At 67.5% G+C, this 57,671-nt stretch carries 51 protein-coding genes (2 of these 51 cut by a window edge); 28 read left to right on the forward strand and 23 right to left on the reverse strand.

The features are described 5' to 3' along the window. The 9 genes in view from UAA55_RS07190 to UAA55_RS07230 are tightly spaced (at most 29 nt apart) and all read left to right on the forward strand, a layout consistent with a single transcriptional unit that may run on beyond the window. A protein-coding gene (locus UAA55_RS07190; protein WP_322951998.1) for a hypothetical protein crosses the window boundary here: on the forward strand, positions 1-136 show its final stretch. It extends 704 nt beyond the left edge of the window; only the last 136 of its 840 coding nucleotides appear in the window; its start codon lies off the left edge, out of view; it ends in the stop codon at positions 134-136. Continuing rightward, positions 133-687 (forward strand): PilN domain-containing protein, encoded by a 555-nt coding sequence (locus UAA55_RS07195; protein ID WP_322951999.1) that lies wholly within the window; start codon positions 133-135, stop codon positions 685-687. The genes UAA55_RS07190 and UAA55_RS07195 overlap by 4 nt, the downstream gene beginning before the upstream one ends. Continuing rightward, on the forward strand, positions 684-1,304 hold the full coding sequence (locus UAA55_RS07200; protein ID WP_322952000.1) for a hypothetical protein: 621 nt from the start codon (positions 684-686) through the stop codon (positions 1,302-1,304). The genes UAA55_RS07195 and UAA55_RS07200 overlap by 4 nt, the downstream gene beginning before the upstream one ends. After that, on the forward strand, positions 1,301-1,828 hold the full coding sequence (locus UAA55_RS07205; RefSeq protein ID WP_322952001.1) for a hypothetical protein: 528 nt from the start codon (positions 1,301-1,303) through the stop codon (positions 1,826-1,828). The genes UAA55_RS07200 and UAA55_RS07205 overlap by 4 nt, the downstream gene beginning before the upstream one ends. Beyond that, complete coding sequence (locus UAA55_RS07210) at positions 1,828-4,302, forward strand: secretin N-terminal domain-containing protein (protein WP_322952002.1); 2,475 nt, start codon at positions 1,828-1,830, stop codon at positions 4,300-4,302. Before UAA55_RS07205 ends, UAA55_RS07210 begins: the two co-directional genes overlap by 1 nt. Continuing rightward, positions 4,299-4,784, forward strand: coding sequence for a type II secretion system protein (locus UAA55_RS07215; RefSeq protein ID WP_322952003.1), 486 nt, complete (start codon positions 4,299-4,301; stop codon positions 4,782-4,784). The genes UAA55_RS07210 and UAA55_RS07215 overlap by 4 nt, the downstream gene beginning before the upstream one ends. A 5-nt stretch (positions 4,785-4,789) precedes the next feature. Beyond that, positions 4,790-5,182, forward strand: a complete 393-nt coding sequence (locus UAA55_RS07220; RefSeq protein WP_322952004.1) for a type II secretion system protein — start codon at positions 4,790-4,792, stop codon at positions 5,180-5,182. Positions 5,183-5,193: 11 nt separating this feature from the next. Continuing rightward, entirely contained in the window at positions 5,194-5,763 is a 570-nt protein-coding gene (locus UAA55_RS07225; protein ID WP_322952005.1) for a hypothetical protein, read from the forward strand. A gap of 29 nt (positions 5,764-5,792) precedes the next feature. Continuing rightward, entirely contained in the window at positions 5,793-6,545 is a 753-nt protein-coding gene (locus tag UAA55_RS07230) for a DsbA family protein (protein ID WP_322952006.1), read from the forward strand. A 21-nt stretch (positions 6,546-6,566) separates the two neighbouring features. Here the strand turns inward: UAA55_RS07230 and UAA55_RS07235 are convergent, their stop codons facing one another. The 7 genes from UAA55_RS07235 to UAA55_RS07265 all read right to left on the reverse strand — a co-directional run bounded on the left by UAA55_RS07235 (position 6,567) and on the right by UAA55_RS07265 (position 12,289). Next, on the reverse strand, positions 6,567-6,830 hold the full coding sequence (locus UAA55_RS07235) for an usg protein (RefSeq protein ID WP_040844215.1): 264 nt from the start codon (positions 6,828-6,830) through the stop codon (positions 6,567-6,569). 116 nt (positions 6,831-6,946) lie between these two features. Next, positions 6,947-7,849, reverse strand: coding sequence for a J domain-containing protein (locus UAA55_RS07240; RefSeq protein WP_322952007.1), 903 nt, complete (start codon positions 7,847-7,849; stop codon positions 6,947-6,949). 15 nt (positions 7,850-7,864) lie between these two features. Next, positions 7,865-8,359 carry a hypothetical protein gene (locus tag UAA55_RS07245; protein ID WP_322952008.1) on the reverse strand — a complete coding sequence of 165 codons (495 nt, stop codon included), beginning with the start codon at positions 8,357-8,359 and terminating at the stop codon, positions 7,865-7,867. Between the two features lie 142 nt (positions 8,360-8,501). Next, positions 8,502-8,972, reverse strand: coding sequence for an Hsp20 family protein (locus UAA55_RS07250; protein WP_322952009.1), 471 nt, complete (start codon positions 8,970-8,972; stop codon positions 8,502-8,504). A gap of 240 nt (positions 8,973-9,212) precedes the next feature. Further along, positions 9,213-10,832, reverse strand: coding sequence for a chaperonin GroEL (gene groL, locus UAA55_RS07255; protein ID WP_322952011.1), 1,620 nt, complete (start codon positions 10,830-10,832; stop codon positions 9,213-9,215). 27 nt (positions 10,833-10,859) lie between these two features. Beyond that, entirely contained in the window at positions 10,860-11,171 is a 312-nt protein-coding gene (gene groES / locus UAA55_RS07260) for a co-chaperone GroES (RefSeq protein ID WP_322952012.1), read from the reverse strand. Between the two features lie 287 nt (positions 11,172-11,458). Next, complete coding sequence (locus tag UAA55_RS07265) at positions 11,459-12,289, reverse strand: IclR family transcriptional regulator (protein WP_322952013.1); 831 nt, start codon at positions 12,287-12,289, stop codon at positions 11,459-11,461. Between the two features lie 395 nt (positions 12,290-12,684). Here UAA55_RS07265 and UAA55_RS07270 point away from each other — a divergent pair, with 395 nt between their 5' ends. The 8 genes from UAA55_RS07270 to UAA55_RS07305 all read left to right on the forward strand — a co-directional run bounded on the left by UAA55_RS07270 (position 12,685) and on the right by UAA55_RS07305 (position 24,084). Then, complete coding sequence (locus tag UAA55_RS07270; protein ID WP_322952014.1) at positions 12,685-15,789, forward strand: TonB-dependent receptor domain-containing protein; 3,105 nt, start codon at positions 12,685-12,687, stop codon at positions 15,787-15,789. Positions 15,790-15,849: 60 nt separating this feature from the next. Then, positions 15,850-17,418: a rhamnogalacturonidase gene (locus UAA55_RS07275; RefSeq protein ID WP_322952015.1), complete on the forward strand. Its 1,569-nt coding sequence runs from the start codon at positions 15,850-15,852 to the stop codon at positions 17,416-17,418. 290 nt (positions 17,419-17,708) lie between these two features. Further along, positions 17,709-18,458 carry an SDR family NAD(P)-dependent oxidoreductase gene (locus UAA55_RS07280; protein WP_322952016.1) on the forward strand — a complete coding sequence of 250 codons (750 nt, stop codon included), beginning with the start codon at positions 17,709-17,711 and terminating at the stop codon, positions 18,456-18,458. 65 nt (positions 18,459-18,523) lie between these two features. After that, on the forward strand, positions 18,524-19,432 hold the full coding sequence (locus UAA55_RS07285; protein ID WP_322952017.1) for an amidohydrolase family protein: 909 nt from the start codon (positions 18,524-18,526) through the stop codon (positions 19,430-19,432). 13 nt (positions 19,433-19,445) lie between these two features. Beyond that, entirely contained in the window at positions 19,446-20,510 is a 1,065-nt protein-coding gene (rhaT, locus tag UAA55_RS07290) for an L-rhamnose/proton symporter RhaT (RefSeq protein ID WP_322952018.1), read from the forward strand. Next, the gene (locus tag UAA55_RS07295) at positions 20,507-22,096 is read left to right on the forward strand and encodes a glycoside hydrolase family 43 protein (RefSeq protein ID WP_322952019.1); all 1,590 of its coding nucleotides are present in this window, start codon (positions 20,507-20,509) and stop codon (positions 22,094-22,096) included. Before rhaT ends, UAA55_RS07295 begins: the two co-directional genes overlap by 4 nt. Then, positions 22,090-23,682 carry an MGH1-like glycoside hydrolase domain-containing protein gene (locus tag UAA55_RS07300; protein WP_322952020.1) on the forward strand — a complete coding sequence of 531 codons (1,593 nt, stop codon included), beginning with the start codon at positions 22,090-22,092 and terminating at the stop codon, positions 23,680-23,682. The genes UAA55_RS07295 and UAA55_RS07300 overlap by 7 nt, the downstream gene beginning before the upstream one ends. A gap of 54 nt (positions 23,683-23,736) precedes the next feature. Further along, positions 23,737-24,084, forward strand: coding sequence for a cupin domain-containing protein (locus UAA55_RS07305; protein ID WP_322952021.1), 348 nt, complete (start codon positions 23,737-23,739; stop codon positions 24,082-24,084). Positions 24,085-24,264: 180 nt separating this feature from the next. Here UAA55_RS07305 and UAA55_RS07310 read toward each other — a convergent pair whose 3' ends face one another. The 3 genes from UAA55_RS07310 to UAA55_RS07320 all read right to left on the reverse strand — a co-directional run bounded on the left by UAA55_RS07310 (position 24,265) and on the right by UAA55_RS07320 (position 31,915). Continuing rightward, on the reverse strand, positions 24,265-30,354 hold the full coding sequence (locus UAA55_RS07310; protein WP_322952022.1) for an autotransporter domain-containing protein: 6,090 nt from the start codon (positions 30,352-30,354) through the stop codon (positions 24,265-24,267). After that, on the reverse strand, positions 30,333-30,716 hold the full coding sequence (locus UAA55_RS07315; protein WP_322952023.1) for a hypothetical protein: 384 nt from the start codon (positions 30,714-30,716) through the stop codon (positions 30,333-30,335). The genes UAA55_RS07310 and UAA55_RS07315 overlap by 22 nt, the downstream gene beginning before the upstream one ends. Before the next feature lie 281 nt (positions 30,717-30,997). Then, entirely contained in the window at positions 30,998-31,915 is a 918-nt protein-coding gene (locus tag UAA55_RS07320) for a LysR family transcriptional regulator (protein ID WP_322952024.1), read from the reverse strand. 115 nt (positions 31,916-32,030) lie between these two features. Here UAA55_RS07320 and UAA55_RS31460 point away from each other — a divergent pair, with 115 nt between their 5' ends. Then, the gene (locus UAA55_RS31460) at positions 32,031-32,924 is read left to right on the forward strand and encodes an SDR family NAD(P)-dependent oxidoreductase (RefSeq protein ID WP_463667843.1); all 894 of its coding nucleotides are present in this window, start codon (positions 32,031-32,033) and stop codon (positions 32,922-32,924) included. On the opposite strand, the gene UAA55_RS07335 is transcribed toward UAA55_RS31460, so the two are convergent. Further along, positions 32,885-34,057, reverse strand: a complete 1,173-nt coding sequence (locus tag UAA55_RS07335) for an SGNH/GDSL hydrolase family protein (protein ID WP_322952025.1) — start codon at positions 34,055-34,057, stop codon at positions 32,885-32,887. The genes UAA55_RS31460 and UAA55_RS07335 overlap by 40 nt on opposite strands. A 79-nt stretch (positions 34,058-34,136) precedes the next feature. Beyond that, entirely contained in the window at positions 34,137-35,051 is a 915-nt protein-coding gene (locus tag UAA55_RS07340; RefSeq protein ID WP_322952026.1) for an SDR family oxidoreductase, read from the reverse strand. Between the two features lie 329 nt (positions 35,052-35,380). On the opposite strand from UAA55_RS07340, the gene UAA55_RS07345 reads away from it, so the two are divergent. Both UAA55_RS07345 and UAA55_RS07350 read left to right on the forward strand, forming a co-directional pair. Beyond that, positions 35,381-37,363 carry a PAS domain-containing sensor histidine kinase gene (locus UAA55_RS07345; RefSeq protein WP_322952423.1) on the forward strand — a complete coding sequence of 661 codons (1,983 nt, stop codon included), beginning with the start codon at positions 35,381-35,383 and terminating at the stop codon, positions 37,361-37,363. Between the two features lie 177 nt (positions 37,364-37,540). Further along, on the forward strand, positions 37,541-37,903 hold the full coding sequence (locus tag UAA55_RS07350) for a response regulator transcription factor (protein ID WP_322952027.1): 363 nt from the start codon (positions 37,541-37,543) through the stop codon (positions 37,901-37,903). Between the two features lie 30 nt (positions 37,904-37,933). Here UAA55_RS07350 and UAA55_RS07355 read toward each other — a convergent pair whose 3' ends face one another. The 3 genes from UAA55_RS07355 to UAA55_RS07365 are packed head-to-tail and all read right to left on the reverse strand — an operon-like array spanning position 37,934 to position 41,470. Continuing rightward, positions 37,934-38,953, reverse strand: coding sequence for a dihydrodipicolinate synthase family protein (locus tag UAA55_RS07355; protein WP_322952028.1), 1,020 nt, complete (start codon positions 38,951-38,953; stop codon positions 37,934-37,936). Positions 38,954-38,984: 31 nt separating this feature from the next. After that, complete coding sequence (locus UAA55_RS07360) at positions 38,985-40,457, reverse strand: NAD-dependent succinate-semialdehyde dehydrogenase (RefSeq protein ID WP_322952029.1); 1,473 nt, start codon at positions 40,455-40,457, stop codon at positions 38,985-38,987. After that, the gene (locus UAA55_RS07365) at positions 40,454-41,470 is read right to left on the reverse strand and encodes an ornithine cyclodeaminase family protein (protein WP_322952030.1); all 1,017 of its coding nucleotides are present in this window, start codon (positions 41,468-41,470) and stop codon (positions 40,454-40,456) included. The genes UAA55_RS07360 and UAA55_RS07365 overlap by 4 nt, the downstream gene beginning before the upstream one ends. 211 nt (positions 41,471-41,681) lie before the next feature. Here UAA55_RS07365 and UAA55_RS07370 point away from each other — a divergent pair, with 211 nt between their 5' ends. Beyond that, complete coding sequence (locus UAA55_RS07370) at positions 41,682-42,335, forward strand: FadR/GntR family transcriptional regulator (protein ID WP_322952031.1); 654 nt, start codon at positions 41,682-41,684, stop codon at positions 42,333-42,335. 105 nt (positions 42,336-42,440) lie between these two features. Here UAA55_RS07370 and UAA55_RS07375 read toward each other — a convergent pair whose 3' ends face one another. The 3 genes from UAA55_RS07375 to UAA55_RS07385 form a co-directional block, all read right to left on the reverse strand. Beyond that, entirely contained in the window at positions 42,441-42,959 is a 519-nt protein-coding gene (locus UAA55_RS07375) for a nuclear transport factor 2 family protein (protein WP_322952032.1), read from the reverse strand. Positions 42,960-42,997: 38 nt separating this feature from the next. Beyond that, positions 42,998-43,759, reverse strand: a complete 762-nt coding sequence (locus UAA55_RS07380) for an SDR family NAD(P)-dependent oxidoreductase (protein WP_322952033.1) — start codon at positions 43,757-43,759, stop codon at positions 42,998-43,000. 135 nt (positions 43,760-43,894) lie between these two features. After that, positions 43,895-44,134, reverse strand: coding sequence for a helix-turn-helix domain-containing protein (locus UAA55_RS07385; RefSeq protein ID WP_322952034.1), 240 nt, complete (start codon positions 44,132-44,134; stop codon positions 43,895-43,897). A gap of 550 nt (positions 44,135-44,684) precedes the next feature. Between UAA55_RS07385 and UAA55_RS07390 the strand changes: the two genes are divergently transcribed. The 5 genes from UAA55_RS07390 to UAA55_RS07410 all read left to right on the forward strand — a co-directional run bounded on the left by UAA55_RS07390 (position 44,685) and on the right by UAA55_RS07410 (position 52,152). Next, complete coding sequence (locus tag UAA55_RS07390) at positions 44,685-47,405, forward strand: TonB-dependent receptor plug domain-containing protein (protein ID WP_322952035.1); 2,721 nt, start codon at positions 44,685-44,687, stop codon at positions 47,403-47,405. Positions 47,406-47,664: 259 nt separating this feature from the next. Then, entirely contained in the window at positions 47,665-49,281 is a 1,617-nt protein-coding gene (locus tag UAA55_RS07395) for an alpha-L-rhamnosidase-related protein (protein ID WP_322952036.1), read from the forward strand. A 45-nt stretch (positions 49,282-49,326) separates the two neighbouring features. Then, on the forward strand, positions 49,327-50,511 hold the full coding sequence (gene rhmD, locus UAA55_RS07400; RefSeq protein WP_322952037.1) for an L-rhamnonate dehydratase: 1,185 nt from the start codon (positions 49,327-49,329) through the stop codon (positions 50,509-50,511). 22 nt (positions 50,512-50,533) lie between these two features. After that, complete coding sequence (locus tag UAA55_RS07405) at positions 50,534-51,400, forward strand: 2,4-didehydro-3-deoxy-L-rhamnonate hydrolase (protein WP_322952038.1); 867 nt, start codon at positions 50,534-50,536, stop codon at positions 51,398-51,400. Continuing rightward, the gene (locus UAA55_RS07410) at positions 51,397-52,152 is read left to right on the forward strand and encodes an SDR family NAD(P)-dependent oxidoreductase (RefSeq protein ID WP_322952039.1); all 756 of its coding nucleotides are present in this window, start codon (positions 51,397-51,399) and stop codon (positions 52,150-52,152) included. The genes UAA55_RS07405 and UAA55_RS07410 overlap by 4 nt, the downstream gene beginning before the upstream one ends. A 314-nt stretch (positions 52,153-52,466) precedes the next feature. Here UAA55_RS07410 and UAA55_RS07415 read toward each other — a convergent pair whose 3' ends face one another. Both UAA55_RS07415 and UAA55_RS07420 read right to left on the reverse strand, forming a co-directional pair. Continuing rightward, complete coding sequence (locus tag UAA55_RS07415; RefSeq protein ID WP_322952040.1) at positions 52,467-52,784, reverse strand: hypothetical protein; 318 nt, start codon at positions 52,782-52,784, stop codon at positions 52,467-52,469. A gap of 499 nt (positions 52,785-53,283) precedes the next feature. Next, the gene (locus tag UAA55_RS07420) at positions 53,284-54,177 is read right to left on the reverse strand and encodes a manganese catalase family protein (RefSeq protein ID WP_322952041.1); all 894 of its coding nucleotides are present in this window, start codon (positions 54,175-54,177) and stop codon (positions 53,284-53,286) included. 351 nt (positions 54,178-54,528) lie between these two features. On the opposite strand from UAA55_RS07420, the gene UAA55_RS07425 reads away from it, so the two are divergent. Continuing rightward, on the forward strand, positions 54,529-55,038 hold the full coding sequence (locus tag UAA55_RS07425) for a ferritin-like domain-containing protein (protein ID WP_322952042.1): 510 nt from the start codon (positions 54,529-54,531) through the stop codon (positions 55,036-55,038). Between the two features lie 50 nt (positions 55,039-55,088). Continuing rightward, positions 55,089-55,328: a hypothetical protein gene (locus tag UAA55_RS07430; protein WP_322952043.1), complete on the forward strand. Its 240-nt coding sequence runs from the start codon at positions 55,089-55,091 to the stop codon at positions 55,326-55,328. Positions 55,329-55,357: 29 nt separating this feature from the next. Here the strand turns inward: UAA55_RS07430 and UAA55_RS07435 are convergent, their stop codons facing one another. The 3 genes in view from UAA55_RS07435 to UAA55_RS07445 are tightly spaced (each overlapping or abutting the next) and all read right to left on the reverse strand, a layout consistent with a single transcriptional unit that may run on beyond the window. Further along, entirely contained in the window at positions 55,358-56,560 is a 1,203-nt protein-coding gene (locus UAA55_RS07435) for an ABC transporter ATP-binding protein (RefSeq protein ID WP_322952044.1), read from the reverse strand. Next, positions 56,557-57,213 carry an ABC transporter transmembrane domain-containing protein gene (locus UAA55_RS07440; RefSeq protein ID WP_322952045.1) on the reverse strand — a complete coding sequence of 219 codons (657 nt, stop codon included), beginning with the start codon at positions 57,211-57,213 and terminating at the stop codon, positions 56,557-56,559. The genes UAA55_RS07435 and UAA55_RS07440 overlap by 4 nt, the downstream gene beginning before the upstream one ends. Further along, positions 57,206-57,671, reverse strand: partial view of a hypothetical protein gene (locus UAA55_RS07445; protein WP_322952046.1) — the 3' portion only. It continues 266 nt past the right edge of the window; 466 of the gene's 732 nt are visible here — the last part of the coding sequence; its start codon lies off the right edge, out of view — the gene reads right to left on this strand; its stop codon occupies positions 57,206-57,208. The genes UAA55_RS07440 and UAA55_RS07445 overlap by 8 nt, the downstream gene beginning before the upstream one ends.

The raw sequence follows: 57,671 nt of genomic DNA on the forward strand, positions 1-57,671 counted from the left end.
GGTGGGACGGCCCTTGCCCGGCTTGGCGACGCCCGCCGCCGGCACACCCATCTTGACCTGGCAGACCGTGGCGCCCCGGCCCACGGCCACTCAAGCCGTCGCCTACCTTTTCGGCGGAGGACAGCGCGCGGGATGAGACGGCAGACCATCAACTTCGCTCCCACCGGCTATACCCGGCTGAAGCAGGAGACGCCCGCCGCCGCCAAGGTGCTGGGCGTCATCGGCCTCGGTCTCTGCCTGACGGCGGCGCTGGAGGCGAGGGACCGGCTGGACCGCCTGTCGGCCCTGGACCACGCGGTGGCGCAGGCGGAGGGTGACCTGAGGGCGCGTACCGGCCGCCGGGCGCTCCCGCCCGATATTCCCATTCCCGAGGCGCAGGCCACGGCGGTGAACGCCGCCGTGCGCCAGCTGAACCTGCCCTGGCGCGCCGTGCTGGACGCGGTGGAGGCCGGCACGCCCAAGACGGTCGCCTTGCTGGCGCTGGAGCCTGACGCCCGGCGGGGCCTGATCCGCATCGAGGCGGAGGCGGCGGACGGTGAGGCCATGCTGGCCTACGTGAAGCAACTGAAACAGCAGCCCCTGCTGGCCGGCGCCGTGCTGGTGAAGCACCGGACGGAGGAAAGCCAGACGCGCCGCCCCCTGCGTTTCCAGATCGAGGCCGGGATTGCCGCCGGGGGGACGCCATGAGCCTGTTGTCAGCCTCCGCCCCCACGCTGCTGCTGCGCGCCCGCCTGGCCCTGGGCCGCATCGGCTGGACCACCCTGCTGGCCGGCACCCTGTTCCTGGCCGGCACCGCCGCCTTCCTCATCGGCCTGCCCGCCCTGCAGGCGCGGCTGGATGCCCGCCAGAACGATCTGGCGCAACTGACGGCGCGGGTGTCCCACGCCGCGCGACAACCCCAGCCGGCCACCGCCCCGCTGCCCTCGGCGCAACGCAACCTGCAGGCCTTCTACGACGCGCTGGGCGACGTGCGCTATGTCGACCAGGACGTGGCCGTCATCCTGGATGAAGCCGACCGTCAGGGCCTGAGCATCGCCCAGGCGGACTATAAGCTGGGCTATGACAAGGCCGGCCTCTACCACGTCTACACCATGCAGATGCCGGTGACCGGCAGCTATGCCGCCATCCGGGACTTTTGCCGGCAGGTGCTGCTGTCCTTGCCCTATGCCGCGCTGGAGGAGGTCAGCGTCAAGCGCTCCGCCATCGGTGACGCCACGGTGGAGGCGCGGTTGCGTCTGGCGCTCTATCTGGACGGTCCGGCGGATTATGAGCCGGGCAAGACAGCGGACGGGGGGGCGCGATGAAAGCGCGCCAGGCCCTGATGCTGACGGCATTGGCCGCGTCCGCAGGCCTCGCCATCTTCGGCGACCGCACACCCAACGGCGGCGGTGACATGGTGGAGCCGGTGTCGCGCCCACAGCCCGCGACAGCCCCCAAGGCGACGCCCACCGCCAAGCACAAGCACGCCCCCGCCATCCTGGCCCTGCTGCCCCGTGAGGAGCTGGTGGGGCCGCGCGATGAGGATAGGCCGGCGTCCACCCTGTTCGCGGCGCAGACCCTGGACCGCGCGCCAACGGCGGTGGCGGCCCAGGCGCCCGTGGCGGCGGCGTCCGGCACACCGGGACTGCCCTTCACCTATCTGGGCAAGAAGTATGAGAACGCGGCCTGGGAGGTGTACCTGGCCATCGGGGACCAGACCTACTTCGTGCGCGAGGGCACGGTCATCGACCAGAAATACGCGGTCAACCAGATCCGGCCGCCGGTACTGACGATGACCTACCTACCAACCAAGCAGCAGCAGACGATGACGATCGGCGGGGAAGAGTGATGGGGGTTGTGAGGGGGTGGCGGCTCGCCGCGCGCAAGGGGGTTTCCCTGCTGCTCAGCGTGGCGCTGACGGCCTGCGCCGGGCATTCCGCCTATCAGGACGGCGTGAACCTGGTGGCCGAAGGCAAGATGGACGACGGCCTGGCCAAGCTGCAGGAGGCCTATCGCCAGGACCCGCGTGACGTGCAGGTCCGCACCGCCTATCTGCAGACGCGGGAACGGGCCCTGACCACGGATGTGGAGCGGGCGGACAAACTGGCGGCCGCCGGCTCGTATGACGAGGCGCGGGCCCTGTACCGCCACGCCCTGGGCCTGAACGCCAATTACGAGCGCGCGCAGGACGGTCTGGCGGCGCTGGAGGCCCGCGCCCGGCAGGCCGGCTGGATGAACGAGGCCGACGCCCTGCTGTCACGCGGCCAGGTGGACGCCGCCAGCCAGAAGCTGGCCCGCGTGCTGACGGAGGCGCCGGCCGACCCGCGCGCCCTGGCGCTGAAGCACGCCATCGACACCCGCCTGGCGGCCAGCACGCCCCAGGCGCGGCTGGCCCAGGTCTACCACAAGCCCATCACCATCGAGTTCAAGGACGTCAGCCTGAAACAGGTATTCGAGGTGATCGCCCACACCTCGGGCCTGAACTTCCTGTTCGACAAGGATGTGAAGACGGACCAGCGCACCTCCATCTTCCTGAAGAACAGCACCATCGAGGCGGCGGTGCGCCTGGTGCTGCTGACCAACCAACTGGAACAGCAGGTGTTGGACGGCAACACGGTGCTGATCTACCCCAACACCCAGGCCAAGCAGAAAGACTATCAGGAGCTGAGCGTCCGCACCTTCTACCTGGCCAACGCCGAGGCCAAGACCATCGCCAACACCCTGAAGACCATCATCAAGGTGCGCGACATCGCCGTGGACGAAAAGCTGAACATGGTCATCGTCCGCGACACGCCCGAGGCCATCCGCATGGCGGAAAAGCTGGTGGCGGTGGAGGACGTGCCGGATCCCGAGGTCATGCTGGATGTGGAGGTGCTGGAGATCCAGCGCAGCAAGCTGCAGAACTTCGGCATCCAATGGCCAGCCTCCGCCAGTTTCCAGCCCTCCTCCCTGGGCAGCCTGACGACGGGCGGCGACAGCTCCTCCAGCGGTTCCTCGGGCGGCAGCAGCGGCAGTGCGAGCACCAGTTCCGCCGTGTCGCTCTATGACCTGACGCACCAGACCACGCGCAACATCGGCGTCACCGTGGGCAGCGCCACGGCCAACGCCAACCTGCAGGATTCCGACGCGCGGTTGTTGACCAATCCGCGCATCCGCGTGCGCAACCATGAGAAGGCCAAGATCCTGATCGGGCAACGGCTGCCCAACATCACCTCCACCGCCACCTCGACCGGATTCCTGTCACAGTCGGTGAACTATATCGACGTGGGCCTGACCCTCAATGTGGAGCCCACGATCTACCTGGACGACAACGTCGGCATCAAGCTGACGCTGGAGGTCAGCAGCATCATCCGCCAGGTGACGACGCAGACCGGCACCAGCGCGTACGAGATCGGCACCCGCACGGCCAGCACGGCCCTGCGCCTGAAGAACGGGGAAACCGACGTGCTGGCGGGCCTGATCGACAGCCAGGAGCGCACCTCGGGCAACAAGCTGCCGGGCCTGGGCGACGTGCCCGTGCTGGGCCGCCTGTTCGGCGCCACGACGGACGACGACCAGAAGACGGAAATCGTCCTGTCCATCACCCCGCACCTGGTGCGCAACCTGCAACGCCCCGACGTGAACGACGCCATGTTCAACGCCGGCACCGAGACCAGCATGCACACCGCCGTCTCCGGTTCCGGCGGCGGCGGCGTTTCCACCACCACCACCGTGGCGCCGGTCTCGCCCATGCCGCCGACGGCACCGGCCACCAACGGAACCAGCAACGGCACGAACGGGTCGTCGTCCACCACCGGCGGGGGCACGGGGGCGGTGAACGATCTGGGCCTCGGCCTCAGCCAGAACGGCGTGGGCGGCGGCACCGTCGGCGGGGCGGAGGAAGGCGCGGCGGGCGCCGTGCCGGGGGCGGGCACCGCCCAATTGCAGCTGCAGGGCACCAACCAGGCGACGGTGGGCGGCACCGTCACCGTGAGCCTGCTGGCGCAGGCGACGCAGGGGGTCACCAGCTTCCCCGTCACCCTGGGCTTTGACGCCGCCAAGCTGCAGGTCACCAACATCGCGGAGGGGCCGTTCCTGAAACAGAACGGCGCCAACACCAGCTTTTCCAGCCGTCTGGGCAACGGCCAGGTCATCATTTCCGACAGCAGCACGGGTGGTGCCGGGGTCACCAGCCAGGGCGTCCTGGCCACGGTGACCTTCAAGGCGCTGGCCGCCGGGTCCACCAATGTGCAGGTGGCGAGCGCCTCCCCCATCGGGGTGGACGGCGTGCCCATCACCCTGCTGTCGCCCAGCCCCTACACCGTGCAGATCGCCGCCAAATGACGGCGCAACGCACCTCAGAGGCGGGGTTCACGCTGGTGGAGCTGCTGGTCACCCTGGCCATCGTCGGCCTGCTGGCCACGCTGGTCCTGCCGGTGGCCCAGGTGGCGACCCAGCGAACACAGGAGACGGAGCTGCGCCGCGCCCTGCGCGACATCCGCGCCGCCATCGATGCCTATCACCGCGCCAGTGATGACGGTCGCATCCCCAAGGAGGCCGGGACCACCGGCTATCCCCCCGACCTGGACGTGCTGGTGACGGGGGTGGAGGACCAGAAGGATCCGGAGAAGCACAAGATCTATTTCCTGCGCCGGGTGCCGCGCAATCCGCTGGCCAGCGACCCCGACCTGGCCGACGCCGCCACCTGGGCCAAGCGCAGCTATGCCAGCGAACCCGACGACCCGCAGGAGGGCGACGACGTCTATGACGTCTACGCAGCCAGCCCCCGCGTCGGCCTGAACGGCGTCCCCTACAACAAATGGTGAGGGCCATGGCGCGACGCGCGGCGAAGAAACGGGCCGCCGGCTTCACCCTGGTGGAGCTGCTGGTGGTCATGGCCATCATCGGCATGCTGCTGAGCCTGGCCCTGCCCCGCTACTACCACGCCATCGACACATCAAAGGAGCGGGTGCTGGCGGAAAACCTGCGCGTCACCCGCGACGCCATCGACAAGTTCTACGGCGACACCGGCCGCTATCCCGAAGCCTTGGACGAGCTGGTGCAGAAGCACTACCTACGCGCCCTGCCCTTCGACCCAGTGGCCGACAGCGACAGCGCCTGGATCATCGTCCCGCCGGAGGAGCAGTTCACCGGCAACGTCTACGACATCAAAAGCGGGGCGCCCGGCACCACTCATGACGGCAAGGCCTTCGGGGACCTATGATGACCCGGCACTTGGCCAAATCACGCCCCAATGAGGGAGGCTTCACCTACCTGGGCCTGCTGATCATCCTGGCCATCATCGGCGTGGTGGCCGCGGCCAGCCTGCAGGCCGGCGCCCTCATGCAGCGGCGCGCGGCCGAGGAAAGCTTGCTTGACATTGGCTCGGACTTCCGCGCGGCCCTGCGCGGCTATGCCGACAGCACGCCCGCCGGCCTGCCACGCTCGCCCCGCACCCTGCAGGATCTGGTGCGCGACCCGCGCTATCCCGGGGTGCGCCGCCATCTGCGCCGGGTGCCACCCGATCCCATGGGCGGCGACCAGCCCTGGGGTCTGGTCATGAGCCCGGATGGCGCCGGCATCATCGGCATCTACAGCCAGGCGCCAGGCCACCCCATCAAGCAGGACGGCTTCCCGCCCGCCTACCAGGACTTCCGCAACCGCGACCGCTACGCCGACTGGGTCTTCACCCAGGCGCCGGCCCGCAATTCCCAGCTGCCCTCGCGGCCCATTCCCCTGGGCCCGGGCGCATCCCCGCCACCCAACCCCGGCGCCGGCTCCTCCGGCTCCTCCGGCTCCCGCTGATACCCTCCCCAGTCCAGGACCAGAAACCCGTGCGAACCGCCCTTTCCGCCCTGATCACATCCTACCTGCTGCTGGCCGGCACCACCGTCCAGGCCGGGCCACAGGCCACCCGGCAGCCGGATGATCTCGACACCCGCATCCACGCCTATCTCCTGGCCCACCCCGAGGTGCTGACGGAAATGCAGCAGGCCCTGGCAGCCAAACAGGCGGCGGAGCGGGATGCCCAGACCCGCGCGACCCTGGCCGCCAACCACGACGCCCTGGTGGCGGACGCGGGCGACGCCGTCCTGGGCAACCCCAAGGGCGACGTCACCATCGTGGAGTTCTTCGATGACGAGTGCCCCTACTGCAAGATGATGGCGCCGACGCTAGAGGCGGTGGTGAAGGCCGACCCCGGCGTGCGCGTGGTGCTGAAGGAACTGGCCGTCCTGGGCCCCGGATCGGAAATCGCGGCACGCTATGCCCTTGCGGCCCGGCAACAGAGCAAATACCTGGCGCTGCACGCCGCTCTGATGGCGGACAAGACGCCGGAACACCAGCTGACCGAGGCGCGCGTGAAAGAGATCGCCGCCGGCGTCGGCCTGGACACCGCCAGGCTGGAGCGGGACAGCCAGTCTGCGGACATCGTCGTCCGGCTGCAGCGCACCCGCGCCCTGGCCCAAACCATCGGCATCCGGGGCACGCCCGGCCTGGTCATCGGCGACACCGTGCATTCCGGCGCCATGACACCCGACGCCCTGGTCAAGGCCATCGCCGCCGCGCGGGCCGCCAAGACGCCCTGACCGGAACAGCGCGACGGGTCGTCAGTGCAGCCAGCCCGCGTCCTGCCCGTGGCGGATTTCCGCAGGCCGGACCAGGGCCGCCGACACCACCGTCACCCGGTGGATGCGGCCGTCCAGCCGAGCCTCCCAGAAATCGAGGAACTGGCGGAGTTGCGGGAAACGCGGTGCCTGGTCCAGCTCCTGCCATAGATAGGCTTGCAGCAAGCCGGGATGGTCGGGCATGCGATAGATGATCTCAGCCGTGGTTAGGCGCCAGCCCAAAAGTTGCTTTTCCAAGTCCGTCATGACGTCCTTCCAACCAGGGTGCGGAGGATGGAATTCTGGCATCACCGGAGTGCCGCGCGTCAATATTTATCTAGTCTCTCCAAATAGTTAGCAGCAGACGGCAGTGGCTGCTGCCATCAATCCCCCTCCATGGGCTTGCGAGGGTTGTACTCGGCCGGCCGCCAGTTCCGCAGGAAGGATTCCAGCGCCGGGTCCGGCGATGGCGGCAAGGCCAGGCGCACGGTCACGTATTGGTCACCCCGAGCACCCGCTGAGGATATGCCGCGTCCCTTCAACCGCAGCCGGGTGCCGTCATTGGCCCCCTTGGGGATGGTCATCAGGACGGAGCCGTCGATGGTTGGAACCCGCACCTTGGCGCCGAAAACCGCCTCGTGCAGCGTGACGGGCAGGTCCAGGTGAACATCGTCCCGGTCGCGCCTGAACCATGGATGGGGCCGCACCGACACCGTGACCAGCGCGTCGCCAGGAGGTCCGCCAGCGGAACCCGAGGCGCCTCGGCCTCGCAGCCGGACCTTGCCCCCCTCTTCAAGCCCTGGTGGCAGGTCCACATCCAGCCGTGTCCCGTCGGGCAGGGTCACACGATGGCGTCCACCTTTCGCCGCCTCAACAAAGTCCACGGTGACGCCGACCGATATGTCCTGGCCTTTGCGCGGCCTCGCACCAGGTCGGGAGCCGCCGCCGAACATGTCGGCGATGATGTCCTCAAAGCCGCCCATCCCGCCGGCGTTGGACGTGAACTGGAAGCCGCCACCGGACGCGCCGGCGTAGTGGCGCCGGGCATGGGCCTGCAGCCGCTCGTTGCCGTCAGCATCGATTTCGCCGCGGTCGAAGCGGGCCCGCTTGGCGGCATCCGACAGCAGGTCATAGGCGGCGGTGATCTCCTTGAACGCGCGTTCCGCGTCGGGGCGGTTCTGGTTGAGATCGGGATGATGGGCTTTGGCGAGCGTGCGGTACGCCCGGCGGATTTCCTCGGCCGAGGCGGTTCGCGATACGCCCAGGATGTCATAGGGATTGCGCATCTATCGTGCACGCGCTCAGTGAAGGGGAAGCGCACGGATGGACACGCCCGTCCCATCGCCCGTGTCGGCGGCGCCGTCACGCAGAAGGTCAAGCAGCGTACCTGAGTCCGGCAGGCCATCCATCTGGCCCACCAGGGCAGACAGCACTTCGGCGCAGGCCTGCACCAGGACCTGGTTGCCCGGCATCTGTTGGTGAACCATCACCAGGTTGTCGACCAGGTCGCAGGCCAAGGCGTATTCCCGTGTTCCCGGCAGGCTGGGGGCCGGCAACGGGGTTGCCGGTGGCGCGCTCCCTGAGTCCTTCAAGGCGGCCAACTTGTGCTGCAGCAAGCAGGCACCCACGCTGCCGTCGATCAGCGTGGCGGCCGACACCTCGCCATCCGCCTGCACGACGAGCTGGCGCAGCAGGCGCAGGGCCGACAGGCAGGTCCCCGCCGCCGCGGCACGGTCCGCGCCATCGGCCGCCAGCGCGACGGCCGAGCGGACCAGGGTGGTGACAACTGGAAACATGGCGATACCCTCCTCACGAGCGATACCGATTCAAACAGCCGGTCCTTCGCGGCACCGGCAACGTCAAGGTGACGTGCTGACATCGGGCCGGGGACACGCCGCCGGCGCGAAGGCCGGCGGCGGCTCCCTTCATCCTCGGCCCTCAGGCGGCTTTCTTTTCGTCGGCTTGATGCTCTTCCAGGCGCGGATTGGCGCCACCGGACAGGATTTCGATGCGGCGGGGCTTCATGGCCTCCGGCAACTCGCGCTTCAGATCGATGGTCAGCAAGCCGTTTTCCAGCGAGGCGCGGTCGACGAAAACGAAGTCCGCAAGCTCAAACCGGCGCTCGAACGACCGGGCCGACAGGCCGTGGTGCAGATAGTGCGCCTTTTCCTCATCGGCCTTCCGGCCCTGGACGACAAGCAGGTTGGGATGGGCGGTTAGGGTCAACTCGTCGCCCGACCAACCCGCGAGGGCGACAACGATGCGGTAGGCATTCTCGCCGGTCTTGAGAATGTCGTAGGGGGGATAACTGTCCGCCGGACTGGTGGTGGACAGATGTTCCAGCACGGACGCCAGACGGTCAAATCCAACGCCGGAACGAAACAGGGGCGAAAAATCGAAAGCGCTCATAGCCATGTCCTCCATTGAGCAACGAGGTACGAGCGGCCCCGGGACCCACCCGGGAGCCGGTTCGGGCCGGATCCGCAATCGGCATCCAGCGCCTATGAATATAGAGAATATCGGCAATACATCAATAATAAATTTGATATAGGCGAATCTTCAGACAATTGCGTCGGGGGAAATAGCAATAACCACGGCGACAATCGCCGCCGTGGCAAAGTATACCCAGTCTATTATGTTATGATTTCTTCAGTCGAAATCCGTCGGCACCTGGGCGGCAGGCTTCTTCTCCGGAAGCTGCGCGACCATGGCTTCGGTGGTGATCAACAGGCCGGCGACAGATGCCGCGTCCTGCAGGGCGGTTCGCACCACCTTGGCCGGGTCGATGATGCCGGTGGCCACCAGGTCGCGGTATTGCCCGGCCTGGGCATCGAAGCCCCAGTTGTAGTCCGGGTTATCGGTGACTTTGCCGACGACCACCGACCCGTCGTAGCCGGCATTGCTCGCGATTTGCCGCACCGGCGCCTGCAGCGCCTTGCGGATGATGTCCACGCCCATGCGCTGGTCGTCGTTGGCCGGCCTCAGCCCCTCCAGGGCCTTCACCGCCCGGGCCAGGGCGACACCGCCGCCTGGCAGGATGCCTTCCTCCACCGCGGCGCGGGTGGCGTGCATGGCGTCGTCAACGCGATCCTTGCGCTCCTTCACGTCCACTTCGGTGGCGCCGCCGACGCGGATGACGGCGACGCCGCCCGCCAGCTTCGCCAGGCGTTCCTGCAGCTTTTCACGGTCATAGTCAGAGGTGGTCTCCTCGATCTGCGCCCGGATCTGCGCGCACCGCGCCTGGATGGCGTCCTTGGCGCCCGCGCCCTCGACGATGGTGGTGGTGTCCTTGCCAATGACCACCTTCTTGGCACGGCCCAGCATGTCGATGGTGACGGTGTCGAGCTTGATGCCCAGGTCTTCGGAGATGACCTGGCCGCTGGTGAGGATGGCGATATCCTCCAGCATGGCCTTGCGGCGATCACCGAAGCCCGGCGCCTTCACCGCCGCCACCCGCAGACCGCCGCGCAGCTTGTTCACCACCAGGGTGGCCAGCGCCTCGCCCTCGACATCCTCGGAAATGATCAGCAGCGGCCGACCGCTCTGCACCACCCGCTCCAGCACCGGCAGCAGGGCTTGCAGGCCGGACAGCTTCTTTTCATGGATGAGGATGTAGGGGTCCTCCAGCTCCACGGTCATCTTGTCTGCGTTGGTCACGAAGTAGGGCGAGACATAGCCCCGGTCGAACTGCATGCCTTCGACGATGTCGAGTTCGGTGTCGAAGCTCTTGGCCTCCTCCACCGTGATCACGCCCTCGTGACCGACCTTCTCCATGGCCTTGGCGATCATCTCGCCGATTTCGGCCTCACCGTTGGCGGAGATGGTGCCGACCTGGGCGATCTCGGCGTTGGTGGTGATCTTCTTGGCCTTGGTCTTCAACTCTGCCACAACGGCCTCGACGGCCAGGTCGATGCCGCGCCGAAGATCCATGGGGTTCATGCCGGCGGCCACGGCCTTGGCGCCCTCGCGCACGATGGCCTGGGCCAACACGGTGGCCGTGGTGGTGCCGTCACCCGCCAGGTCGTTTTGCTTGGACGCCACTTCGCGCAGCATCTGCGCGCCCATGTTCTCGAACTTGTCGGCAAGCTCGATTTCCTTGGCGACGGTCACGCCGTCCTTGGTGATGCGGGGCGCGCCGAAGCTCTTCTCGATGACGACGTTGCGACCCTTAGGACCCAGCGTGACCTTGACAGCGTCCGCCAGGATGTCGACGCCCCGCAGCAGGCGCGCGCGGGCATCGGCCGAGAACTTCACGTCCTTGGCTGCCATTTCCTTCTCCCGTGATGAAGTCCTGCCTCAGGCGGCTTTGCGGGCCGCGCTGGTGTCGATGACGCCGAGGATGTCGCTCTCCTTCATGATCAGGAGATCCTCGCCGTCGATCTTGATCTCGGTGCCGGACCATTTGCCGAACAGCACCCGGTCGCCGACCCGGACGTTCAGGTCGATGACACGGCCCTGTTCGTCCCGGGTGCCGGGACCGACAGCAAGCACCACGCCCTCCTGGGGCTTTTCCTTGGCGGTATCGGGGATGATGATGCCGCCAGCGGTCTTCTGTTCGCTGTCAACGCGGCGCACGACGACGCGGTCGTGCAAGGGGCGGAATCGCATGGGGGTCACTCCTCATTACAAGCGAATGCCATGGATTTCTAAGGCGGCCCGCCCTTCTGGGCCGAGCCGCAGCAAAAATTTATTCAGCCTGAAATCCATGTCAAGAGGGGGCCCACGGCGGTTGAGCCAAAAAAATTCCGGCCGGGATTTCCAGCCTTAACAGGTGGTTGCCCCGCCAGCCCCACCGCGAATTACCACGTCGGAACGGATGGCGGCGGCACGCCCGGTCCCCCGCGATCCGCCGGTGATCAGCACCATCGTCCCCCAAGCAGCATGGATTTTTTCTTCTAGGGCTTCGACTTGCGCGGACGGCGCTGGCCCACCCGCTCGCTCCATCCCAGTTCGCGGCTGATGTCCTGGGCCACGCCCATGACCTGGGCGGTCAGGCCCTCCATACGGGCGTCGCTCATGTACTGCGCGGCGCTGGAGACGCTGATGGCCGCGACGATCTCGCCACTGGCGCCCCGGATGGGGGCGGCAACGCAGCGGATCTGGTCCTCATTCTCTTCCAGGTCGAAGGCGTAGCCCTTGGCCGCGTAGGCGCGCATGCGCTCCAGCCAAATGGCCAGTCCGACACTGGACCCCTGCGCCTCGTAGAATTCGCGCCATGCCGGCTCCCCATGGTCCAGGATCAGGGCCTTGCCCAGGCCGGTGGAGGCGATGGGATGGCGTTCCCCCACACGCGAGCCGATCACGACCCGACGCCGGCCGGGCACCTTGTCCAGGTAGAGCGCCTGGAACCCGTCCAGGATGCCCAGATGGACCGTGTCCTCCGTCGCCGCCGCCAGACTTTCCAGATGCGGCCGGGCCAGACTGGGCAGGTGCATCTGCTGCTGCGCCAGCCAGCCCAGTTCCAGCAGCTTGGGGCCCAGGCTATAGCCGCCGCGCGCCACGAAGGTGAGGTAGCCCCGCTCCACCAAGGCGGAGGCCAGGCGGTGGGTGGTGGATTTGGTCAGGCCCAAACGCTCCGACAGCGCCGGCAGGGCGATGGCTCCCTCCGCCACGGCATCAATGACGTCCAGGCCACGGAACAGCGTCTGGCTGCCCGCCGTCTGTGTTCCCGCCCCCTTGGCATCCTCGTCCGTCTCTGCGGCGCTTGTCCTGGATGAATTGGCCATATTATGATCTATCCTATCATTTAATGGAATATCGGGCGGGCCATTTGTGGCCTCGGCATGAGAATGGCCCCGCGTAAGGGCTTTTTCCAGAGATTTCCCGATATCTGGAATATTGATCAGCATACCGGTCCCGATATCCCCCGGGACAGCATCGGTGACAGCCCGATATTCCGGGTCATTCTCGGGCTCCGGCCCCGGTTGTGACCGCTAACATACTGACACATCTGCAGTATTGCTCAAAATAACAATCTTGCAAACATAGCGTTGACGACTTAATTCCCATTAACTATAATATTATCCCATTATATGGTATTATCTGGCACGAGCCCAAACCACCCCCTGGGGCGGTCCGGTATGCGGGTGATCGCGCCTAATAAAACGGGGAGGCAACAACAATGAGTGATCACACGATGGGAAACCGTCGGCGGCAGCTGCGCGGCACGACGGCGATGATGATGGGCTTTGCGGCCTTCGCGGCCCCCTTGACCCAGTCGGCCCGGGCGCAAACAGCGCCACAAGCCGACCAGGCTTCCCCCAACGGCCCCCAAGCCGGGGATGGACTGGAAGAGATCATCGTCACCGGATCGCGCATCCGGCAGGGCGGCGCCTCCACCCCCGTCAACACGGTCAACGCCGAAGACGTCAAGCTGTCGGGCAACGTCAATATCGAACGCATGCTGGCGCAGCTGCCACAGGCCGTGGGCTCCCAGTTGGGCAGCGCCACCTCCAACACGGTTCCCGGCGGCTTCGCCGACGTCAACCTGCGTGGGTTCGGCGCCACCCGCAACCTGGTGCTGGTCAACGGCCGCCGCTTCGCCATCTATGGGCCTGAGCAGGTGACCGACTTGAACACCATCCCGGCCAGCCTGATCAAGCGCACCGAGATCGTCACCGGCGGCTCCTCCGCCGTGTATGGCTCGGACGCCATCACCGGCGTGGTCAACTTCATCATGCGCGACGACTTCGAAGGCATCGAGGCCCGGGCGCAGATGAACATCGACCAGCCCACCGGCACCCCCGTCTACAACGTCGACCTGACGGCCGGCGGCAACTTCGCCCAGAACCGCGGCAACCTGGTGGTGGCCGCCAACTACCTGGACCGCCGCGCCATCACCCGGGGAGAGCGCGGCAGCTACGCCTATGACAGCCTGTCCGACGGCTGCGTGGTCAAGGGCACCAGCAGCCCCGACCATGCCGGCACGCCCTTCACCCCGTCCGCCGGCAAAGGCTGCGTCGCCGGCGGTGGTGAGCTGGGCTTCGTGGCCGGCGGCAGCGGTGACATCCCCAACGGCCGCTTCTCCGGCATCCCGGCCTTTGGTGGGTCCAACACCGCGCTGAACGAGGCCTATGCGGCGGCCGGCCTGGGCAGCCTGACCTCGCGCGGTTTCACCTTCAACAGCCAGGGCACGGCGGCGCGGCCGGAGATCACGCCCCAGGACGACTTCAATCTGGGCCCCGACAACTATCTGATCCAGCCGCAGAAGCGGAAGATGATCAATAGCTTCGGCCATTACGATTTCACCGACAAGCTGCGCGGCTTCATGGAGCTGCACTACAGCAACAACGAGGTCGACGCCCGCCTGGCCTCCACCAACGTGGGCGCGCCCACGCTGTTCAACGTCAACAACCCCTATCTGACGCCGCAACTGCAGGAGGTGCTCCGCCAACTGGACCTGGCGGAGACGGGCAAGACCACCGTGTCCGCCGGCACCGCCACCTACACCACCACCCCCGGCGACGGGCTGGCGGTGCTGACGGCCGGTCGCCGCTATATCGAGGCCGGGCCGCGCCTGGCCATCGAGGAGCGCAACGTCTACCGCGGCGCCTGGGGCATCGACTGGGACATCGGCGACGCCTCGCCCGACTATCTGACCGACCTGAAGCTGAACGCCTATTACACCTACGCCCGCAGCGAAGACACGCTGCGCCTGCAGAACGCCATTTCGCGCAGCCGGCTGCAGGCGTCCCTGTTGTCGGCCAACGGGGCGGCGCCGGTCTGCAACATCTTCGGCGCCAACGTCAGTGCCGCTTGCGTGCAGGCCATCGCCATCAACGCCACCAACACAACCATCGCCGAGCAGCAGGTGGCGCAGGGCAGCCTGACCGGCACCCTGTTCCGCCTGCCGGCCGGGCCGCTGGGCTTCTCCGTCGGGGCGGAATGGCGCGAGACCAGCGCCACCTTCACACCCGACAGCTTCCTGGCTTCCGGCGACGTGGCCGGCTTCAACCCCGGCCTGCCCACCAAGGGCAGCATCGGCGTGAAGGAAGGCTTCGGCGAGGTGCGCGTGCCCCTGCTGAACGACATCTTCCTGATCGACGACCTGACCGCCAACGGCGCCTTCCGCTATTCCGAATACGACCTGACCGGCATCGGCGGCGTCTGGACCTATTCCGGCGGCCTGGATTGGAAGGTGACGCCGGACGTCGCCTTCCGCGGCCAATACCAGCGCGCCATCCGCGCGCCCAACGTGAACGAGGCCTTCGGCGGCGTCAGCCGGGTGGTGGGCGTGGCCACCGATCCCTGCTCCAGCCGGGCGCCGGCGGCGCAGCAGACGGCGGCCGTTCGCGCGGCCTGTATTGCCACCGGTGTCCCCGCCAACGCCGTCTTCACCGACGCGGTCCAGCCCAACAGCATCTTCGCGGCGGATTTCGGCGGCAACCCCAACCTGCGTGAGGAGCGTTCCGATACCGTGACGGTCGGCACGGTGCTGACACCACGCTTCGTGCCCGGCCTGAACCTCAGCGTCGACTATTTCAACATCAAGCTGGAGGGCGCCATCGCGGCCCTGGGCGGCGGCCTGCAGAACACCCTGAACCTCTGCTACAACGTCATCCAGAACCCCAGCAGCGAGTTCTGCCAGGCGGTCCACCGCAACCCGGTGACCGGCGAGATCAACGATCCCTTCGTGGTCAAGGTGCTGAACGCCAACACCGGCCGCATGCAGACCTCGGGCCTGGACTTCGCCGCCAGCTATTCCTTCGACGTCGACGTCGGCATCCCCGGCATCGCCCGCACCAGTTCCTTCGACATCAGCACCACCTACACCTACCTGGATGATTTCACCCTCACCCCGGTGGCGGCGCTGCCCAACATCCAGAACCATTGCGAGGGCTCGTTCGGTCCCACCTGCGGCCAGCCGCTGCCGGTGTGGCACGGCAGCACCCGTGTCACCTGGAACCTGGACCAGCTGAAGCTGAGCGTGCGGCACCGCTTCATCGACGAGGTGACGACCGACCGCTATCTGGTGCCCCTGCGCCAGGGCTCGGCCTCCACCCCGGCCCTGTCCAGCATCGCCTATCCCACGCTGGACGCGCAGAACTACATCGATCTGTCGTTCAGCTACGACGTGAACAAGAGCATCCAGGTGTTCGGCGGCGTGAACAACGTCTTCGGCACCCTGCCCCCGGTCACCACCCAGGGGCCCAACGCCAACACCTTCTCCGCCACCTACGACGTGCTGGGGGCGGAGTTCTTCTTTGGCGCCACGGTGAAGTTCTAAAGGCCTGATCGGGTGGCGGCGAACACCTCGCCACCCCAACCGGAACGGACGAGGCAGAGCATGGTGGACCGCCGATCCCTTATCCTGGCCGCGGGCTTCGCGGCCGGCGCCGGCCCCGCCCTGGCGGCGAGCCGGCCGCCCGACAGCGGCGGCGAGGGCTGGATCGACGTGCGGCGCTTCGGCGCCAGGGGCGATGGCCGCGCCATCGACACCCCGGCCGTCAACCGGGCCATCGAGCATGCCGCGGCCCGGGGCGGCGGCACCGTCCATTTCCCGGCCGGCACCTACGCCTGCCACACCATCCGCCTGAAAAGCCGCATCACCCTGTACCTGGATAATGGCGCCACCCTGCTGGCGGCGGCCCCCACCGCCACCGAAGGCTATGACCATGCCGAGCCCATCGGCGACTGGGGCGCCTATCAGGATTTCGGCCACGGCCACTGGCGCAACAGCCTGATCTGGGGCGAGGATTTGCATGACATCGTCATCGCCGGTCCCGGGCTGATCTGGGGCAAGGGGCTGGGCCGGGGCGATGGCAAGGACAACTGGCTGCAGGACCCCAGCGGCCCCGGCACGGGCAACAAGGCCATCGCCCTGAAGCGCTGCCGCAACGTCACCCTGCGCGACTTCAAGATCCTTGAGGGCGGCTGGTTCGCCCTGCTGGCCACCGGCGTCGACAACCTGACCATCGACAACCTGCTGGTCGACACCAACCGCGACGGCTTCGACATCGATTGCTGCCGCAACGTGCGGGTCAGCAACTGCACGGTCAATTCCCCCTACGACGACGGCATCTGCCCCAAGAGCAGCTACGCCTTGGGCGAAGCGCGGGTGACCGAGAACCTGACCATCGCCAACTGCCTGGTCACCGGCAACTACCAGGTGGGGTCGGTCCTGGATGGGACCTGGCGGCGCATGCCGCCGGAATTCGCGTCCAAGATTCACGGGCGCATCAAGTTCGGCACGGAATCCAACGGCGGCTTCCGCAACATCACCATCACCAACTGCCTGTTCGAGGAAAGCCGTGGCCTGGCGTTCGAAACGGTGGACGGGGCGGTGCTGGAGGACGTGGCCGTCAGCAACATCGCCATGCGCGGCATCGTCGACGCCCCCCTGTTCCTGCGGCTGGGCAAGCGCATGCGCGGACCGGCCGGGGCCGCCGTCGGCACGCTGAAACGCGTCTCCATCCAGAACATCATCAGTTCCGGCGCCACGGCCCTGCCCTCGGTCATCGCGGGCTTCGGCGACCGGCCCATCGAGGATGTGCGCATCGCCGACTGTTATTTCCATCAGGTGGGTGGCGCCCCGGCCGCCATGGCGGCCCTGGCCCCGCCGGAGGCCGAGCTGGCCTATCCCGAGGCCACCATGTTCGGCGACCTGCCGGCCACCGGCTTTTTCATCCGCCACGCGCGGCGGGTGCAGATGAGCAATGTGGAGGTGGCCGTGGCCGCCCCCGATCCCCGTCCCGCCATCCGGCTGGAGGATGTGGTGGACGCGGATTTCTTTCGCCTGCGGGTGCCCAAGGAGGCGCCCGCCTTCGCCTTGGAGAGGGTGGTGGACTTCCGGTCCACCGGCGCGCGTTGGCTGCCCGACACGGTGGCCGATGGTCCGGTCAGCGGGCGGTTCTGAGCCCGCTGGTTGGCCGGAACCCGGTACCACACCCTTCCTGCCGGGTTCCGGTCTTTTTACTGACTCACTTATAAATCCTATTTTTTGGTATCGTTTCCTATAATACGGAATTATCATGCCGATGATAAAACGCAGGGGAAGCTCCTGGGCGAGCCCGGTTTCGGCGCCGACCTCAACCCAGCCGTCACACTCCACCGCCCCTATACGCATTGAGGCAGACCCATGAACTTCTTCCGCCACTCCGCGGGCCCGAGGCCGAACCCCAGTCATCCGGCGACGGGGGCCGCGCGATGACGGCCTACGCGGAACGCTTCGCCGGACGGAACGCCATCATCACCGGCGCGGCTTCCGGCCTGGGCCTGGAGGTCGCGCGCCGCATCATCACCGAGGGCGGACGCGTGGTGCTGTGGGACCTGAACGCCGAGGCTCTGGCGGCGGCGCAAGCGGAGATCGGCGCCGTCCATGCCGTGGCGTTGGACGTCGCCGACCCGGACGCGGTGGCCGCCGCCGCCACGGCCAGCGTGGCCGTGCTGGGCAAGGTCGACATCCTGGTCTGCTCCGCCGGCATCACGGGGCCGACGGCGCCGGTGCAGGATTTCCCCATCGACGGCTGGCGGCGGGTGATCGACATCAACCTGAACGGCATTTTCCACTGCTGCCGCGCCCTGGTGCCCCATTTGCTGACCAACGGCTATGGCCGCATCGTCAACGTCGCGTCCGTCGCCGGCAAGGAGGGCAACCCCAACGCCTCCGCCTATTCCGCCAGCAAGGCCGGGGTCATCGGCCTGACCAAGTCGCTGGGCAAGGAGTTGGCGACCAAGGGCGTGATCGTCAACGCCATCACCCCCGCCACCTTCGACAGCCCCATCCTGGACCAGCTGCCGCAAAGCCAGATCGACTACATGCGCTCCCGCATCCCCATGGGGCGGCTGGGCGACGTGAAGGAAAGCGCCGCCATGATCTGTTTCATGGCGTCGGAGGAATGCAGCTTCACCACCGCCTCCACCTTCGATACCTCTGGGGGCAGGACGACCTTTTAAGTTCCGGCTCAGTTCCGGGTCACGGGCGCCCGCGCAGAACGGCGCCTTTCGGGAGGATAAGAGACGTGCGGGACCTGCCGTTCATCGACGCCCATGTCCATCTGTGGGACCTGGGGCGGCTGCGCTACCCCTGGCTGACACCGCCCTTCAACGACGGCGGGCCGAACGGCGACGTGGCGCCCATCGCCGCAAGCTACGGCTTGACCGATTATCGGGCGGAGGCGGCGGGATGGAACGTCATCGGCATCGTTCATGTCGACGCCGGCGCCCATCCGGCCGACGCCCTGGCCGAAACCGACTGGCTGCAGGACCTGGCCGCCAACGAGGGCCTGCCCAGCGGCATCGTCGCCTTCGCGGCATTGGACGACCCGGAGGTGGAGACGCTGCTGGCGGCGCACGCGGCGCGGCCCGCCGTCCGCGGCATCCGCCATATCGTCAACTGGCACCCCGATCCCGGCCGCACCTACACCCCGCGCGACGTCACCCGGGACGAGGCCTGGGCCCGGGGCTTCGCCCTGCTGGAACGCCATGGCCTGTCCTTCGACCTGCAGGCCTATCCCGGCCAGTTCTCCGCCCTGGCGGCGCTGATCGCCCGCCACCCGGGCATTCCCGTCATCATCAACCACGCGGGCATGGGCGTGGATCTGGACGCCGCCGGCCGCGCCGAATGGCGCGCCGGCATGGCGGCGCTGGCGGCCTTGCCCAACGTCTCGGTCAAGCTGTCGGGCATGGGCTTCGCCTTCCGCCCCTGGCGCGCGGACGCCGTGCGCGGCCGGGTGCGGGAAACGCTGGACCTGTTCGGCGCGAACCGGGCCCTGATGGCCAGCGACTTCCCCACCGATCGGCTGTTCGCCGGCTTCGACGCCACCCTGGGCGCGCTGGCCGACGCGGTGGCCGACCTTACCCTGACCGAGCGCCGCGCCCTGTTCGCCGGCAACGCCAACCGGGTCTACCGACTAGGCCTGGACATCTGAGGAGACCGCGACCGTGCCGGCCAATCCCCTGCTGGGTGTGTTCTTCCATTGGTTGGGTGGCCTCGCCTCCGCCAGCTTCTACGTTCCGTATCGCGGCGTGAAACGCTGGTCGTGGGAGATTTATTGGCTGACGGGGGGCATCGTGTCCTGGCTGATCGCGCCCTGGCTGCTGGCCACCATCCAGACGCGGGACCTGGCCGGCGTCATGGGCCGCATCCCCCTGCCCACCCTGGTCTGGCCGGTGGTGTTCGGCATGCTGTGGGGATTTGGTGGGCTGACCTACGGCCTGACCATGCGCTATCTGGGCCTGTCCCTGGGCATGGCGGTGGTGCTGGGCCTGTGCACCGTGTTCGGGACCCTGATCCCACCCATCTTCCAGGGGGACCTGCAGGCCAAGCTGCTGGACAGCGCCAGCGGCAACATCGTGCTGCTGGGCCTGGCCGTCACCGTGGCCGGCATCGCCGTGGTGGCCCTGGCCGGCGCCGAAAAGGACCGGGATCCGGCGCCGGCGCGCACGGCTCAGGCCATCGCGGAGTTCGACTTCCGCAAGGGTCTGGCCGTGGCCGTCTTCTCGGGCGTCATGTCGTCCTGCTTCGCCTTCGGCCTGACGGCGGGCGAACCGGTGAAGGCCCTGTCGGCAGCGGCCGGCACGGGGCCGTTGTGGACCGGCCTGCCCGTGCTGTGCCTGGTGATGTTCGGCGGCCTGCTGACCAACGCCGTCTGGTGCGGCTGGCTGATCCGCCGCAACCGCAGCGCCGGGGAATGGCTGGGCCGGCCTTCAGCGTCGGGCGGCCGTCCGCCCCTGCTGACCAACTTCATCCTGTGCGCGCTGGCCGGCGCGGCCTGGTATTTCCAGTTCTTCTTCTACACCATGGGTGAAAGCCAGATGGGCCGCTTCGGCTTCTCCAGCTGGACCCTGCACATGGCCAGCATCATCATCTTCGGCACCCTCTGGGGTTTCGCCTTCCATGAATGGCGGGACGCCCGGCGGCGCGTGCGCTGGATGGTAGGGGGTGGCGTGGCGCTGCTGGTCTTCGCCACGATCATCATCGGCTACGGCAACAGTCTGGCGGCATGATGCGGACACGGTTCCTGCCGCTGGCCGCCGGGCTGGCGCTGGCGGCGTGCGTCCCGGCACCCAAAGGCGCGACCTACACCAACCCCATCCTGTACGCCGACTATTCCGACCCGGACGTCATCCGGGTGGGAGACGATTATTACCTGGTGGCGTCCAGCTTCCACTTCTCCCCCGGCATTCCCATCCTGCAGTCCCGCGACCTGGTGCACTGGTCCATCCTGGGACATGTCCTGCCCCGGCTGACCTTCGGGCCGGACTACAGCATGCCCGGGCCCTTCGCCCTGACCGACACCACGTCCAAGCCGACCACCAACACCCGCTATGCCGGCGGTGTATGGGCCCCGTCCATCCGCCATCACGACGGCCGCTTTTACGTCTACTGGCCCACGCCGGATGAGGGCATCTTCATGGCCACGGCCGCGCGGGCCGAGGGACCGTGGTCGGCGCCCGTCAAGGTCATCGATCAGCCCAAGCTGGAGGATCCCTGCCCCTTCTGGGATGAGGACGGCAGCGCCTGGCTGGTGCATTCGGTGCACGGCGCCGGGCCCCTGATCCTGCACCGCATGAGCCCGGACGGCACGCGGGTGCTGGACGCCGGCACGGTGATCGTGGAAGACAAGGCCGCCTTGCCCATCCTGGAAGGCCCCAAGCTCTACAAGCGCAACGGCTGGTACTACATCCTGGCGCCCTTCGGCGGGGTGGAGAAGGGGGCGCAGGTGGCCTTGCGGGCCCGCGACATCCGTGGCCCCTATGAGCACCAGGTGGTGCTGAGCCAAGGCACCACGGCACTGGCCGGCCCGCACCAGGGTGGCTGGGTGGAAACCCCGTCCGGCCAGGACTGGTTCGTCCACTTCAACAGCGCCGGCGCCTTCGGCCGCATCGTCCACCTGGAACCGGTGCGCTGGATCGACGACTGGCCTGTGATGGGCGACCGCATTCCCGGCACTTATGGCGGCCAGCCGGTGGCGACATACCCCACGCCCGACACGGGCGCGTCCACGAACGACCGCCTGCAGGATTCCGATGAGTTCACCGGCCCGGTCCTGGGCCCGCAGTGGGAATGGAACCACAACCCGGATGACAACGCCTGGAGCCTGACGGCCCGTCCCGGCTTCCTTCGCCTGACCGCCCGGCCGGCGGAGCATCTGGTGACGGCGCGCAACACCCTGACCCAGATCCTGCAAGGCCCCCGAAGCCGCGTCACCGCCCGCCTGGACCTCACCGCCATGACGCCAGGGCAGCGGGCCGGCCTGGCCCTGTTCGGGGTGAAACCCAGCTGGATCGGCGCCGTACGGGATCCGTCCGGCACCCACCTGGCTCTGGCCGTCGCCGGGGACGAAAACGCCGGCCCCGCCGTGGCGGCCAAGACCCTTGAGCTGCGGGCCGAGGTCGCACCCGACCAGACGGTGCGCTACAGCTACAGCCTGGATGAGGGCCGATCGTTCCAGCCGCTGGGCGGCGCCATCCCCCTCACCCGCTTTTCCTGGTGGAAGGGGGCGCGGCCCGCCCTGTTCACCTTCACGCGCGGCGCCGACACCGGCGGCTTCGTCGACGTCGATTGGCTGCATGTGGAGCGGACATGGTGACCTTGCCCCGCCGCGACTTCCTCGCTGGATCCGCCGCCCTGGCGGGCCTGGGCCTGGCTCGTGGAACCAGCGCGGACGAGGCGCGCGACACGCCGCGCTACACCACGGACAACGCCCGCTGGCAGATGGCCTATGACAAGGCGCTGGCCATCCTGGACGGCAATGTCCAGGTGCTGCCCCACATCAGCCGGCCGGTGCTGATCGAGGGCTCGGTCTATCGCGGCATCTGGCAGGAGTGCGGGCCGCACGAGAGTTTGGTGTATCGCAAGTTCCGTCCCGACGTGGCCCGTGACAGCCACCTGACCTTCTTTGAGCTGCAACGCGCCGACGGCCAGCTGCCGGCCAACAACAAGGTGACGGAGACCGGCTTCGGCCAAATTCAAATGGTGGTGCCCATCGCCGCCACGGCCTGGGAGCTGGCCCGCGCCACCGGTGACGGGGAGTTGCTGGAAACGGCCTATCGCGCCTGTGCCGCCTGGGACGGCTGGCTGACGCGGTATCGCGACACGCGCGGCACCGGGCTGGTGGAGGGCTTCTGCACCTATGACACCGGGCACGACAACAGCCCGCGCTGGGCGGGCGTGCCCAACCAGTGCCCCAACAAGGACGCGCGTCGGCACGCTCCCCTGCCTACGCTCCCGCGCCTCTGCCCCGACCTGTCGGCCACCGTTTATGGTGGTCGCCGCGCGCTGGCGGCCATGGCCACGGCCCTGGGCCGGAAGGGCGAGGCCGACCACTGGATGGAGCGGGCTGAAATCCTGCGCGGCTTGATCCTGTCCCACCTTTATGTGGCCGAAGACGCCGCCTTTTATGATCTGGATGCGGAGAACGGCTTCGTCCGCGTCCGCTCCGACGTCCTGAGCCGGGTATGCGGCGAGCACGTGCCGGACGCGGCATTGTTCGACCAGCTGTGGACCCGCCAGCTGCACAACCCGGCCGCCTTCTGGGGTCCCTATCCTCTGGCCTCCGTCGCCTTGAACGATCCCGCCTTCGTGCGGCCCATTCCCTCCAACAGTTGGGGCGGCGCCACCCAGGCCCTGACCGCCCTGCGGGCGGGGCGCTGGTTCGACCATTACGGCCGGTCGGCCGAGTTTTCCGTCATGATGGGCCGCTGGTGCCAGGCCATCCAGACGGACATGAGCTTCCGCCAGCAGATGGACCCGATGACCGGCGTCTTCACGGCCGGCGAGGACCAGCCCAACTACTCCCCCACCGCTCTGGTCATGGTCGACTACACCTGGCGGCTGGTGGGCGTGTGCGAAGACGCGGACGCGTTGCACTGGAACATCCGCCCCGGTCACGAGGCGGCGCGGGGAACCCGCCTGTCCCTGCCCATGGACAACGGCAAGACCGCCACCATCGCCTATCGGAACAAGGGCGCCGTGCTGCGCCTGGCTGGACGGGAGGTCGCCCGCGTCGAAGGGGGCGCGGCGCGCCTGATGACGGGCAAGGACGGTTCCCCCCGAGCCCTGGTGGGTATAGAACCGGGGGTGCAGACCGTCACCCTGCACCTGCCTGGACATCTGACGGACCGGCCTCGCCGCACCCTGACCCTGCGCGCCAATGAGCGGATGCCGCTTGCCTGACCCGCTGGCGCCCCACCAGAATACGCGTCTCCGCCACCCCGATGGTATCGCCCGATGACCATGCCACCTGGCAACCTGCTGACCGGCCTGCCCTCCGCCCGGGAGACCGAGCGGTTCATCGACATCCTGCGCCGCCCCGGCTGCCGTATCGAGCAGATCGTCTCCCACGGGCAGGTGACCCCGGTCGACCAGCCCTATTGCCAGGCGCATGACGAGTGGGTGCTGGTCCTGGCTGGCGCCGCGCGGGTGGAGGTGGCCGGGCGCGAGACGGCCCTGTGGCCCGGCGACCATCTGTTCATCCCAGCCGGTGCCAGCCACCGGGTGACCTACACCGACACCGGCCGGCCCACCGTCTGGCTGGCCATCCACATCGGTGAGACCGCGCCAGACCACCAGGGATGACACGGCCGGCGGCTGGCCCAACAGGTCGGCCACGATGCGCAGGCGCTACGCCAGGTCCTGGCTGGACGCCGGGGTTATTGTCAACTGGGAAGCCACCGGCGACGACAAGCCAACCACAAATGAAACGGCCCGGCAGCTTTCCCCGCCGGGCCGTTGTCATCTGTGCGCCTTACGCCCGTCTTACCAGCTGAGGCGGAAGCCGGCGGTGAAGACGTGGTCGGTCTCGTGCCGGCGGAGCGTGCCGTCGTAGTTGGCGTAGAGGTTCAGGTTGTCGCCTTCCTGCAGCGTCAGGCCGCCACCGATCCCCAGCGCGTTGGCGCCGGTGTCGGGGCCGGTCACGGCGAAGGTGGTGCCCGCCAGCGCGGCCTGGCTGGTCAGCGCCCGGTCGCGGAAGTCGTGCAGCCAGGCCGCGCGCAGGGCCGGGGTGATCACCGTGCCGCCGTCCGTCTTCCAGCTGGCCGAGGCCCGGCCGCCCACGCTGCTCTGCAGCGCCGTGGCGTCCAGGTCCTGCAGCACCAGGTCCAGGGCGCCCGCCCCCGTCTCGGTGAAGCCGTCGCGGCCCACCTTCAGCCACTGGATGCCGGCCTGCGGCTCCAAGGTCAGGTTGGACACCCGCACCCGGTAACCGGCCGTGACACCCGCCGACAGCTCGTCACCCTTGGTGTGGCCGAAGGCCGTGCGGCTGAGGCCGCCGAAGCCCAGGGTCCGCGCCGTGTCGTACTGGTCGTAGGTGTAGCCGGCGTTGCCGGTGACGAAGAGGCCATCCCCCAGGTCGACGTTGCCGTAGGCCGACAGGCCGTAGCTGCTGGTCTCATTGGACCCGCCCGAGGTGCTCTGCAGCAGCACGCCGGCCAGGCCCACGGTCACCCCTGGCGCCACCGTGCGGTCGCCGCCGAACAGGCCGCCGCCGGTGTTGCTGTGGCCGCCCGCGGCGTTGCCGTCACTGTCCACCCGGGTGAACGCCCCCAGGCCCTGGGCCCAGAAGTGCCAGCCCGCCTCCGGCGCCGAGCCGGCCGCCGCCCCGCGCTCGTCCGCCACCGGCATCGCCACGGCGTCGCCGCCGCTGGCGACGCTGGTGTAGAGCGTGCGGCCGACCAACTGGGCCTGCATCGTACCCTGCATGCCGCCCGCCACGCCGTCCCGCACCGCCGCCAGGCGCTGGCCCAGCACCTGCGTCACCGCCAGGCCCCGGTTCAGGCTGTAGGCCACGATGTTCGCCTGGCTGCCGCCGCCGATCTGCGCCAGGGCATCCAGCGACGCCCCCACCGTGGGCAGGCTGTACAGCGCCTTCAGCACGGTGTTGAGGTCGGCGTTGCCGGCCCCGGTCAGCCCCGCCACCACGCGGCCCATGGTCCGCTGGTTCGTGTTGGCGCCCAAGGACGCCAAGCTGCCATAGGTGGGGGTGACGTACAGGTCGATGGCGTTGCCGCCATACAGCGCCGTGAACTGCGTGCCGGCCAGCAGCCCGCTGCCGGGCTGGGTGATGCTGGCGAAGGTGCCCTGCACGCCGCCAGCCGCCTGCACGATGGTGAAATCCGTGCCCAGGCCGGGAGTGTAGGTGTTGGTGGCCTTGCCCGACATGCCGCGCAGGTTGGGCTGCAGCACCGCGCCGGAACCGATGACGTAGCTGCCGCCCGTCACCAGGACGCGGGAGTAGTTGCCGTAGCCGGCCCCGGTGCCCGTGCCGTCGATGTCGATGGACAGCACCGACTTGGCCGCTTGCGTCAGCCCGTTGGTGAAGGTCAGCGTGCCTGGCGAGTTGCCGGGCGCCAGGATGCCGGAGACGGAGGCCTGGCCAGTCACCACGCCGGCGCCGCGCAACGCGCCACCGGAACCAATGGCCACATTGCCGCTGATGGTGCCGTTCATCGACACCTTGCCCGCGTCCACCGTCACCGACTGGCTGATGGTGCCACCGGCATCCACCGTCATGACCGGCGTGGCGCTGGCGATCTGCGAGGCCGAGACCGTCGCGCCCGACACCTGCACCGGCGCGTTCACGTTGCCGGAGATCGACAGGCTGCCACCCGTGACCTGCACCGGCTGGCTGCTGACGATGGTGCCGCCGCTGGCCACCGACACGTTGCCCCCGCTGACCGTCACCGGCGCCGTGATGGTGCCCGCCACGTTCACGCTGCCCGCGCTGGCCGTCACCGACTGCGTCACCACGCCGCCGCTGCTGATCGACACGCTGGCGCCCGAACCCGACACCGTCACGGGCGCCAGGATCGTACCCGCGACGTTCACATTGCCGGCACTGGCCGTCACAGATTGCGTCACCAAGCCACCGCTGGCAATCGACACGCTGGCGCCCGAACCCGACACCGTCACAGGCGCCAGGATCGTGCCCGCCACGTTCACGCTGCCCGCGCTGGCCATCACCGACTGCGTCACCAAGCCGCCACTGCTGATCGACACGCTGGCCGAGCTGTCGCTGACCTGCACTGGGGCCGCGATCACACCGGAGACGTTGACCGAGCCGCCGCTGATCTGCATCGGCTTGTCACTGGCGACCACGCCGCCGCTGGCGATCGACAGGCCGCCCGAGGATACCTGGATGGGAGTGGAGGTGTTGACCACGCCGCCCCTGCCCACAGCCACATCACCGCCGCTGACCACCACCGGCGCCGTCACAGTACCGCCGACCGCCACCGAACCACCACTGACGTTCACCGTCTGCGTGCCGGCGATGGTGGCGCCAGAGCCAAGGCTGATCGTGCCGGCGGACACCTGGCCGACCGAGGCGCTGCCGCCGCTGATGTTGACGGAACCGCCGGCGATGGTGTTCAGCGTCGACTGGCCGCCGCTGATATTCACCGTGCCGCTGCTGATGGTGTTCAGCGTGGGATTGCCGTCGGTCACATTGACCGTGCCGCCCGCCACTTGGTCCACCGTGGTCGATCCGCCGCTAATGGTCGTGCTGCTGCCGGCCCCGATGGTGCCGTCCAAGACGGTGACCACCAGTTCGGTGTGGCCGCCCACAACCGTGGTGGTCGATGTCAGGCTATGGCCAGGCGCCACGAGGTTGTAGCCCGTGTAGGACGACGCCATGTCACCGGCGGACAGGATGGTGTAGGTCTGGCCGTTCATCAGGCTGAAACCGGAAGTGGTGTTCAGGATGATGGCGCCGCCGCTGACCGCCGCGGTGCCGCTGATGTTCAAGCCGCCATAGGTGTTGGCTGACGACACACCCACCAGCAGCGCGCCCGAACCCGACTGCGCGTAGTTGCCCGCCACATTGACGATCGTGTCCACGCGCAGCGTGGCGCTGCCGGTATTGGTCAGCGTGTGGGACCCCACGTTCACGTCGACGCCCAGCGCCAAGTTGCCGCTGGACAGAACCACGTTGCTGGCCGTGTTCGTGAGCGTGCCGGCCGTGCCGTTCATACCAATGAACTTGCCGAACGTATCCCCGGTGCCGCCAACAATGACCAAGTCGCTGGACGAGCTGTTGATGACGTTGCCCGCGATCACCCCACTGTTCACCAGGGTACCCAGCACGCCGGTGTTCCGGATGGCCGCCACGCCGCCGGCGATGGTGCCACTGTTGGACAAGGCGCCGATGGTGCCGGTGTTCAGGATACCGGTTTGGCCACCCTGGATCAGGCCGCTGTTGGTCAGCGTGCCAATAAGCGCCGTCGATGCGGCATTGGCGATACCGACGCCGGCCCCACCCTGGATGGTGCCGCTGTTGACCAGAACGTCAATCGTGCTGGCCAGGGGTGCCAGCGTGGTGAAGACGGTGGAGATGATGTTGTCGTATCCGAAGCCACCGACCGTAATGGAACGGGTGACTTCCACCACGGTTTCCTGGCCATTGACGATGCCGGACTGATCGCCGCTGAGCATGCCGGCGTTGGTCAGCGTCCCGATCCTGCCGGCCATGGGGATGCTGTCGGTCCGCAAGGCGAATTCAAGATCGTAGTAGATTTGGCGCACAGTGCCAAAATTCTGGAGACCACTGCCGGTGGCGGCGATGGTGCCGCTGTTCGCCATGGTGCCGATGGTGCCGACGACGCCGACACCGGCCAAGCCCGCCGTGATGACGCCGCTGTTATTGATGGACCCGACGGTGGCGCCGTAGACGGTGCTCACCCCCATCAAACTGCTGGCGAAGCCTTTCAACAGAATGCCCGTGCCGGCAGCGCCGGCGGCAATGGTGCCGGCATTGGCCAAGCTGTCCAGCGTCACGGTGCTCATGGTGCCACCCACCTGCACGCCCGCTTGGATGCCAGCGATCGTTCCCCCGGTGGCGTTCATCAGAAGGCCGGTGCGCGCGGCCAGCAGGTCCACGCCCACGGCGACCGATCCCACGGTGTCCTGGATCAAGCCGCTGTTCAGTAGCGTGCCGATGCTGCCGCCCACGTTGATGGCCGCCGTCGGGCCCAATCCCAGGATGCTGCCGCCCGCTTCATTGGCCAGGGTGCCGATGCTGCCGTTTATGGGAAGGACGGCATAGGGATTGACGCTTTGGCCGGTGCGGATGCCCGCCGCCCCGGCGATGACACCGCTGTTGCTGATGGTGCCGACGTTGGCGGAGCTGAGGACCAGGCCGCCGCTGTAGCTATAACCTGACGCGATGGTACTCACGGTGGCGCCCCGAATGGTACCGGTGTTGGTGATGGCGCCGATGTTGGTGACGGGGGCTGTGGCTGTGGCCGACCCGCTTACGGCCAAGCCCTGCACTCGCCCCTGGATCAGGCCGTTGTTGATGATGGAGGATACGCGCGCCGCACTTCCGATACCGACGCCGATACCGGCATAGGGCGTGGCGGAACCTATGGTCGCTCCCGCAAGATTGGTCAGCGTGCCGACCGTCGCGATGCTTACGGAGGACAAATACGTGTAGCCGTGCACACTGATATCGCCGATCGTGCCGGCGTTCACCACCGTGCCCACGGTGGCGGTGTCAACCGCGACGCCCAGCTGACCGGCGGCGATGGTGCCGCCGGCATTATTGCTGATGACACCGACGACGGCGCCATTGGCGACGGAAAGCGCGGTGCCGCCATAGACGATGGTCCCACCAAAGGGCGATGAACCGGCCAGGATACGGCCATCGTTGACGATCGCCGCGACCGTCTCGCGGCCACCGATGGCGATGCCTCCATTCCCGCTGATGACGGTTCCGCCCGAATGGTTGGCGATGGTGCCGACCTGGCCGGCAACCGTATCGTATGAATACAGTTGTATAGCCGTGCCGCTGCTGATGGAGGGATCGCCCCCGATCAGGCCGTCATTAACCAGCGCACCGATGCTGCCACCCTGGAACTGCAGCGCGTTCATGGCCGTGATGGTGCCGCCTGCCAGGTTCAGCAGGCTGTCGATCCGGGGTTGCGCCGCGCCCGTCAGGCTGGACACGGATCCGCTTAACGCGACGTAATAGCCTTTGATCAGGCCGCTATTGGATAGAGTGCCGATGGTCCCGCCCATCAGCTGGATCGCACCCTTGTTCTGCTGAATCGTTCCAGTGCTGGTGTTGATCAGGCTGCCGATGCTGGCCGCCGATTGGCCCACCGCACCATCGGACGTCAGACTGATGCCCGCGCCGGAGAAGACGGTGCCACCGCTGATCAGGCCCTGGTTGAGCAAGGTGCCGATGGTGCTGTCGACCAGGCGCATTGCGGTGCCGCCGACGATGGTGCCGCCGATACTGTTGATCAGTGTCCCTATATGAGGGGCATCCGGCACGTCTGCAGCGGACATGATGATGCCCGCCGACGTCGTCCCGGCGATGGTACCGCTGTTTGTCAGCGTGTCGATCACCCCACCGTGGAAAGAAATGCCCTGATAGCCGAGAATGGTTCCGGTCCGACCGTTCACCAGCTGTGAGATCGATGCGATGGCCGGGATCGTTCCCACCACGGAAAAGGTGTGGGAATCCAGCTGATAAAGATCCTCGGATACCAACATGATCGCAGGCGAGAAAGCGCCGCCGAAAGTGGAACCATTGCCGAGAATGGAACCATTATTGACGAGGGTACCAACGCTCCCACCCCCTAGTTCAATAGCGACCCCTCCAAACCCGGAGGCCTTGATCACCGCGCCCTGCATGTTCGTCAGCGTGTCGATGCTGGCGATGGTCGTAGCCGCGCTGACGGGTGACCACTGCGAATACAACAGGATGCCGTATGATCCACCGATGGTGCCGCTGTTGACGAGACTGCCGGCGTGGCTGAACATCTGAATACCGACGCCCTGCCCACTGGGCGCCACGGCCAGGATGGTGCCACTGTTGGTGATCAGGTTCACCGGACGGTTAAAATCCACGCCCACGGCATTGCCCAAGCTGCCCTGGGCCAGGATGGTTCCCGCATTGGCGAAGGCTGATGCGGTCCCCCCATAATGACGCCGACGGCGACTCCATTGCTGACACCGACCGTTATAAGACCGTTGTTGGCCAAGGTGCCGATGGAGGAGTTGGCTTGAACCAGGACAGCTACCTTGGACGCGAACGATCCCGTCTCGCTGATCGTGCCGTTATTCGTCAGATTGCCGGAACCCACGGAAATTGGACCAGAAGCCGACGTTATGGTGGTGTCCGCCCGCGCGCCGGAGGAAGTGGCGGCAATGGCGAGCGCGGAGGCGGACAGCAGCAGAGCGCTCAGGCAACGGGGCGACACCTTGGACATCAGGGCTCCTTGGAATATGACTTTATCGCTATGGGGAAGGCAATGGATCGGAAGTAAGGCGGACACATTTGTATTATCTCATCAGATAATTGCAATCATTGCGCAGTGAGACGCCCAAGCCGTCCACGCGTCACAAGATTTTTCCACGACCTTGCGCTACTGTTGTAACCAACGGCGGCGTGACCGGAATGAAACTGGGTCCCGCGGCCCCCCTTTGGGGCTTGCCAAGGGGAACGGCCGCCACCCCCTGACGCGACTCCTTCCATTATCCCTGAAGCGGCTCAGCCCTCCACAAACAACGCCGATGACGCCATCACCGCGACCATGTGATCGATGAACGCGCGCACGCGGCGGGGCACCAGGCCGCCGCCGACATATACGGCGTTGACCATCTCCAGGTCGCCGGGGTTGTAGGCTTCCAACACAGGCACCAGGTCGCCGCGGGCGATCTGTTCGGCCACATGCCAACGGCTGAGGCGCGCCAGGCCCATGCCGGCCAGTGTCATCTGTCGCAGGGTTTCGCCGTTGTTGACCTGCAGCGTGCCCGTCACCGGCATTTCCACCTCCCGCCCCCCCTCCCGGAAGGGCCACCCCACCCGGCTGCGGCGGAAGTTGAAGCCCAGGCAGTTGTGACGGGCGAGATCGGCCGGCGCCTGTGGCGTGCCGTGGCGCGCCAGGTAGTCGGGGGCCGCGCAGATCACCCGCCGGCTCTGCCCCAGCTTGCGGGCCACCAGGGCGCTGTCCGGCAGGGTGCCCACGCGGAAGGCCAGGTCGGCCTTCCGCGCCAGCAGGTTCACCACGTCGTCGGTCAGGCTGAGATCGATGGTCAGGTCGGGATGGCGCTCGAGAAAGGCCGGCAGGGAGGGTGCCAGCACATGCGTGCCGAAGGGGACGGAGGCGTTGATGACCAGCCGGCCGCGCACCGTGCCCGACCCCACCGCCTGGTCGGCGTCGTCCAAGGCGCGCAAGGCCCGCTCCGCCGCCTGCAGATACCCCCGCCCCTCATCCGTCAGGGCCAGCGCCCGGGTGGTGCGGTTCAGCAGGCGGGCGCCCAGCCGCGCCTCCAGCCGGGCGACCAGCTTGCTGACGGCGGACGGCGTCAAGTCCAGGGTACGGGCGGCGGCGGAAAAGCCCCCTTCCCGCACCACGCGGACGAACACCTCCATCTCGCCGGAGCGTTCCATCTGCACGCGCGCCATTTGATCCTGCTATTCACAGATATTATTCTTGTTTAGTCCATACCCTGCCTGCCCGCCAGTCCCTAGGTTGACGGCGTAACGTCATCGGGACGTGAGGATTTGAGGAGTTTGGGTCATGGACCTCAAGATCGCGGGCAAGACGGCCCTGGTCACCGGATCGACGGCCGGCATCGGTCTGGAAATCGCTCGCAAGCTGGCGGTGGAAGGGGCCGGCGTCGTCCTGTCCGGCCGCGACCAGGAGAAGCTGGACCAGGCGGCGGCGGGCATCCGCGCCTCGGGCGGTGCCACCGTGAGCGGCGTGCGCGCCGACATCACCACGGCCCAGGGCGCGGCCGAGCTGCTGCGCCAGGTGCCATCGGTGGACATCCTGGTCAACAACCTGGGCATCTATGAAAGCAAGCCCTTCGCCGACATCTCGGATGCGGATTGGCAGCGCTATTTCGACGTCAACGTCATGAGCGGCGTGCGCCTGACCCGGCACTATTTCCCGCAGATGCTGACGCGCGATGACGGCCGGGTCATCTTCGTCTCCAGCGAGACCGGCCTGGCGGTCGACCCGGCCATGATCCACTACGCCATGACCAAGACGGCGCAGCTGTCCATCGCGCGCGGCCTGGCTGGCCAGACCAAGGGCACGCGGGTGACCGTCAATTCGGTCATGCCCGGCCCCACCCGGTCGGAAGGCATCGTGGATTTCCTGCGCAGCGTGTCCAGCAAGCCGGACGCCACGGTGGCGGAAGCGGAGGCCGAGTTCTTCGCCACCGCCCGGTCCCGGATCACTGCTGCAACGCATGATCGAGCCGGAGGAGATCGCCAATATGGTGGCCTTCCTGGCCAGCCCCCTATCGGCCGCCACCAACGGCGCCGCTGTCCGGCTGGAAGGCGGGCTGATCAACACACTGGCGTAAGGCCTGCGCCTCTGGGCCGTTATGGGAGTTCTGAAATCAGAACTCCCACAAGCGCTCTATCTCACTTCGCTTGCCACACCTCGGGATGGGCGTCCATGTAGTCGCCCAATGCCTTGGCGATCTTGGCGTCGTCCGCCAGGCTGGGATGGGAATGACAGCCGCTGAAGGCAATGTCATGCATGGGCAGGAAGGCCAGGCGGCTATCGCCCGCCGCATGCAGCTTGTCCGCCACCTTGGCCACTTCCGCCGCGATCTCGCCATCGGCCATATCGGTCGCCCACAGCAGGAAATAGGCTTGAGGATTGTGGGCACGTAGGGCTTTCACGAAGTCGACGTAGGTCAACTCATAATCGGCGTGCAGGGCGTCGCGGGTGGCCCACTTCTCCCCCGCGTGCAGGGGCGTGGTGAAGTCGTTGGTGCCCAGGGCGATGACGATGACCTGGGGATGCCAGGCCGGATCGTCATAGCGGACGGCATGGTCGAACAGGGTGTAAGGGTAGGCCTGCGGCAGGGTGTCGGCGGCGAAGCCGTTGTAGTTGCGGACGATGCCCCGGCCGGAGATGGCGTTCACCTGGTAATCGGCACCATAGCGGCCGGCCAGGCGCGGCGCGATGCCTTGCGAGGTATCGGTTGTGTCCCACACCTCGGCCGTCGTGCATGTCTGCTGGAACGCCGCCTGGTCCGCGATGTTGCCGTAGCCCACGGTGTGGCTGTCGCCGATGAACTCGATCTGCCGCACCCGCGCCGGAATGGGCAGCGGCTTGGTGCCCGCCGGGGCGTAAAAACCGCCGAAGGCGCTGGGGCCCGCCTGGGTTTCACTGGCGGTGTCGACGCGCAGGGTATGCGCACCCGCCTTCAGTCCCGTGACGCGATAGACACCCGGCTTGGGCTTCACCAGCGCCGCCGGCGCGCCGCCATCGACGCTGATGCGCAGACTGACGTCGCCAGGGCCGACGCGGAACAGGGCCGAAGGCCCCATGAAGCGGGTCTCGACATAGGTGCCCGGCCACTGCCGGCGGAAACCGCCGTCGCTCCCTTCGGCCAGCACACGGCCGCCGATGTGCCCCGGCAGGACCGCGGCGCCAGCGGGCAGGTCGGCAACGGGCTCCACCTTGGGTGCCCCGTCACGGGCCATCTCACCATGGGCCGCCGCGTCCCTGGCCAGGACCGGGCCGGTGGCCAGGATGGCCGTAAGCGACAGAACGAACGCCGACATCATGTTCAGGGACTTCACCGCGATTCTCCCACCATCAGACTTATATGCCAAATGGCGGGAGAGTAGCGGTATCGGTTGCCGCCTGCCAGTCCGGGAACTACAGCGTCCCAAGCTGACCGTAGGGGTGCGGCCGCAGGATGTCCTCGAGCCCGATGCGTCGCAGAAGCTCGGCCCGCACCCGGTCGGCGACACCGTTCACCACCTCGCAGCCATCGCTGGCGGGATCGACGTGGGTGCGAAAGGGACGCTGGCCATACGGCATCTCCACCACCCGGGCCAGGGCGTCGGCGACAAGACGGGCATCGGCGTCCGGTGGTTCCAACTTGGCCAGGCCCGCCTCCGCCACCTCGGCCATGCCCTTGTCGGGCCCCTGCTCATAGGCCAGGACGGTGGCCAGATCCGCCGGCCGGCCGGCATGGGCGAAGTGGTTGGTGCCCTTGGTGAAAGCCCCCGGCACCAGGATGTTGGTCTCGATGCCCCAGCGCGCCAGTTCGCCGGCGTAGCTGACGGCCAGGCTGTCCATGGCGGCCTTGGCGGCGAAATAGGGCGCCAGGTACGGCGGCGTGCCGCCGCGGGCGCTGCTGGACGACACCCAGATCACCAGGCCCCGGCGCTGGCGCCGCATCTGTGGCAGCACGGCGCGATTCACCCGCTGGGTGCCGATGACGTTGATGTCGTAAAGCTCGGCGAACTGCTCGGGCGTGAACGCCTCCGCCGGGCCCAGAGACATGTGGCCGGCATTGTGCACCAGCACGTCGATGCGGCCGTGTATGGCGACGATGGTGTCCACCGCCCGGTCCACCGATGCCTGCGACTGCACATCCATCTCTATCGTCCGCAGGTCGGACCGATGGTCCTCCGCCCAGGTCGCCGCCTCAACCACCGCCCGCGCGTTGCGGGTGGTGGTGTCGCGCATGCCGGCGTAGACGGTGTGGCCGTTCAGGGCCAGGGCGCGCACGGCCAGGGCGCCGAAGCCGCTGGACGCGCCGGTGACGAGGATGACCTTGGACATTGGCGGGACGCTCTTCCTGGGGTTGGACGCCGGTTGGGTTGAAGGCCCAGGGACCGGCGGGACGAGGGGAAGGTTAGGGCGCCGGCGCCGCGGCCCAACAGACACACCTAGGTTTGCCCATACCTTGGTTTATCCCCGCGCCCCATAAGCAATCGAACGCGGATTTCGTTGCACAAATGCGATACTATTTACCAACCGCTAGGCCCTTGATTATCCTGGGCATGACGCAACACCGCAGGCCCGGCCTGGACAATAAACACGGGCGGACCATGGGCCCCTCTCCTTCGCACCCCCGTCGGGCGGCGCCGCGCCGGCGGTTACGGCGCTTGGTGGCGCTGGCCAGCCATGGCCGCGCGCAATGCCTGGCGGCGGCCGTGCTGGCGCTGCTGATCTTTTCCGCCGACGCCTTCAGCCCGCTGCAGGGGGCGGTGGCCGTGCTGTATACCGCCGTCGTGCTGTTGGTGGCCATCTCCCACGGACGGCGGGCGGTGACGCTCACGGGCCTGACCTGCGCCGCCCTGACCGGCGGCGCCTTCCTGGCCGGCCATCTGGACGATCTGTCGGAAGGGGCGGCCATGCGCCTGGCCGTCAGCCTGACGGCCATAGCCATCACCACCTTGCTGTCGCTCAGCAATCGCAGCGCCCGCACCGCCATGGCGGAGCAGGCCCGCATCCTGGAGCTGACGCACGACACCGTGGTCATCCACGACGCCGACGGCGTCATCCGCTATTGGAACGATGGCGCGGAACATCTGTACGGCTGGACCCGGGAGGAGGCGCTGGGCCAACCCTGTCAGCAGCTGCTGCAGACCGCTTACCCGGCGGACGAGGTGCGCCAGGCCCTTGCCCAGGCCGGCCACTGGTCCGGCGAGCTGACACGGGTGCGCCGCGACGGCCGCCGCATCGTGCTGGCCAGCCGCTGGCTGGCGCGCTTCGACGGCCAGGGTGGCAACATCGGCATTATCGAAACCAGCGCCGACCTGACGGAACAGCGGCGGGCGGACGCGGAACGCCAGAGGTCCGAGGGACGCTATCGCGCCATCTTCAACGCCGCCGGCTTCGCCATCTGGGAGTCGGACTGGACGGACGCCTTCCGCGTGCTGGAAAGGGCGCGCGACCTGGGCGGCGGCGACCTCAAGGCCGGCCTGGCCCTGCACCCCGATCTGATCCGGCAGGCGGGCCAGGCAACCCGCATCCGCGCCATCAACGCCGCCGCCGTCCGCCTGTTCGAGGCCGAGGGGGCGGAACAGCTGCTGGCGGGCAGCATCGTCGCCATGTACACGCCCAGCAGCGAGGCCGCCCTGGTCCAGGTGTTCGCGGCCCTGTCGGCGGGAGAACGCATGGTGGAGGCGGAAGGCCAGTTCCGCACCCTGTCGGGCGGCATGGTGGACGTGGTCCTCCGTGTCACCGTCCCGCCGGAGGATGAGGACTGGTCGCGCATCCTGGTCATGGCGCTGGACGTGACGGAGCGCAACCAGGTCCAGGCCAAGCTGGCGCAACTGAGGACCGAGCTGGCGCATGTGTCGCGCATGAGCACGCTGGGCCAGCTGGCGGCCTCCATCGCGCATGAGGTCAACCAGCCGCTGTCGGCCATCATCACCTACGGCAAGACGGGCCGCCGCTGGCTGGCGCGGGGGCCGGAGCACGCGCATGAGGTGGAGGACTGCCTGCAGCATGTGGTGACCAACGGCACCCGCGCCGCCGACGTCATCGCCCGCATCCGCGCGCTGGCCCGCAAGGCGCCGCCCAAGGCCGACAGCCTGGCGGTGGAGGCGCTGGTGGCCGAGACCGTCGCCCTGGTGGGTCGCGAGGTGCAGGCCAAGGCCATCGCCGTCCGCGTCCTGTGCCCCCCTAATCTGCCGCCGGTCCGGGGCGACAAGGTGCAGGTGCAGCAGGTGCTGATGAACCTGCTGATGAACGCCATCCAGGCCACCGCCGCGCAGGTGACTCCGATCGTGGATGGCGATACCGACCGTGACATCACCATCCTGGCGGAGCGGGCGGGCGACCTGGTTCGGGTGGCCGTGCGCGACAGCGGCGGCGGCATCCAGAACGTGGAGCCGGCGGCCCTGTTCGAGCCCTTCTTCACCACCAAGGCCGATGGCATGGGCATGGGCCTGTCCATCTGCCGTTCCATCATCGAGGCGCACGGCGGCCAGATCAGTGCCGCCAACAACGACGGCGGCACCGGGGGGACCCGACGAGGCGCCACCTTCGCCTTCACCCTGCCGGTGGCGCCGCAGGAACAGGCGCCCGATGAGAAGGTTGATCGGGATACCGCCGGCGAAAGTGGCGACGCGCACGCCGCGTGACCCCGTGCCAATTCGCGCTGCCGCCAATTAACATCTATGTATGATGGGCTCTTCCCGCCGGTCGGGTTACAGGGGGGCGGTTGACGGAGATGCGCGGCGCCAACAGCGCGCACCCTCTGCCGGCCCTTGACTGGCCGGTGCGCGTCTGGAGGCGGAGTAAGGGCCCTGAGCAATCCCATGATCGCGATCGTCGACGATGACGCGGAAGTCCGCGGCAGCCTGCTGAGCCTCATGCGCTCCGCCGGGTTCGATGCCCGGGGCTTTGATGGGGCGATGGCGTTCCTGGATTCCCCATGGCTGGGTCAGGCCGCCTGCCTGATCACCGACCTGCACATGCCGGCCATGGACGGCCTTGGCCTGCAGGCGGCGTTGCGCGATGCCGGCAGCGATCTTCCCGTCATCATCATGACCGCCTTCGCCGACCCCATCCTGCGCCAGCGGGCGCTGGATGCTGGCGCTGTGGCCTTCCTGTGCAAACCCCTGGACCCGGAGGAGCTGCTGGCCAGGGTCGAGGCGACGGTGGCGGGGCGGCACGCCTAGCCCCTTCCCATCCGCGGAAGGACAACCCGCTCACGCCGGATTCCTTCCCACGAAGAACTCGCGGAATGGATCCATGCTGGGCTGCAGGCCTGCATCGACCAGGCCCTTGCGTAGCGCCGCCATCTGCGGATCGTGGATACGTTGGGTGGGCATGCGCAACGGGCCGCCGTTATAGCCCTGCAGCCAGCCCTGGAACTTCCAGGCCTGGCGGTTGATGAAGTTGCCGCCATGCATTTGGGCACCCAGGGCGCCTTTGATCTTTCGGGCGGGATGCAGCTGCCAGTAGATGGCCGTCGCCTCGTCGAACTTGCCCTCGCGCAGCAGGGTGAAGACGCGCGGGATCATGGAACCGTAGTACTCATGGTCGCTGGTGGCCGACAGCTGGATGGGCATGATCTGGCTGAGCGGGATCAGCTCCCCCTCGATGGGCATGGAGATCACCACTTCCTTGCCGAACAGGCGGTCGCACTCGATCACGCTCTGGATGGAGGGGAAGCCACCCTCCGCCTTGATGGCGGCGATGTTGGGGCAGTCGTCCAGCAGGCGCCGGATCAGGCTGGCCGGGATGTCGGACGGATGGATGCGGCTGGAGAAGCCCCACAGGAACATGGGGAACAGCATGACGGCCAGGTTGGTCGCGTCGCACACCGCCTTGGTATAGTCGTAGACGTCCTGCTCGCTCTCCGGATAAAAGTTGGGCGGATAGGACAGCAGCACGAACTCCGCCCCCGCCGCCTCCGCCCCGCGCACGGCCTCAATGTTCTGTTCCAGGTTGTTCCAGCTGGCGTGATGGGTCACCACCAGGCGCTCGCCGGCCTCATCCTTGATGATGCGCAGGAAATCCAGATACTCCACCAGGGTGATCGACACCTCTGACACGCCCAGCGTGCCTATGAAGCCATGCTCGATGGCCAGGCGGGTGTCGTGGCGGATGGCCGCCTCGTTGATGCGGGTCAGGTCCGAGGTGAAGGATGGGATGGTGCAATTGATCACGCCCACCAGTTTTTCACGCGCCCACTCGCGCGCCTCGTTACGGCGATAGCCGGCCATAGCCTTGTTCCTTCTTCTTCCGCGTCGCCGCTCAGACGCCGCTGCGCGCGCCTTCCCAAGCGAGGTATTTCAATTCCAGATACTCATCGATGCCGTAGATGGAGCCCTCGCGGCCCAGTCCGGACTGCTTGACCCCGCCGAAGGGCGCGACCTCGTTGGAGATCAGGCCGGTGTTGATGCCGACCATGCCGCTCTCCAGCGCCGCCGCCACCCGCCAGATGCGTTCGGCGTCCCCGGCGAACAGATAGGCCGCCAGACCGAATTCCGTGTCGTTGGCCAGGCGGATGGCCTGGGCCTCGTCAAGGAAGCGGATCAGCGGCGCCACCGGCCCGAACGTCTCCTCCCGGCAGATGCGCATGTCGGCGGTGACGCCGGTCAGCACGGTGGGCTGGAAGAAGCGGCCGCCCCGGGCATGGCGACCACCGCCCTGCGCCACCGAGGCGCCCCGGGCCACCGCGTCGGCGATGTGCGCCTCCACCTTGGCCACGGCGTCATCGTCGATCAGGGGGCCCTGCTGCACACCGTCCTCGAACCCGTCGCCGACCCGCAGATTTCCCACGGCCTGGGCCAGCCTGGCGGCGAAGGCGTCATAAATGCCATTCTGCACATAGACACGGTTGGCGCTGATGCAGGCCTGGCCGGTGTTGCGGTACTTGGTGGCGATCAGGCCGGCCACGGCCTTGTCGACATCGGCGTCGTCGAACACCAGGAAGGGAGCGTTGCCGCCCAGTTCCATGGACATCTTCTTGATGGTCGCCGCCGACTGGGCGATCAGCACGCGGCCCACCTCGGTCGACCCCGTGAAGGTGATCTTGCGCACCAGGGGATTGCCGGTCAGTTCCGCCCCCACGACGCGCGCCGGGCCGGTGACGACGTTCAGCACACCGGCCGGCACCCCCGCCTGGGCCGCCAGCGCCGCCAGGGCGAAGGCGGTCAGCGGGGTCTGCTCCGCCGGCTTCACCACCATGGTGCAGCCGGCCGCCAGGGCCGGCGCCGCCTTGCGCGTGATCATGGCCGCCGGGAAATTCCAGGGCGTGATGGCGGCGCAGACGCCCACCGGTTCCTTCAGGGTGACGATGCGGCGACCAGGTTCGGGGGCGGCCATGACATCGCCCTTCACCCGTTTGGCCTCCTCCGCGAACCATTCGACGAAGGACGCGGCATAGGCGACCTCGCCCTTGGCCTCGGCGTAGGGCTTGCCCTCCTCCAGCACGATCAGGCGGGCCAGGTCGTCGGCGTGCGTGACCATCAGGTCGAACCAGCGCCGCAGAATGATGGAGCGCGCCTTGCCGGACAGTGCCCGCCATGCCGGCAGCGCGCGATGGGCGACCTCGACGGCGCCCGCCACCTCGTCCCGGCCGAACTGCGGGATCAGGGCCAATTGCTCGCCCGTCGAGGGGTTCAGCAGCGGCCGGCCTTCCCCCGACCTGGCCGTGACCCAGGCGCCGTCCACATAGGCGGCGGATTTCAAGAGGGTGGGATCGTTCAAGAGAGCCGAGGTCATTTCTTGCCTTTCCGCACCGGCGTGATGCTGACGGGCAGCATCGTGCCGATGCCCAATTGCCGTGCCCGGCCGGCGCACAGCGCGGCGACCGCCAGGTCTTGGATGGCGGCACCCACCGACTTGTAGAGCAGGATCTGGTCCGGTGCCGTGCGCGCGGGATGCCGCCCGCCGATGACGTCGGCCAAGGCGACCAGCCGGCCCTCCCAGCCGACGCCCGCCCGCGCGGCGGCGATCATGTCGCCGGTGTCGTGCGCCACCTCCTCCACCATGTCGGCGACGATCAGGTCGGCGCGGCGGATGGCCTCCGGATCCAGTTCGCGCTGTTCCGGCAGGGTGGAGCCGATGGAGATGACGGTCATGCCGGGCCGCAGCCACCCGCCCAGCAGGGTCGGGCTTTCATCGCGGGACCGTGCGGCGCAGATCGCCACGTCGGCGTCCCCCAGCGTGGCCCGCGCGCTGTCAGCGTCGCGCATGGGGATGCCCAAATCGCCCAGTTCCGCGATGAAGCGGGCGCGGCTGTCCGGGTTGGGGCTGTAGACCGACACTTGGTCGAGGGGCCGCAGGGCCGCCAGGGCGCGGACATGGTTCTTGGCCTCGAAACCCGAACCGATGACCGCCACCCGCAGGGCGCCCGCCGACGCCAGCGCGTCCGCCACCACGGCGGAGGTGACGGCGGTGCGGAAGCCGGTGATGGAATTGCCGTCCAGCAGGGCCACCAGTTCGGCCGTTTCCTGATCCAGCAGGGGGATGAGATAGGAGGCGACGCCGGCCCGGATGTTGGCCGAGATGAGCTTGGCCCCCATCAAGCCACCGTCCGGGGCGATGCCGCTGAGGGTACGCAGCCACAGTCCCTGCCGCCGCGCCATGGTGCGCGGCGGAAACAGATCGGGTGCAGCAGGTGCCGCGTACGCCGTCTTCAGCGCGTCCGCCGCCGCCTTCCAGTCAAAGACCGACCGAACATCAGCATCGGTCAGGAAAAGCGGCAGCGGGGTTGGTTCGGTGTTCTGGGACATGAAGGCCCTTCGATTTCGGTGCCCAAAGGACGCGGCCACCCATTGGTGGAAGGCCCCGCATCGCGCCGCGTTCCAGGCCCGTGCGGTCCCTCTCAGCTACACGTCACAGATCAATACGTCAATCGATTTGAATCAATATTGTTATTGATCAGATTGAGCGGGGCGGGGAAATCGTTAAGATGCGGTGGTGGAGGAAGCGCCGGTGAAAGCTGTGGATGACCTGGACCGTTTGCGGGATTTGATCGAGGCGACCGGGCGTACCGGCGAACAGCGCCTGCCCCCGGAACCCAAGCTGGGCGAGGTGCTGGGGGTTTCGCGTGGGAAGTTGCGCACGCTCCTCAAACGGGTCGAGGAAGAGGGGCTGATCTGGCGCCACGTTGGCAAGGGCACCTTCATCGGCCAGCGCGACCTCAGCGCCGAGGCGCAGACCCCGCTCCCCATCAGCCTGGGCGACATCATGGAGGCCCGGCTGGTCCTGGAACCCCAACTGGCCGCCCAGGCTGCGATCCATTCGACCGCAGCCGACCTTCAGGCGATGGATGCGTGTCTGGCGGAGATGTCCGAATCCAGGTCCTTGCCCTTATGGAGGCGCCTGGACGAACGCCTGCACCGGACCGTCGCCGAAGCCAGCCATAACATGCTGTTATTGCTGCTGTACGATACCCTGCGCGCCCAAGGCCGCCCCAGCCTCAACAGCCGGATCGATGCGGTTTATGGCACGGCCGCCACCTCGGCGACGGCGGCGTCGGACGTGGAGCATCGTTCCCTGGTCGACGCCATCCGCGCGCACGATCCCGAGCGCGCGGAAAATTGCATGCACGACCACCTCCGGTCAGTCAGGACGAAGCTGTTCGGACTGAGATAGGCCGCTCAATCTGCCATATTGATATGCATTAATATGGGCACTCTCGCCGGCCTGCCAAGCCGGAGTCCCCGCCCCCAATGCCACGATCCCATCCAATCGACAAATCTAGGGACCCGCCGGCAGATCCTTGCTCGTGGGATCCCAATGTTCATCGGCTTTCCCGTCCTTGAAACGCCACATGTCGAACCATGTGGTCGTATAGGTCTTCGACGAGTCCTTCGGGTCCTTCAGGACACGCGGGAAGACCACGGTCACCAGATCACCTTCCGCCAACACGGCGACCACAGGCGTCGCCATCTTCTCCGGCACCGGCTTCGGCGCCCGCTTGAACATCTTGCTGAAGAAAGCCACCACATGGTCGCGGCCGGACGGGACCAAGGGATTGTGCTGGTGGTAGCCGGCCGTCAGCCAGCGATCCGCCTCATCCCAATGATCGGCTTCAAGCAGGTCCTTCACGATATGATAGGCCGCCTGCTTGTTGCGGTTGAGCATGGGATCGGGGCTGGCGAACAGCGCGTCCGCATCCCTTGCCCCCACCACGGCCTCCTGCGCGCCGGCGCCGCCAATGGCGCCAGCCGCGGACGGGGCGATACCCACCGGAAGAACGCTGAGGGTTCCCCGCATGCTGATCCGCTCCCCCGATTTCGATTATTGACGTTCGGCTATTGAAGATTGACGAAGGCGCCGCCGTCCACCAGCAGGGCGGCGCCGGTGACGTAGCGCGCCATGTCGGAGGCCAGGAAGACGATGGGGCCGGCCAGGTCCTCCGGCACGCCCAGGCGGCCCAGGGGGATGCGTGCGGCCATGCGGGCGCGCTTTTCCGGGTCGGCCAAGTCGTCCTTGTTGATGGCGGTCTGGATGGTGCCGGGCAGGACGGAGTTGCAGCGGATGCCGTGGCGGCCCAGGGCGATGGCGCAGGACTGCATGAGCGAATGCACCCCCGCCTTGGTGGGGGTGTAGTGGGTCTGGTACTCGCCGCCCACCAGGGCACTGATGGAACTGACGGCGATGATGGACCCGCCCCGCCCCTGCTCCACCATCCGCCGGGCCGCCGCCTGCACCATGAAGTAGGCGCCGTGCAGGTTGACGCGCATCGTGCGCTCCAGCACCTCCACCGGCATGTCGAGGAAGGCGTGGAAGGGGCAGATGCCGGCGTTGCTGACGAAGACGTCGACGCCACCGAACGCCTCCACCGCCGCCTGGACGAAGGCGGGGGCCGCGTCCGGGTCGGCCACGTCGGAACGGACGGCGAGGACGCGCCGGCCCAGGGCGGTGATGGCGTCCACCACCGCCGCCGCCTCCCCCTCATCGCCCAGGTAATTGATGGCGACGTCGGCGCCGGCGCGGGCGCTTTCGATGGCGGCGGCACGCCCTATCCCCTGGGACCCGCCGGTGATCAGCACCGTTTTCCCTTCAAGCAGCATGGATTTTTCCTTCACGTTTGCCGGCGCCGACGCCGGCGGTTCATGCCTTCTGCCGGCGTGGCCGGCGGCGACCGGCCCGCTCACTCCACCCCAGTTCACGACTGATGGCCAGGGCCGAGCCGGCCACCTGGGCGGTCAGGCCCTCCATGCGGGCGTCGCTAAGCTGAGGTAACCGCGATCCACCAGGGCCGACGCCAACCGACGGACGGTGGACTTGGTCAGGCCCAGGCGCTCCGACAGCGCCGGCAACGCGACGATCCCCTCGGCCACGACATCAATGACATCCAGCCCCCGCAGCAGGGTCTGGCTGCCCGACGGCGCGCCCTTGCCCTTCTCCTCGGGTTCCGCATCACGGGATTTTCTCGAATATCCCATATTGATCTTTCCGATGTCGCATCATGGAATTATTTACCGATCGCGGCGCGACGGACAGGGATTATGAGTTAGGTGCGTCAATAATTCCACATTTTTCCCGTAATCTGGGACACACTGCCACAATCAGCAGCATCGGCACCAAACAGCATAAGCGATAAAAATCGCCGCAACATCACCAGAAGCTTGAAGAATTGCGCAGCCGCTGTTGACACCGGTTACCGATCACAATCGCGCCATTCCCATGTGCCGAAGGCAGCAGACGCCCAGATGGGCATTAATTTCACATTTTGATCATCATTTGCACAATATGGTTTGACTCGGCCCGCCACCGGCGATAGCATCCCCTGACAAGACCAAGACAGGGACGAAATCACCTAAGGGCCGCAAGGGCTTGCCCTTTGGCGCGTGCCGATCACGCGCACCGCACTCACACCATCATTGGGCGGACAGGACGCCCCAGCCGGCGCTTTCAGCAAGGCGCCGGACAGGGGGCGCATTGCGCCCGGTCCATAACGCGAACGACAACGAAAACATAAAGGGAGACGCTCAGGTGGGACACCGCTGTCAATCCATCCACCGGCCCGCCGTCGCCAAGCCCCTGGCGGCGGTGCTGACCTTTCTGCTGGCCACCGCCAGCGCCCAGGCGCTGGCCCAAGTCGGGACCGCCCCGGCCACGACCCAGGGCGGCACGGCCGACACGGCCGAAGCGCTTGAGGAAATCATCGTCACCGGCACCAGCATCCGTGGCATCCAGACCCCATCCTCCGCCGTCACCACGGTGACGCGCGACGACATCGTCGCCACCGGGTCCACCACGGCGACGGAACTGCTGCGCTCTCTGCCCCAGGTGGGCAACTTCAATTCCACCGGCAGCAACACTGGCTTCGGCCAAGCCAACTTCGTGGACCAGCCCGCCATCCACGGCGTGGGCGTGGGCAACGGCGGCGGCGGCCTGACCCTGGTGCTGTTCGACGGCCTGCGCCTGCCGGGCGCCGGCATCAACCAGACGGCCCCCGACCCGTCGGCCATCCCTGTCTCCGCCCTGGAACGGGTGGAGGTCATCGCCGACGGCGCCTCCTCCATCTATGGGTCGGACGCCGTGGCCGGCGTCATCAACTTCATCCCCCGCCGCAACTACGACGGGGCGGAAACCCATCTGCAGGCGGGCTTCGGCAATTCCTACGACACCCAGAACTTCAGCCAGCTGTTCGGCAAGACCTGGGATGGCGGCTCCATCCTGCTGGACTACGAGCATTCGGGGAATTCGGAACTGAAGCCCGGCAGCCGCTCCTACATGTCGGACAACGCCACGTCCAAGGGCTGGGGCGACAACCGGGTGCAGAACTGCCCGGTCGCCAACATCACCGCCGGCGGCGTGACCTACGGCTTGACGGCCACCGGCGCCTTGAAGGCGGGCCAGCCCAACAAGTGCGAAGGCCGGCTGGATGACGACCTCTACCCCGACCAGCACCGCGACCAGGGCCTGATCTCCATCCGCCAGGCCATCACCGACGGCATCGAGCTGTTCGCCAACGAGATCTATAGCCGGCGCGTCATGACCACGCGCATAAGTTCCACCTCCGCCCAGGCCTCGCCCAACAACAGCGGCTTCTCCGTCACCGTTCCTGGCAGCAGCCCGTACTATGTCGCTGTCCCCGGCCTGGGCGGTGGGGATGAGACGGTCACCTACTACCCCGGCGGGTCATTCCTGAACCACACCACCACCAGCACCCAGGTGGCCAACGTCGGCGCCGACATCGACCTGACCCACGGCTGGCAGGGCAAGGTGGTGGGCAATTTCGGGTTCGAGCGCGACGACGTGCGCCAGAACGGCCTGAACCAGACCCTGGCCACCGACCTGGCCGCCGCCGGCACCCTGAACCCCACCGGCATCGGTGCCGCCAACAGCCCCGCCGTGATCGGCGCCTTGCGCGATTTCCAGACCCGCTACAGTGGCGAGCAGTTCCTGGAGGAAGGCCTGTTCAAGGCCGACGGCCCCCTGTTCGACCTGCCTGGCGGCACCATCAAGGCGGCCGTGGGCGCCGACATCCGGCATGAGCGCTTCGCCGCCAGCAACAGCGTGGGCCCGACCAACCCCGCCAGCTGGCTGACCGCCAGCGAGGCCGCCGTCTCGTCCTTCTCTTCCATCGGGGAGCGGGACGTGAAGTCGGTGTTCGGCGAGCTGTCGGTGCCCATTGTGGGCGATGACAACGCCGTGCCCGGCATCCGCGCCGTCAACCTGTCGCTGGCCACCCGTTACGACAGCTACAGCGACGTGGGCGACACCACCAACCCCAAGGTCGGCCTGACCTACACCCCCTTCGACGGCCTGACCCTGCGCGGCAGCTTCGGCTCCAGCTTCCACGCGCCCAGCCTGGCGGACGCCGGCACGGCCATCGACACCCGTGCCATCCGCTTCAGCGACTTCGTCAGCTTCGACCCCAACAAGTATTCGATCATCCTGGCGGGCGGCAACAAGCTGAAGCCAGAGACGGCGGACACCTACTCCGCCGGGTTCGACTACAAGCCCAAGGAGCTGCCCGGCCTGAAGGTCAGCTCCAGCTACTTCCGCATCGACTACTACAACGTCATCACCTTCCCCACCTTCAACCCGGTGACGCAACCGCAGAACCCGGTCTATGACGCCTACCGCGTCTACAATCCGACGCTGGCCCAAGCCCTGGCGCTGACCAACGGCTTCCGCCACGACGGCAATTTCAACCTGGCGGCGCAGCTGCCCACCGCCATCTATGATCTGCGGCGCCAGAACTTCGCCGATGAGTTCATCCAGGGCGTCGATTTCGACATCAGCTATGGCTGGGACGCCGGCCGGGTGGGCGCCTTCACGGCGGGGCTGGCCGGCACCTGGCTGTGGCAGTTCGACCAGAAGGTGAAGGGCGCCACCTCCATCAACACCCTGCTGAACACCGACTACGCCATCGACTTCAAGGCCCGCGCCAGCCTGATGTGGACCCTGGACGCCTACACCGCCGGTGTCTTCGTGAACTACACCAACGGCTACAGCAACGCGAGTACGGGCGGCCTGGGTGTCCAGAAGGTGGACAGCTTCACCACCGCCGACCTGCACCTGGCCTGGAACGTCCCCGGCCAGGGCATGATGGGCGGCATCCAGGCGACGTTGGACGTGAACAACGTCTTCGATACCGACCCGCCCTATTATTACAACACCAACGGCATCTCCGGTGTCGACCTGACCGCCGCGTCCCCCCTGGGCCGCGTCATCTCCATCGGCCTGACCAAGAAGTGGTGAGGCCGATCGCCGGGCGGGGCGGCCCCGCCCCGCCCGGCACCTGGTACCCGTACGGTCTCATCACCGTATTTTCTCCTTCCTCCCCTGGCGGGTGTCGCGGGCGATGGTGCGAACGATCCTCCGCGGCACCCGCACTTTTCCTTTCCAGCCGGGGCCAGGCCTTGCCACCCTCTGGATCCCATAGAATCAAAAGCCTGCTAGGGAGCGCGCGACTGACCATGAATCGCCGGGAAATGCTGTTGGTCGTGGGGGGGCCGCCGTGGCGGCCGCCGCCTCTTCCGTGGTGGCGCCCAAGGCCGCCCAGGCGCAGCCCAAGGAGTTCGAGCCCGCCGTGGCCGGCGAGCCCAACGCCGCCTGGGGCGCCAGGGCCGACGCGCTGACACCGGCGCTGACCGAGACGGCCCAGCCGCCGCTGGCCCTGGTGCGCGCCGTCGCCGATCCTGCCGCCCCCTTGCGCTGGCGCATGGAGCCTGAGGACGAAGGCCTGGCCGGCAGCACCTTCAAGAAGGGCGACAGCTTCATCCTGGACTTCGGCGGCCACCGCACCGGCCACCTGGCCTTCCGCCTGGAAACCGTGGGACGGGAGCCCGATGCCCCGGCCCGCCTGCGCCTGACCTTCGGCGAGGTGCCCAGCGATGTGGCGGAACCGCTGTATCCCTACAATGGCATGTTGAGCGGCGCCTGGCTGCCCGATGAAATCGTCAACATTGACTATTTACCCCAGGCCGTGCAGTTGCCCCGCCGCTACGCCTTCCGCTATGTGAAGGTGGAGGTCATCGACACCTCCTCCGGCTTCAGCATCCGGTTCGAGGACGTGAAGGCCATAGCCCTCACCTCCGCCCAGGCCACGCCGGCGCCGCTGTCGTCCAAATATTCCGACTTGGCGCGCCGCATCGACGCCGTGGCCCTGGCCACCCTGCGCGATTGCATGCAGACCACGTTCGAGGATGGCCCCCGCCGCGACCAGCGCCTGTGGGTGGGCGACCTGCGCCTGCAGGCCCTGGCCAACTACGCCACCTTCAAGCGGAACGACCTGGTGAAGCGCTGCCTCTACCTGTTCGCGGCCTACCGCCGGCAGGACGGGCTGGTGGCGGCCTGCGTTTATGAGAAGCCCAGGGCGCGCTACGGCGGCATCCACATCGTCGACTACGCCGCCCTGTTCAACGTGGCCCTGGCGGACTACTTGGAAGCCACGGGCGATGAGGCGACGGCGCGGGAGCTGTGGCCCGTGGCCAAGCGCCAGCTGGAGATCATCGGCCAGCGCATCAACGCCGACGGCCGCTATGTCGACCCCGGCAACGTCTGGATCTTCATCGACTGGGCGCCCGATCTGCATAAGGACGCGGCCATCCAAGGCCTGCTGGTCTTCGCCCACAAGCGCACGCTGGACCTGGCGCGCAAACTGGGCGTGCAGGCGGAGGTGGCGGACTACCCCGCACTGATCGGGCGCATGACCAAGGCCGCCCGCGGCTATTGGGATGCGTCGGCCAAGGCCTTCGTCAGCGGGCCCAACCGCCAAGTGTCCTGGGCCTCCCAGGCGTGGATGGCCATCGGCGGGGTGCTGCCGGCCAAGGACTGCGCCACCGCGCTGAAGACGGCGTTCAGTCGCGCCGACGCGGTCAAGCCGGTGACCCCCTACCTCTACCACTACATGGTGGAGGCCATGCTGGACAGCGGTCTGGAGAAGGACGCCAAGGCCCTGGTGGAAAACTATTGGGGCGGCATGGTCAAGGCCGGCGCCGACACCTTCTGGGAGGTCTATGACCCGGCCAAGCCGCTGAGTTCCCCCTACGGCGACATCCACATCAACAGCTACTGCCACGCCTGGAGCTGCACGCCCACCTACTTCTACCGCGCCCGCGGCATGGTGGCCTAAGCCCCATCCCGACGTCCTTCGATCATGCCTAGGAGCAGCGTTCCCATGACCCTCCCCACCATCAAACAGGTGCGCGCCTACACCGTGCGCGGCGGCGGCGCGGACTATCACGACCAGGGTGCCGGTCACTGGATCGACGACCATATCGCCACGCCCATGGCCAAGTACCCGGAATATCGGCAAAGCCGGCAGAGCTTCGGCATCAACGTCCTGGGCACCCTGGTGGTGGAGATCGAGGCCAGCGACGGCACCGTCGGCTTCGCTGTCACCACCGGCGGCGAGCCCGCCGCCTACATCGTGGAAAAGCATCTGGCCCGCTTCCTCGAAGGCCGCAGCCCCACAGACTATGAGAAGATCTGGGACCAGATGTACTTCGGGACCCAGTACTACGGCCGCAAGGGCTTGGTGGTGAACGCCATCTCCGGCGTCGACCTCGCCCTGTGGGACCTCTTGGGCAAACTGCGGCAGGAACCGGTGTACCACCTGCTGGGCGGGGCCGTGCGCAATGAGCTGAGCTTCTACGCCACGGGATCCCGGCCCGATCTCGCCAAGGGCATGGGCTTCATCGGCGGCAAGATGCCCCTGCACCACGGCCCCGCCGAGGGCGAGGAGGGGCTGAAGAAGAACATCCAGGAATTGGCCACCATGCGCGAGCGCTGCGGCGACGACTTCTGGCTGATGTTCGACTGCTGGATGGCGCTGGACCTGAACTACGCCACCCGACTGGCCCACATGGCGCACGAGTACGGCCTGAAATGGATCGAGGAGGCGCTGAGCCCCGACGATTACTGGGGTTACGCCGCACTGAAGAAGACCGCCCCCGCCGGCATGCTGGTCACCACCGGTGAGCATGAGGCCACCCGCTGGGGCTTTCGCATGCTGATGGAAATGGAGTGCTGCGACATCATCCAGCCCGACGTGGGCTGGTGTGGCGGCGTCACCGAGCTGCTGAAGATCTCCGCCATGGCCGACAGCCGGGGCGTCATGGTCATCCCCCATGGCTCCAGCGTCTACAGCTACCACTTCGTCATCACCCGGCATAACAGCCCCTTCGCCGAGTTCCTGATGATGGCGCCCCAAGCCGACCAGGTGGTGCCGATGTTCCATCCCCAGCTGCTGGGCGAGCCCGTGCCCGTCGACGGCCGCATCAAGGCCACCGCGCTCGACAAGCCCGGTTTCGGTGTGGAGCTGAACCCCGCCGTCACCCTGCACCGCCCCTACACGCATTAAACATATTGCAAGGTCATACCCCATGAAGCTCTTGCGCTACGGCCCCCAGGGCCAGGAGCGGCCCGGCCTGCTGGACGCGGACGGCCGCATCCGCGACCTGTCCTCGCACGTGGCCGACATCACCCCCGACGTGCTCTCCCCCGCCGGGCTGGCACGGCTGAAGGCCATCGACCCCGCCATCCTCCCGGTGGTCGACGGCGGTCCCCGGCTGGGCGTGCCCGTGGCCCGTGTGGGCAAGTTCCTGGCCATCGGCCTGAACTATGCCGACCACGCCAAGGAAGCCAACCTGCCCGTCCCCAGCGAACCCATCCTGTTCACCAAGGCCACCAGTTGCCTGAACGGGCCGGACGACGACGTCATGCTGCCCCAGGACAGCGCCAAGTCGGATTGGGAGGTGGAATTGGGCGTGGTCTTCGGCCGCACCGCCCGTTATGTGCCGCAGGACCGGGCGCTGGATTATGTCGCCGGCTATGTCCTGGTCAACGACGTCTCTGAACGCTTCAATCAGAAGGAACGCGGCAGCCAGTGGGACAAGGGCAAGGGCCACGACACCTTCGGCCCGGTGGGCCCCTGGCTGGTGACGGCCGACGAGGTGGGCGATCCGCAGGATCTGGACATGTGGCTGGACCTCAACGGCCGGCGCATGCAGACGGGCAACACCCGCACCATGATCTTCGGCGTGGCCGAGCTGATCGCCTATGTCAGCCGTTTCATCACGCTGGAGCCGGGCGACATCCTGACCACCGGCACACCCCCCGGCGTGGGCGAGGGCCAGAAGCCCGACATGGTGTTCCTGAAGGCCGGCGACGTCATGACCCTGGGCATCGGGAAGCTGGGGACGCAACGGCAAAAGGTGGTGTCGTGGTTCGACCGGGAGGAGCAGGCGTGACGACAGTGTTTGAAGGCCGCTTCGACGGTCGCACCGCCATCGTCACCGGCGGCGCCTCGGGCCTGGGCAGGGAAACCGCCCGCCGCCTGGTGGCGGAGGGGGCCAAGGTCGCCCTATGGGACGTGCGGGAAGATGGCTTGGCCGGGGCCGCCGCCGAGGTGGGGGCGGTCCACACCGTGGCCCTGGATGTGACCGACGCGGCGGCGGTTGAGGCCGCCGCCAAGGCCAGCCACCAGGCCCTGGGCGGCCGGGTGGACATCCTGGTGGCGTCGGCCGGCATCACCGGCGCCACCGTGCCGGTGCATGAGTTCCCGCTGGACAGCTGGCGCCGCACCATCGACATCAACCTGAACGGCTTGTTCTACTGCTGCCGCGCGGTGGTGCCGCTGATGTTGGCCAACGGCTATGGCCGCATCGTCAACGTCGCGTCCGTCGCCGGCAAGGAGGGCAACCCCAACGCGTCCGCCTATTCCGCCAGCAAGGCCGGCGTCCTGGGCTTCACCAAATCGCTGGGCAAAGAGCTGGCGACCAAGGGCGTGATCGTCAACGCCATCACCCCCGCCACCTTCGACAGCCCCATCCTGGACCAGTTGCCACAAAGCCAGGTGGACTACATGCGCTCGAAAATCCCCATGGGCCGCCTGGGCCATGTGGCGGAAAGCGCCGCCATGGTCTGTTTCATGGCCAGCGAGGAATGCAGTTTCACCACCGCGTCGACCTTCGACACGTCCGGCGGCAGGACGACGTATTAGTCATGCCTCCGCCTTGAATGGAATGGTTGGAAACACACCAACCTTTTGTTTTGTCGCGCGATTCAAGGCTCAGGTGGTCCCGCCTGAGCCGGTTCCTCCCTAGGGGGGCGTCAGCGCATAAAAAGACTGGGGAGGTCGATACAGATGGGCGCCAATCCCGTATTGGGCGTGTCCTTCCACTGGCTGGGGGGCCTTGCCTCCGCCAGCTTCTACGTGCGTCATTGGGCTGGGCAACTATCTGGGCGCGCAGCAGGCTGAGGATGCGTGGGCGGGGGCCGCGGGCCAGGGGCGGACCTCGAGCCCCCGCTTGCCCGCTAAGGCGCCCGGCCGGCAATGCGGTCTATGAAGTCGCGCTCGGGCCGCTTGTCCACCCCGGGCGCGCCGATGCCGGACGGGCGTTCATGCTTGCCTCCCAAACCGTCGATGAACCGTCGCGCCGGATCCTCCTGGGGTAGGGCCGACGTGGGGACGGGGTCATGCCGAATTCCGGAATCCCGTTCACCCGCAAGCGAAGCGATGAAGGTTTTCGCAGGGTCATCCCGCCACGCGGCCAGCGCCGGGCTGGACATGATTCCAACCAGGACCAAGGCGCCAACCGGCGCCCGCAACATTTTGTGGATCGAGGCGGACATCTTCTTTCTCCGGCGACGCGCCGGACCGCCGCCCTGGAAGGAGGGGCATGGGCGACCGGCCGCTCATGGACCAGCCCCGCGCCGTCGTGCGCGGGGTGCAGCACCAAGCTACCCCGCTAAAGTATGTGTCTAGTGACGAATATTCTATATCATCACTCATCACGAATCCGGATGTCCGCCATGCCCTGGAGGTCTGCCGCCGTGCCGCCGCGACGGACCTGGGTCACGAACCACCCCGCCCACCGCCGTTGCCCGTGAACCGGGGCGTCGGTGGCGAGACGCGGTTTATGGGGGATATCGCGGCTGCGCGCGGTCGACCGAACAGGCGCGCCCATCCCTGACCGGCGGCAACGTGATCAACCCGTCGGCTGGCGGTTCCAAGACGGCCGCCGACTGTTTCCGCACGAAAAAAGGCCACGCCGGCGGGAAGCCGGCGTGGCGCGCAAGGGGGGTGTGACGGCCCCCGGGAGGTCGCCATCACGTCTCGCGGAAGCCAGGGTCAGACGTCCGCCATCTCCGGCACCGCCTTGCCGGACCCCAGATCGACACCGGTCACAGGGTCGCTTTCGGGGTTGGACATGGTGCGGGCCATGAGGGCCCTGGCCGCTTCCTGCTGGGCGTCGGTCAAGGTGACGGAGGGCAGGCCATCCCCGCCGTCCAGGGGCAGGCTGCCCTCCACGTCGTCCAGCCGTTGCCAGGTCCCGCCCGTGTTCCAGGGCCCCTCGGCATCCCCTTCGCCCTGGGATGTGTTGACGTAGAGGTCCGCGAACTCGGCCTTGCCCGGCAGCTTTCCCGGCGGGAAGTTGGGCTCGATGGCGTAGAGCGCCTTCTCGAACGACTTCTGGTGCGCGATCTCGCGCGTCATGAGGAAGCCCAGGGCGTCCTTGATACCGGGATCGTCGGTTATGTTGATCAGCCGCTCATAGACGATCTTGGCCCGGCTCTCCGCCGCGATGTTGGAGCGCAGGTCGCAGGTCGGGTCGCCGATGCTGTCGATGTAGGCCGCCGTCCACGGCACGCCGGAAGAGTTGGTCAACGATGGCCCGCCCCCGTACAGCAGCGCCTGGGTGTGGCTGTCGCCGCCCTGGTTCAGCGCGGCATAAAGGTCGGCCTCCGCCATGTTCGCCTCGGCCAGGTCGCCCTTGATGCCCTTGTTGAGCATGGCGACGATGCTGCCGATGATCTCCAGGTGGCTCAGCTCCTCCGTGGCGATGTCGAACAGCATGTCCTTGCGGCCGGGGTCGGTCTCCCCCAGCGCTTGGGTGAAGTAGCGCATGGCGGCCGCCAGCTCACCTTGCGGTCCGCCGAACTGTTCCAGCATCAGGCTGGCCAGGACGGGATTGGGTTCGGCGACCCGCACCGTGTACTGCAGGCGCTTGTTGTGCATGAACATCTTCTTCGTCCTTCTGATTCCTGTCGTGTCCCATGAGCGATACCGCGCCCTCGAAGCGCCCTTTAAAAGGGCCCGAGTTTGGAATTGTTCCAATAAAACGGATCAATAAAAATAGTTGTCAAACAATTGCCAAGACGAAGCTTCGCTTTGCGAGAATGGAAAAATCTATTTTCAAATAAATCTACATTCCCGCGCCGTTCCTTCCCATCGCGGCGGAACCGGAAGCGCCGTCCCGGCTTGTCTGCGCACGAGGGTGCGGACGCTGGGTTGGGCGGAGTGACGCGTTACCGCCCGTCAGCCACCCGCTGTCCCCGGCCCCGCATCCCACACACCCGGTAAGGAGGATGGCCCATGGCCACGAACGAGGAACATCTACGGGATTGGCTGCGCGACGCCCACGCCATGGAACGGCAGGCGGAAACCATGATGACCGCCATGTGCGAGCGCATCGAGAACTACCCTCCCGTGCGCGACAAGCTGCGGGAGCATATCGCGGAAACCCGGACACAGGCCCAGCGCCTCGAGAGCTGCCTGGCCCGCCTGGGCGACGACAGCTCGACCCTGAAGGATCTGGCGGGACGCGCCGCCGCTTTCGGCCAGGGCTTGGGCGGCATGTTCGTGAGCGACGAGATCATCAAGGGCGCGCTCGCGAGCTTCGCCTTCGAAAACCTGGAGATCGCCTCGTACACCATCCTGATCGCGGCGGCGGAGGCGGTGGGCGACGCCGAGACGCGCGACCTTTGTGAACAGAGCCTGCGTGAGGAACAGGCGATGGCCGCCTGGCTGGCGGAGCATCTGCCCGCCCTGACCAAGAAGTACTTGGTACGTGACGAAGTGATGGAGGAAGGCGGCAAGCGTTAGATGGCCAATGCCCCGCCGACATGCATCCCAGATCATCCGGGAGGGAATTGATGACTTCGCACGCCCCCGGCCCCACGCCGCCATCGCCCAACGAACCCCGGCGGGGAACCACCTCCATCAGGAAGAAGGACATCGTCCGGGAAGCCAGCGAGGATTCCTTCCCCGCAAGCGATCCACCGGCCTGGACCGGCGTCTGCGGCACCTGCCAGCCGGGAGAGAAGACCGATCTGGCGCAAGCCAGGGACGCCCATCCCCGCCGGGAAACCGCCCCGGGAGCCGATGTGACATAGGGTTACGGGGGGGGGGGCGCCGCGGGATCTCATTCCGCGGCCAAGCCCTCCGCCTGCAGGCGCCACATGCGGGCGAACAGGCCGTTGCGCCGGCGCAGATCCGCCGCCGGGCCATCCTCCACGATGCGGCCATCGTCCATGACCAGGATGCGGTCAAAGGCCGCGACGGTGGACAGCCTGTGCGCCACGGCGATGACCGTGCGCCCGGCCATGAGGTCCACCAGCGAGCGCTGGATCCTCAGCTCGGATTCCGTGTCCAGGGCGGAGGTCGCCTCATCCAGGATGAGGATGGGGGAGTCCTTCAGGAAGGCGCGGGCGATGCCGATGCGTTGGCGCTGGCCACCCGACAGCTTGGTCCCCCGCTCACCTACCAGCGTTTCGTACCCCTCCGGCAGGGACCGGACGAAGTCATGGCAGTTGGCGGCGCGCGCGGCGGCGTGGGCCTCCTCATCCGTGGCGTCGGGCCGGCCGAAGCGGATGTTTTCCAGGATGGTGCGGTGGAACAGGGTGATCTCCTGGGGCACGACGGCCAGGGCCGCGCGCAAGTCGTCCTGGCGCAAGCCGCCCACGGGCCGCTCGCTGATCAACAGTTCCCCCTCCTGAACGTCGTAGAGGCGCTGCAGCAGGCTGACCAAGGTCGACTTGCCGGCGCCGGACGGCCCCACCACCGCGACCTTCTGGCCGGGCGGGATGCGCACCGTGAGGTCGCGCAGGGTTTCCGCCCGGAAGGGAACGCGGGGCTTGTCCTCATCCCCGTCATCGTCCGTCGCCGTCCTGGACGCGCCATAGGTGAAGGCCACCCGGCGCAGCTCCACGGCGCCCGGCTCGGCCAAGGGGTCGAAGGGGGCGCTGGCCGGGTCGTCGGTGATGGTGGGGCGCAGGCCGATGACCCGCAGGGTGTCTTCGATATGGCCGACCTGCTGCACCATGTCCACCAGGGCCAGCGCCAGGTCGCGGGCGCCATGCAGGATGCGGAACGTCAGGGCGCTGACGATCACCACGTCGCCGGTGGTCACCGCCTTCTGCCCCCAGCGGAACAGCACCCAGGACAACATGGCGCCGGCCATGAGCCACAGAACCACGTCATAGAGCATGCGGGTCTTTTCCATATGCATCCAGCTGGCCTTCTGCATTCCGGCCTCTTCGCGGAAGCCGGCCGCCAGCCGCTCATGTTCCCGCCGCCGGGCCGAGAACGCCTTGACCGCCCACATGTTGGAGATGACGTCGGTCAAGGCGCCCGCCACCTCGCCCGCGCGGGCGGCGTAGGCGCGGTGGAGGGGCTGCCCCCCTGGCCGAACAGGATCAGCCCCGTGGTCACCAGGGTCACGAACGCGGCCAGCGCCGCCGCCATGCGCCAGTCTATGGTGGCGAACACCACCACCGCGCCCAGGAAGTCCACGCAGGGTGGCGCCACCCGCCAGATGACCGTGTTGCACAGCGCCCCGAAATTGCCGGCGGTGGCGGTGATGCGCTGGCCCAGCGACCCCGCCAGGTTTTCCGTGAAGTAGCGCATGGGCAGGCTGCTGAGATGGGCGAACAGGTCCAGCCGCATGTCGACGCCAACCCCCACGGTGGTGCGGCAGCCCAGCCAGCCGGTCAGGCGCCACAGGACGCTTTCCAGCCCGATCAGGCCGATGAACAGCGCCAGCGGCCGCCACACCGCCACCGGCACGCCGCCGCCGTCCGGCGCGCTGGCGGACATGGCGTCGATCAGCAGTTTCATGCCGTACTGCACGGCCACGGCGCAGGAGGCCGCCCCCAGCACCAGCAGCGCCAGCAGCAGGCAATGCCCCCGCCAGCGCCGGACGTACCGCGCGATGAAACGGCGGGGCGACGTCAGATAGGCCGGCAGGCTGGCATCCGTCGGGCTTTCGCGCTCATCCATGCCGGGCACCTCCCGCCAGCGCGCCGTCCAGCACCAGCGGCGGACGGAGGAGCGGTCTACCGCGCCCTTCCAGGCCCATCAGGCCGTACTGCATCGACAACTCATCCATCATGGGCTGATGAATGCGGCTGGGGCCGGCCGGGCCCCGTGCGGTCAGCAAGCCCACTTCGCAAGCCCGCTCGTCATCCCAGCCGGGATAGTCCAGCACCGGGTATAGGCAGACGCCGCGCACGGGGACGCCGCACGCCCGCGCCTGGCGCACCTCGGCACAGACATAGTGCAGCCAGGATGGACGCGCGCTGCCCTCCGCCCCCGTTTCCGCGATCAGCAGCGGCCGCCCGTACCGGGCATGGAACTCCGCCAATATCTGGTGCAGGGGCCGATAGCTGTGGTGGCCCAACGGAATGGTGCTGCCGCCCTGGTACCATTGATTATGCGGGTAGAAGTTGACGCCGACG

The sequence above is a fragment of the Nitrospirillum guanabarense genome (assembly GCF_034653355.1).
Lineage (GTDB): Bacteria > Pseudomonadota > Alphaproteobacteria > Azospirillales > Azospirillaceae > Nitrospirillum.

What these genes read in the sequence shown, in the direction of transcription:
- UAA55_RS07320 (WP_322952024.1), bottom strand. Translation starts at nt 31,915, where the DNA reads ATGGCGCGCGTGCAGATGGAACGCTCCGGCGAGATGGAGGTGTTCGTC.
- UAA55_RS07420 (WP_322952041.1), bottom strand. Translation starts at nt 54,177, where the DNA reads ATGTTCATGCACAACAAGCGCCTGCAGTACACGGTGCGGGTCGCCGAA.
- UAA55_RS07200 (WP_322952000.1), top strand. Translation starts at nt 684, where the DNA reads ATGAGCCTGTTGTCAGCCTCCGCCCCCACGCTGCTGCTGCGCGCCCGC.
- UAA55_RS07195 (WP_322951999.1), top strand. Translation starts at nt 133, where the DNA reads ATGAGACGGCAGACCATCAACTTCGCTCCCACCGGCTATACCCGGCTG.
- UAA55_RS07365 (WP_322952030.1), bottom strand. Translation starts at nt 41,470, where the DNA reads ATGTCCCAGAACACCGAACCAACCCCGCTGCCGCTTTTCCTGACCGAT.
- UAA55_RS07305 (WP_322952021.1), top strand. Translation starts at nt 23,737, where the DNA reads ATGACCATGCCACCTGGCAACCTGCTGACCGGCCTGCCCTCCGCCCGG.
- UAA55_RS07360 (WP_322952029.1), bottom strand. Translation starts at nt 40,457, where the DNA reads ATGACCTCGGCTCTCTTGAACGATCCCACCCTCTTGAAATCCGCCGCC.
- UAA55_RS07425 (WP_322952042.1), top strand. Translation starts at nt 54,529, where the DNA reads ATGGCCACGAACGAGGAACATCTACGGGATTGGCTGCGCGACGCCCAC.
- groES (WP_322952012.1), bottom strand. Translation starts at nt 11,171, where the DNA reads ATGCGATTCCGCCCCTTGCACGACCGCGTCGTCGTGCGCCGCGTTGAC.
- UAA55_RS07240 (WP_322952007.1), bottom strand. Translation starts at nt 7,849, where the DNA reads ATGCGCAATCCCTATGACATCCTGGGCGTATCGCGAACCGCCTCGGCC.
- UAA55_RS07245 (WP_322952008.1), bottom strand. Translation starts at nt 8,359, where the DNA reads ATGTTTCCAGTTGTCACCACCCTGGTCCGCTCGGCCGTCGCGCTGGCG.
- UAA55_RS07350 (WP_322952027.1), top strand. Translation starts at nt 37,541, where the DNA reads ATGATCGCGATCGTCGACGATGACGCGGAAGTCCGCGGCAGCCTGCTG.
- UAA55_RS07375 (WP_322952032.1), bottom strand. Translation starts at nt 42,959, where the DNA reads ATGCGGGGAACCCTCAGCGTTCTTCCGGTGGGTATCGCCCCGTCCGCG.
- UAA55_RS07315 (WP_322952023.1), bottom strand. Translation starts at nt 30,716, where the DNA reads ATGTCCAAGGTGTCGCCCCGTTGCCTGAGCGCTCTGCTGCTGTCCGCC.
- UAA55_RS07405 (WP_322952038.1), top strand. Translation starts at nt 50,534, where the DNA reads ATGAAGCTCTTGCGCTACGGCCCCCAGGGCCAGGAGCGGCCCGGCCTG.
- UAA55_RS07235 (WP_040844215.1), bottom strand. Translation starts at nt 6,830, where the DNA reads ATGACGGACTTGGAAAAGCAACTTTTGGGCTGGCGCCTAACCACGGCT.
- UAA55_RS07205 (WP_322952001.1), top strand. Translation starts at nt 1,301, where the DNA reads ATGAAAGCGCGCCAGGCCCTGATGCTGACGGCATTGGCCGCGTCCGCA.
- UAA55_RS07295 (WP_322952019.1), top strand. Translation starts at nt 20,507, where the DNA reads ATGATGCGGACACGGTTCCTGCCGCTGGCCGCCGGGCTGGCGCTGGCG.
- UAA55_RS07275 (WP_322952015.1), top strand. Translation starts at nt 15,850, where the DNA reads ATGGTGGACCGCCGATCCCTTATCCTGGCCGCGGGCTTCGCGGCCGGC.
- UAA55_RS07300 (WP_322952020.1), top strand. Translation starts at nt 22,090, where the DNA reads ATGGTGACCTTGCCCCGCCGCGACTTCCTCGCTGGATCCGCCGCCCTG.
- rhmD (WP_322952037.1), top strand. Translation starts at nt 49,327, where the DNA reads ATGACCCTCCCCACCATCAAACAGGTGCGCGCCTACACCGTGCGCGGC.
- UAA55_RS07250 (WP_322952009.1), bottom strand. Translation starts at nt 8,972, where the DNA reads ATGAGCGCTTTCGATTTTTCGCCCCTGTTTCGTTCCGGCGTTGGATTT.
- UAA55_RS07380 (WP_322952033.1), bottom strand. Translation starts at nt 43,759, where the DNA reads ATGCTGCTTGAAGGGAAAACGGTGCTGATCACCGGCGGGTCCCAGGGG.
- UAA55_RS31460 (WP_463667843.1), top strand. Translation starts at nt 32,031, where the DNA reads ATGGACCTCAAGATCGCGGGCAAGACGGCCCTGGTCACCGGATCGACG.
- UAA55_RS07210 (WP_322952002.1), top strand. Translation starts at nt 1,828, where the DNA reads ATGGGGGTTGTGAGGGGGTGGCGGCTCGCCGCGCGCAAGGGGGTTTCC.
- UAA55_RS07385 (WP_322952034.1), bottom strand. Translation starts at nt 44,134, where the DNA reads ATGGGATATTCGAGAAAATCCCGTGATGCGGAACCCGAGGAGAAGGGC.
- UAA55_RS07220 (WP_322952004.1), top strand. Translation starts at nt 4,790, where the DNA reads ATGGCGCGACGCGCGGCGAAGAAACGGGCCGCCGGCTTCACCCTGGTG.
- UAA55_RS07430 (WP_322952043.1), top strand. Translation starts at nt 55,089, where the DNA reads ATGACTTCGCACGCCCCCGGCCCCACGCCGCCATCGCCCAACGAACCC.
- UAA55_RS07355 (WP_322952028.1), bottom strand. Translation starts at nt 38,953, where the DNA reads ATGGCCGGCTATCGCCGTAACGAGGCGCGCGAGTGGGCGCGTGAAAAA.
- groL (WP_322952011.1), bottom strand. Translation starts at nt 10,832, where the DNA reads ATGGCAGCCAAGGACGTGAAGTTCTCGGCCGATGCCCGCGCGCGCCTG.
- UAA55_RS07280 (WP_322952016.1), top strand. Translation starts at nt 17,709, where the DNA reads ATGACGGCCTACGCGGAACGCTTCGCCGGACGGAACGCCATCATCACC.
- UAA55_RS07265 (WP_322952013.1), bottom strand. Translation starts at nt 12,289, where the DNA reads ATGGCCAATTCATCCAGGACAAGCGCCGCAGAGACGGACGAGGATGCC.
- UAA55_RS07415 (WP_322952040.1), bottom strand. Translation starts at nt 52,784, where the DNA reads ATGTCCGCCTCGATCCACAAAATGTTGCGGGCGCCGGTTGGCGCCTTG.
- UAA55_RS07340 (WP_322952026.1), bottom strand. Translation starts at nt 35,051, where the DNA reads ATGTCCAAGGTCATCCTCGTCACCGGCGCGTCCAGCGGCTTCGGCGCC.
- UAA55_RS07270 (WP_322952014.1), top strand. Translation starts at nt 12,685, where the DNA reads ATGAGTGATCACACGATGGGAAACCGTCGGCGGCAGCTGCGCGGCACG.
- UAA55_RS07215 (WP_322952003.1), top strand. Translation starts at nt 4,299, where the DNA reads ATGACGGCGCAACGCACCTCAGAGGCGGGGTTCACGCTGGTGGAGCTG.
- UAA55_RS07440 (WP_322952045.1), bottom strand. Translation starts at nt 57,213, where the DNA reads ATGGATGAGCGCGAAAGCCCGACGGATGCCAGCCTGCCGGCCTATCTG.